This is a genomic window from Roseateles saccharophilus, from assembly GCF_031458095.1.
Taxonomy (GTDB): Bacteria; Pseudomonadota; Gammaproteobacteria; order Burkholderiales; family Burkholderiaceae_C; genus Pelomonas; species Pelomonas saccharophila_A.
In genome coordinates this window covers 504,817-559,290 of record NZ_JAVDXU010000002.1, presented here as the reverse complement: position 1 = coordinate 559,290, position 54,474 = coordinate 504,817, and the positions used below count along the sequence as shown (strand labels likewise).

Here is a 54,474-nt window from a genome sequence, read left to right as displayed (position 1 = left end):
CTGGCCGGCAAAAGCCGCGGTCCGAACAGGTTGATCGCCAGACCGGCCATCACCAGGGCGGCGGCGATCAGCTTCCAGGCCGGCAGGGCTTCGCCCAGCAGCGCCGCCGCCGAACCCATGCCGAACACCGGCACCAGCAGGGCCATGGGCACGATGCGCCCGGCCGGATGACGGGCCAGCAGCCAGCTCCAGACGCCATAGCCGAACAGGGTGTTGCCGACCGACTGCCACAGCACCGCCGCCCAGGTGCCGAGGTCGGAAGCGGCCAGGCCAGCAGCCACCTGTTCCGGCCCGTCGACCAGCAGGGCCAGGGCGATCAGCGGCGGCACCGCGAAGGCGCTGCTCCAGACCACATAGGCCAGCATGTCGATGCGGCCCGCGCGCTGGGTCAGCAGGTTGGCACAGGCCCAGGACAGGGCGGCCGCCAGCACCATGGCCAGACCCAGGGCCGTCGTCGTGCCGTCGGTGTGCGAGGCGATGACGATGACGCCGCCGGCCGCCAGCAGCAAACCAAGCCAGGTCGTCGCCAGCACCCGCTCGCCGCGCAGGCTGACGGCCAGCAGCAGCGTGAAGAAGACTTGCGTCTGCACGACCAGCGAGGCCAGGCCCGGCGAGATCTGGCTGCGCATGGCCAGATACAGCAGGCCGAACTGGCCCACGCCGATGAGGACGCCATAGCCGCCCAGATTGCGCCAGCCCACCTCGGGCCGGCGCAGGAAGAAGCAGGCCGGCACGAAGGCGAAGCCGAAGCGCAGCGCGGCCAGCGTCATCGGCGGCAGCGTATGCAGGGCGTATTTGATGACGACGAAATTGCTGCCCCAGATGGCGACGACGGCGAGGGCGAGCAGGAAATGGCGCAGGGGCAGGGCGGCTTGCATGGGGCCAGTCTAGGCAGAACGGGCTTCTACAATTTTTTGCATGGAATTCCTGGTTCCCGCCAGCGCCCTGGCCGGTCTCGAAGCTGCCGCCGCGTCGGGAGAGGCCGCGGCACTGGTCGAGCTGGCCTGGCAGCTGCGCCAGCGCGACAGCACTCGCGCCCTGGCCCTGTGCGAGCAGGCCGGGGCCGGCCTGGCACCGGCGCTGCAGGCCCGCGTGGCGCTGACGCGCTGCGAGATCGCCGCCCTGCAAGGCCGCTTCGACGCGGCCGAAGGCCTGCTGGCCGAGGCACGCCGCGGCGACCCGGCTCTCGAGGGCGACGCCCTGCTGGCCGAGGCCGGCGTGGCCAAGGCGCGCGGCCAGCGCGAGCGCGAGCTGGACGCGTATGCCCGGGCCGCGGCTTGCCATGCGCGTGGCGCCGACCCACGCCGCCAGGCCCTCGCCCTGGCCTGGCTGGCCTATGAGCGCAGCTTCGCCAGTCCCACGGATGCGGACGCGCCCGTCACCGATCCCGCCGCCGCGGCCTTTGCCGACGCGGCTCAAGCCCTGCCGCTGTCGCGCCGCGATCCGGCGCGTGCGGCCGAGCTCTTCCTGCGCGCGGCCGACGCGGCCCGCCACTGGGGGCTGCTGCGCCACGCCCTGGTCTGCACCATCAATGCCGGCACCGCCCTGCAGGGCCTCGGCGAGTTCGACCGCGCTGCCGCCTGCTATGACCAGGCCACGCTGGAGTCGCGCGCCGCCGGCTGGCCGGCACTGATCGGTGCCTGCGAGACGCGGCTGGGCGCCCTGCTCAAGGAGATCGGCCGGCTGGACGAGGCCCTGGTGTTGCTGGGCGATGCGCTGGCCTCGTTGGCCAGCGTGCCGCCCGGCATCAACAAAGCCAATGCCTGCGCCGAGCTGGCCCAGACCCTGCTGGCCCTGGGCCGCGGCGTCGAGGCCGTCGGGCCCATGGCCGAGGCCATCGCCATGTACCGCGCGGCACGCTCGACCGACAACCTGACGGTCAATCTGCTGGGACTGGCGCGGGCCCTGTCGGCCGCGGGTCAGATCGAGGCGGCCCGGCAGGCCCTGGCCGAGGCCGAGCAGCTCATCACCCAGCATGGCTTCAATGCCCTGGCTGCCGGCGTGCAGGAGGCGCTGACGGAGATGCATCGCCGCCACCCGCATCTGCCGCCACCGCCGGGCATGAGCCTGCCCAACGCCGCCCTGCACCACGGCGAGGCGACGTTGGCCGAGGGGCTGAAGATCGCGGGCTGGAAGGCGCCGGCCTCCCTGCATGTGGCCCTGGCCGAGGACTGGGCTGCCGTGGGCGACATGACCCGCGCCTATGGCCATGCGCGCCAGGCCCTGGCCCTGAAGGACGGCGAGGCCGAGCGCATGCGCCTGAGCCAGACGCCGACGGCCCTGCGCCGCGGCCCGATGCCGGCGAAGGCCGGCGCGACGGCGGCCGAACGCCTGCTCAGCCCCAAGGAGCGCGAGGTGCTGGTGCTGGTGGCGCGCGGCTATGCCAACAAGGAGATCGCGACGGCCCTGGCCGTCAGCGACGAGACCATCAAGTCCCACCTGAAGAAGATCTACGCCAAGCTCGAAGCGGGCTCACGCAAGCATGCGGTGACACGGGCGCGGGCCTTGGGCGTCATCGGCGTGGCGGGCTGAGGGATTCCCCGCGCCGGGTTTCTGCTCCCCGCGCTCGCGGGTCCCCCGCCGCGGGGGATGGGCGGGCCCGGGAGGGCGCCGCAAAGTGAGCTCACCCCGGACAGGACGACCTCGAGCCCGGGCCGGCGGCATGAGCGCGGGCCCAGGGCTGGCGGAGCCCTGTCCGCCCGCAACCCCAACGCATTCCGCCATGAACCGAGATTCCTTCTCCGCGCTGCGCCGCCTGGCCCTGCTGGCAGGGCTGGCCGCGCTGCTGCCTGCCGCCCACGCGACCCAGCTCGTGCATCAGAACCTCAAGCAGATGATCCACGCCGCCGACCTCATCGTCAGCGGCGATGTCGCCAAGGTCAGCGATGGGCTGGACCGCGGCGTGCCCTTCACCGAGGTGACGCTGAAGGTCAAGGGCAGCGTCAAGCGCGAGTTGGCGGCCGACAGCGCCTATCGCTTCCGCCAATACGGCCTGCTGAAGAACCGCCGCATGGCCGACGGCCGCTACCTGCTGGCCACGCGCATCGAAGGCCTGCCGACCTGGACCGTCGGCGAGAAGGTCACCGTCTTCATGAACAAGCCCTCGGCCCGCACGGGCCTGACCAGCCCGGTGGGCCTGGCCCAGGGCAAGCTGACCGGCAGCGGCGCCAAGCTGGCCAACGCCTTCGACAACCGCGGCCTGTTCCAGGGCATGAGTGTGGACCCGGCGGTGCTGAGCCCCCTGGAGGCCGAGATGCTGACCCGCAACGGCGGCGCGGTGGACGGCGGCGTGCTGAACCAGCTGGTCAAGCGTGCGGTGCGCGAGGACTGGATTGCCAAGGGAGTGATGCGCTGATGAACACCTGCTTCTGCAAATTCCCGCTCGCCGCCGCGCTGCTGGCGGCCGCCTCGCTGGCCCAGGCCGCCGGCCCGCTGCAGCTGACCGAGCATCCGCGCAACCCGCAGCCCATGCGCTGGGACACGAGCAAGCCCATCCAGGTCTATACCGACATCGGGCCGCTGACCTATCGCGACGACGGCTCGGTCTTCCTCAGCAATGCCCAGGCTGACAAGATCACCGCCTTCGCCCTGAAGCAGTGGAGCGATGTGCCGACCTCGACCTGGAAGGCTGTCACCGATCCGGCCAGGTTCAAGAAGTTCAGCCAGGTCGCCGGCGTGGGCGTGGACGTGAAGGACGGCGACACCGCCAAGCGCGTCTACGGCCAGCCGCTGGAGGGTGGCATCTACGTCATCTACGACCAGAACGGCCAGGTCATCGAGGAGTATTTCGGCGTGCCCAAGGACCAGGTGCTGGGCATCGCCTTCGCCGAAATCGCCGAGGACCGCGACGGCGACGGCTACCCCGAGACCATCGTCAAGGCCACGGCCGTCATGAACGGCTATGTCGTGCCGCACGAGCCCGTGCCGGCCGACCAGCCCTGGATGCCGCCGCCCGACGTCGACGGCAAGCGCATCGCCGGCGTGTTCACGCATGAGTTCGGCCATGCCATCAACCTGTCGCATTCGCAGGTCAACGGCACCATGGCCTATTTCAGCCATCCGGGCTATTACGAGGCCTATCCGGGCGTGCCGGGTTGCGTGCCGGCCCTGCATTCCTGGCGCGACGAAGACCCGTCGGCGAAGAAGATTGATCCGAAATACATCGAGACGATGTTCCCCTTCATCGACCCGACCTTCCCCGACGCCAACGGCCGCAACGCCGGCTACGAGCAGAGCACGGTGGACCGCAGCGACGACATGGCGGGCATCTCCGACCTCTACCCGAGCGCGACGTATGCCAAGACGCGCGGCTCCATCGCCGGCACGCTGTTCCTGAAGGACGGCCGCACGCCCTATGGCGGCATCAACATCGTCGCGCGCAATATCGCCGACCCGCTGGGCGACGCGATCTCGGCGATGAGCGGCGACAAGACGCAGGGCCTGGTCGGCCCCGACGGGCGCTTTCGCATCAACAACCTGAAGCCGGGGCAGAAATACCTGCTCTACCTGGAGGAGATCGTCGCTGGCGGCTATCCGACGACGCCGACGGCCCTGGTGTCGGAGGCCGAGTACTGGAACAGCAATGAGCAGTCCAATGCGGCCAACGACCGCGCCTGCTCGACCAGCGCCATCACGGCCGAAGCGGGCGTGACCAAGACGGCCAACTTCTACTTCAACGGCTACAAGGATGGCGTGCAGTACACCCCGGTCGTCTATGGTTTCCTGGGCAGCATGTCCAAGGACGGCGAGCGCGCGGCGGGCTGGATCGACAACAAGCCTTTCGTCTGGGACGCCAAGAACGGCGTGACCTGGGCGCCGGATGGTGTCGTTGGCGTCAACACCAGCATCACGCGGGACGGCCGCAAGCTCATCGTGCAAGCCGACCTGGACGGCCGCGTCATTGGTGCCGACTGGGAGGGCCTGCCGATGAAGACCAACTCGGCCACGATCTGGGACACCCGCACCGGCGGCCTGACCGACCTGGGCAGCCTCAACCGCGACCGCTGCGGCGGCAGCAGCCAGATCGGCTACTCGAGCAGCTATGGCTGGGCGCTGGATTCGACCGGTCGCACGGCGGTCGGCACGGCCTATGTGGACCGCAACGGCGACGGCAGTTGCGAGGGCGGCTGGTCGGGCGACAGCACGATTGGCGGCGAGATCATCCCCTTCATCTGGACGGCAGGCCGCGGCATGCGGGCATTGAGCCTGGAGGGCATCGACCTGACGACCGAACCCTGGCACCGGGCGCACGCGGTCTCGGCCGATGGCCGTGTCGTGCTGGGCAACAGCAACTTCATGAAGGCCTATGCCTGGATCGACGAGGGCAGGCCCGTCGACCTCTACAAGGCGGTCGGCGCGGTGGACGGCTATGCGATGACGCCCGACGCGGGCCGCGTGGCCCTGAACACCGAGAAGGACGGCGTCGTGTTCTGGAATGCCAACAAGGGCAGCAAGTCCAGCGCCTTCACGAAGTTCAAGCAGATGCAGTGGTGCGTGGACATGCCGCTGCTGGGCCTGGACATCAGCTGCGAGACCGAAGGCGCCGCGGCCATCCAGCAGCAGTTCGGGCCCATCCCGGTGCAGGTGGCCGACATCAGCGACGACGGCAAGGTCATGATCGGCTCGGCCGGCCTCTGGTTCAGCGGGCTGCGCGGCGTCATGTGGCTGGAGGACATCGGCTGGATCCAGCTGGCCGACTTCTTCCGCACCCAGGGCGTGGCCGAGGCCTATCGCTACGGCCTGGACGGCCCCGGTTCGATGAATGCGGCCGGCAACGAGATCGTCGGCGGCATTCCCGGCTACCCGATGAGCTGGTACGTCGATCTGAAGAAGGCCTTCGTCTGCAAGCATGGCAACTCGACGGAGGTCAGCTTCCCGGCTGAGTTCGTCGACGAGGTCAAGCGCGGCGCCCGCATGGGACGGTGCGAGCACCTGCGGATTGCCGCTCGCTGACGTGGTGCGTATCCGCGGGCCGAGCGCCGGGCCGCTCCCTAGCCGGCCCGCCTAGGGCGAAGTGCTTGCCGGTCGATCCGGCAAGCATCGGCGTCCCCTCGGGGGCTGAGGCCGGACACAGGGCGCCCGGTGGGCGGCCTGTGCCTGCCGAAGCGCTGCGGCCGCTGGCTGCAGCGCGGTCCCGGCCAAGGGAATCCTTGGACGAGGGGCTTCAGTCAATACAGGTGCGGTTGCGCCCCTCGGCCTTGGCCTTGTAGAGCAGCTGGTCGGCGCGTTCCAGGGTCTGGGCCAGGGTGTCGCCGCGCCTATGCCCGGTCAGGCCGATGGAGACCGTGATCGCCACCTGCGTGCCGCCATCGATGGCGATGCGCAGGGCGGCGGTCTGCTGGCGCAGCCTCTCCATGCCGGCCACAGCGGGGGGCATGGCGGTTTCGGGCAGCAGCACGAGGAACTCCTCGCCGCCCCAGCGCGCCAGCACATCGGTGCCACGCAGGGCCGTCTGGCCACCCTGGGCGAAGGCGCGCAGCACAGTGTCGCCCGCGGCATGGCCGTGCTCGTCGTTGACGCGCTTGAAGTGGTCGAGGTCGACGATGGCGATGCAGAAGTCGTGATGGTGGCGCAGCGAGCGCAGCAGCTCCTGGTCCATCAGGGCCTGCATCTGGCGGCGGTTGGGCAGGCCGGTCAGCTCGTCGCGGGTGGCGATGGCCTGCAGCTGGGCGAGGGTGCGCTCCAGCTCCTTGCGCTGGTCCGACAGGCGGCGGCGGATATGGCCCAGCCGGGTCGTCAGCACTGCGCCGGCGGGCAGCACACAAGCCAGCATCATGAAATGGCCGAGCTCCACCGCCGGGGGGTAGTGCATCGGATCCACCCAGGCCATGACGCCCATGACGAGGCCGAACACGAGCAGCGCGTAAACGCCCATCGCATGGGCATTGCGCGTGCGCAGCTGGAACATGCCGAACATCAGCGTCAGCATCAGTGCCGGGAAACAGGCGCCGCGCAGCGCGCCGGCCTGGGCATAGGCCAGGGCGGCTGCGGCAATGGCAAAGGCGATCTGCTCGCGGGTCAGCGAGGGGTCGGCAAAGCGCAGCGACCAGCCGCTGCGGATGGCGGCGTAGACCAGGGCGAGGCCGCCCAGTGACATCACCGTCCACGGCCACAGCCAGGGGCCTGCGGGCCGGCCGTCGATATGCACCGCGTAGTGCAGCATCGCGACGCTGATGCCCATCAGGGCCACGGCGAGCAGGTTCTGGCGCAGCCGCAGTCGCTGGGCGGGATCGCTGCCCAGCCAGAGTTCGCCGAGTCGACGGAAATGCGACATCGCCATGGTCCTAGCCTACCGCGGCTGCGCGTGGCGAACTGTGACCTTCGGTCTGTCGCGGCGCGGCTTGTTCACGCGCGGCCCTAATCCGCCAAGCCAGCGTAACGCCGCAGCAGCGCTGGCAGCACCTCCACGGCCGCGGGCCGCCAGGCGCCCATCAGGCAGACCTGCACCCAGTTGCGCTCGCGCAGGTACGCGCTCTGCCAGGCGATGCGGCAGCCCAGGCGGGCGAGGCGCTGGCCCAGGCGCTGGGCATCGACGCCGGAAGGCAGGGCCAGGGTGATGACGCCGGGCTGGGCGTCGGGCGTGGCTACCGCGGCGGGCAGGCCCATGGCGTCGAAGGCTTCACGCAGTTGGGCATCCGCCGCCTGCGTGGCCTGCCAATGCGCCGGCCAGTTCAGCTCCAGGGCCGCTTCCAGCGCGGCCACGGCGTTCGAGCTCTGCGTGGACGCGACGCCGCCGGCCTGGACGATGGCGCCCAGGTCAAGGGCGGCGGGCAATGCGCCCGCGGGAGCGAGCGAGCCGTCGTGCAGCACCAGGGCGAGGCCGGGATAGCTGCCCAGGGCCTTGCCGCTGACGCCGCTGGCCAGCCAGACGCCCTTCAGGTCCAGCGGCTGCAGGCCCAGCGCGCTGACGGCGTCCAGGCAAAGGGCCGCGCCCACTTCGGCGCAGGCCTCGCGCAACAGCTCGGGGGCATTGCGCATGCCGGTCGAGGTCTCGCAGGCGGCGGCCCATACCCAGGCTGGCCGCTGCTCCGCGAGGAGGATGCGCAGGCGCTGCGCGTCGATGGGCTCGCCCCAGGCCAGCGACAGGGTCTGGTGCGGCAGCTGCCAGCGCCGCGCATGGTCGGCCAGGCGCTCGCCGAACTCGCCATTCGTGATGACCAGACCCGCGCCGCCGCGTTGGCGGATCTGCCCCGCGACCGCATCATTGGCCAGGGTGCCGCCGCCGGGCAGCAGCAGGGCGCCGGCGCAACCGGTCAAGGCCTGCAGGCGTTCGCTGATGCGCTGCACGCGCCGCAGGTGCTCGGACGAACGGTGCGACACGGGCTCACTGCTCCAGGCCCCCCGCACCGCCGCCGACAGGGAGACGGGGCCGGGCAGGAAGGACGTGGCCTCGTTGCCGGCGCTCAGCTCCAGATGGGCAACGCGCTCGGCGTAGTCGGGCAGGCGCAGCCACATCGGCTGGTAGACGGCGTCGCCGCTGCCCACGCGCGGGCCAAAGGGCTGGAAACCGAGATGGGCATAGAGCTTGAGTTCGCGCGTCGTGCCCGAGATGACGGCGAGGTCGCAGCCCTGGTCGCGGAATTCGCGGCCCAGCACGCCGGCGAGGCGGGCGAACACGCTGGCCTTGCGCCAGCCCGGCGCCACCGCGAGCAGCCTCACCTCCATGGCGCGCTGGTGGGTGGGCAGGTGGGCGTCCAGGTTGGCCAGCTTGCCGTCCAGCGAGAAGGGCCGTCGCGCGCGGCCGGCGATCATGCCGACGAGCTCGTCGCCATCCAGCGCGATCGCATAGGTGTTCTCGTCGTGGAAACGGTCCACCAGCCGGCGCTGCGGGTTGGGCGGATGCTGCGGAATCTCTTCGACGAAGGTGCGGTAGTTGAGGTCGTGGATGGCCTCGAACTCGGCCGCGGTGCTGGCGATCTTGTAGACCAGGGGCATCGCTCGATTCTGACGCAGGCCTCAGTCGCGCTGGGCCGCGAGGGCGTCGACGATGGCCTTGGCTTCGCGCAACTCGGTGCCGGACTGCTCCCGGTACAGCCGGATGGCGTCGATGCGTCGCTCGGGGTCGCGCGCCAGCTCACGCACGGCGGCGCTGGGCTCGGTACTGATGAGGCCGAGATGTTGCCGCACCAGCGCCAGGTCGGCCTGCAGCGCTTTCAGCCGGCGCTCGGTGCTGCGCTGGCTGCCCCACAGGCCCATCACGACGGCCAGCAATGAAACGAGTGCGATATCCAAGGCGTCTCCCGCGGGTGATGCTGTGCATTCTGCGCAAGGGCGCCGGCCTGTTGAGGTGACTGTTCACGTCTTCGCGTCGAGATGGCCCAGCGGCAACACACCGCTTGCCTTCACTTCACCTAGCGAAAAGCTGGTGTGGATGTCCTTCACATTCGGCAGGTTCAGCAGCGTGTCGATGGAGAAGCGCGAGAAGGCGTCCAGGTCGGTGGCCATGACCTGCAGCTCGAAGGTGCCGGCGCCCGAGATGTAGTGGCAGGCGATGACCTCGGGCAGCTGGCGGATGGCGTCCTCCAGCGGCTTGGTCGCCGCGCCCGCGCTGCGCTCGGCGTCCACTCGCACGAAGGCCAGCACGCCCAGGCCGAGCTTGCGGCGGTCGATCTCGGCGCGGTAGCCGGTGATATAGCCCTGGTCCTCCAGCCACTTGACGCGCCGCCACGTCGGCGCGGCCGACAGGCCGATGCGCTGGGCCAGCTCGGCGTTGGACAGGCGGGCGTCGGCCTGCAGCTCGGCCAGGATGGCGATGTGGTGGCGGTCGAGGGCTTCCGGCGTGGCTTCTTCGGTGCTCATGGTTTGCCCTGATCGGCGAAGTGGCGATGCAATCCGCGCTGATTTTGCATCTTGGAGAAAGGAAATTGCCAATCGGCGCGATTTCGAGCGCAAATGAGAAAGCACTGCTCGCTGCCATTTCCCTACACTGACCGGTCCGGCCATACTGGCCTTTTGGCTAAATCACCCGCGCGACCGCCTCACGAGGGCGTGCCGCCCCGGGCCGCCACCCAGGAGCTCCCACCGATGAACGCCCCGCTGCCCGAACACGTGCTGAAGGCTCTTCAGACCGTCTCGCTCGACGACAAATACGCCCTCGATTCCGGCCGTGCCTTCATGAGCGGCGTGCAAGCCCTGGTGCGCCTGCCCATGCTGCAACGCACACGCGATGCGATGGCCGGCCTGAACACCGCCGGCTTCATCAGCGGCTACCGCGGCTCGCCGCTGGGCACCTATGACCAGGCGCTGTGGGCGGCCAAGAAGCACCTGGAAAAGCAGAACATCGTCTTCCAGCCGGGCGTCAACGAGGAACTCGGTGCGACGGCCGTCTGGGGTACGCAGCAGCTCGACCTCTTCCCCGAGAAGGCCAAGTTCGACGGCGTCTTCGGTCTCTGGTACGGCAAGGGCCCGGGCGTGGACCGCTGCATCGACGTCTTCAAGCACGCCAACATGGCCGGCACGTCCAAGCACGGCGGCGTCATCGCCATTGCCGGTGACGACCACATCGCCAAGAGCTCGACGGCGGCCCACCAGAGCGACCACGTCTTCAAGGCGGTCGGCTTTCCGACCTTCTTCCCGAGCAGCGTGCAGGACATCCTCGACATGGGCCTGCACGCCTTTGCGATGAGCCGCTTCTCGGGCCTGTGGGCCGGCATGAAGACCATCCAGGAGATCGTCGAGTCGTCGGCCTCCGTCAGCGTCGACCCCGACCGCGTCAACATCATCCTGCCCGAGGACTTCGTCGTGCCGCCGGGCGGCCTGCACATCCGCTGGCCGGATCCGCCGCTCGAGCAGGAGTCGCGGATGATGAACTACAAGTGGTACGCGGCCCTGGCCTACATCCGTGCCAACCGCCTGAACTACAACGTCATCGAAGGCAAGAACGACCGCTTCGGCATCATCACCAGCGGCAAGGCCTTCAACGACACCCGCCAGGCCCTGCACGACCTGGGCCTGGACGAGGACACCTGCCGGCGCATCGGCATCCGCCTGCACAAGGTCAACGTGGTGTGGCCGCTCGAAGCCCAAGTGGCGCGCGAGTTCGCCAAGGGCCTCCAGGAGATCCTGGTCGTCGAAGAGAAGCGCCAGATCATCGAGTACCAGGTCAAGGAGGAGCTCTACAACTGGCGCTCCGACGTGCGCCCCAATGTGCTTGGCAAGTTCGACGCCGGAGATGGCGGCGAGGGCGGCGAGTGGAGCGTGCCCAACCCCAGCGACCACTGGCTGCTGCGCCCCCAGGCCGACCTGACGCCGGCCATCATTGCCCGCGCCATCGCCAAGCGCCTGAAAAAGCTCGGCGTGGACAGCGACATCGTGGCCCGCCTGGATGCCCGCCTGGCCATCATCGACGCCAAGGAAAACGCGCTGAAGGCCGAGACCCAGACGGCCGGCGGCGCCGACCGCACGCCCTGGTTCTGCTCGGGCTGCCCGCACAACACCAGCACGCGCGTGCCGGAAGGTTCGCGTGCGGTGGGTGGCATCGGCTGCCACTACATGGTCACGTGGATGCCCGGCCGCAACACGGCCACCTTCACGCAGATGGGCGGCGAGGGCGTGCCCTGGGTCGGCCAGGCGCCCTTCACCGACGAGAAGCACATCTTCTCCAACCTCGGTGACGGCACCTATTTCCACAGCGGCAGCCTGGCCATCCGCCAGAGCATCGCCGCGGGCGTCAACATCACCTACAAGATCCTCTACAACGACGCCGTCGCGATGACCGGCGGCCAGACCGTGGGCGAGCGCCCCGAGGGCCACACCGTCATCCAGATCATGAACAGCGTGATCTCGGAAGGCGTCAAGAAGCTGGTCATCGTCACCGACGAGCCGGCGAAATATGAGGGTGTCGCCCTGGCTCCTGGGGTCACCGTGCACCACCGCGACGAGCTGGACGAGATCCAGCGCCAGTTCCGCGAGATCCCGGGCACGACGGCCATCATCTACGACCAGACCTGCGCGACCGAGAAGCGCCGCCGCCGCAAGCGCGGCAAGATGGTCGATCCCGCCAAGCGCGTCGTCATCAACGAGCTGGTCTGCGAAGGTTGCGGCGACTGCTCCATCCAGTCCAACTGCCTGTCGGTCGAGCCGCTGGAGACCGATTTCGGCCGCAAGCGCCAGATCAACCAGAACACCTGCAACAAGGACTACTCCTGCGTGAAGGGCTTCTGCCCGAGCTTCGTCACCGTCGAAGGTGGCGAGCTGAAGAAGCCCAAGAAGGACGCCCGCAAGAGCCCCTTCGACGCGGCGCTGCCGCCGTTGCCGCTGCCCGTCATCCCGAACGCCGCAGAGGCCTGGGGCATCGTCGTCGGCGGCGTGGGTGGCACGGGTGTCATCACCATCGGCCAGCTGCTGGGCATGGCCGCCCACCTGGAAGGCAAGGGTGTCATCACCCAGGACGCCGCCGGCCTGGCCCAGAAGGGCGGCGCGACCTGGAGCCACATCCAGATCGCCGACACGCCGGAGGCCATCTACTGCACCAAGGTCGGCACGGCCGAGGCCGACCTCGTCATCGCCTGCGATGCCATCGTCGCCGCCAACAAGGCGACGCTGGCCGTCATGCGCGAGGGCCGCACCTATGTCGCGCTGAACACCCATGGCTCGCCGACGGCGACGCTGGTCAACGACGCGAACTGGAGCTTCCCCGGCGCCGCCTGCGAGCAGGCCGTCGGCAACGCGGTGGGCCGTGACCACCTGGGTTCCTTCGATGCCGAGGAAGTGGCCGTCAAACTGCTGGGCGATTCCCTCTACACCAACCCGCTGATGCTGGGCTATGCCTGGCAGCAGGGCCGCATCCCGCTGAGCTATGACGCGCTGATGCGCGCCATCGAGCTCAACGGCGTGCAGATCGACAACAACAAGGCCGCCTTCGAATGGGGCCGCCGCTGCGCGCATGACCTGAAGGCCGTGCAGTCGCTGTACGCGGCCCAGGCCGTCATCCAGCTGGTCAAGCGCCAGAGCGTCGACGAGATCGTCGCCAAGCGCGTCGACTTCCTGACGGGCTACCAGAACGCCGCCTATGCGGCCGAGTACAAGGCTTTCGTCGACAAGGTGCGTGCTGCCGAAGCCAAGCTCGGCAGCAAGACCACGCTGACCGAGGCCGTGGCCCGCTATCTGTTCAAGCTGATGGCCTACAAGGACGAGTACGAGGTCGCCCGCCTGCACACCGATACGGCCTTCACCAGCAAGATCGCCGGCATGTTCGAGGGCGACTACAAGCTCGTGCACCACCTCGCGCCGCCGCTGCTGGCCAAGAAGAACAACAAGGGCGAGTTGGTCAAGCGCCCCTTCGGCGGCTGGGTGCGTCCGGCCTTCGGCCTGCTGGCCAAGATGAAGGGCCTGCGCGGCACGGCCTTCGACATCTTCGGCCACACCGAGGAACGCAAGATGGAGCGCCGCTGGATTGCCGACTACCGCGCCGGTGTCGACAAGGCCCTGGCCGGCTTGAGCGCCGACTCACTGGCCAACGCCGTCGAGCTGGCCCGCGTGCCGGAAGACATCCGCGGCTACGGCCATGTGAAGGCCCGCCACGAGAAGGCCGCCAAGGCCAAGTGGGACGCGTTGCTGGCCAAGGTCTGACCGGGCGTCAGCGCTGAAGAAGCCCCGCAGGCTGCCCTGCGGGGCTTGGTCTTTTCAGGGCCTCAATGTGGAGTGCTGCAGAACAATCAGCCAGCGGTCGGCTACGCGCCGGTAGGCGAAGCTGTAGCGCCCAGGTCTCTCCTTGGTCTGCCCGTCGACCTGCTCGGTGAACTCGTACTCGCCCGAGCGCACCGCCGTGTCGCCGAAGAACTGCAGATTGCCGATGATCCAGCGCATGCGCGCCGTCGGTCGCTGGGCCATCTGGTCGAAGAACACCGGCACGGCTTCGCCGGAGAGCGGCACGGCCGTGTATTCGTCGTCGGTGATCAACGCGCCCGGGGCGTACAGCTGCTGCAACCGACGCGGGTCGCGGCTGTTGTAGGCGTCCTTCCAGTCCTCCAGGGCCAGCATCAACTCGTTGACGCAGTGGCTTGCGGGATCGTCGCAGCGCAGCGGCGGCGACACGACCACCTTGGGTGCCGAGGTGCAGCCGCTGCCGAGCAGCAGCATCAGCAGGCAGGCGACTGCCGTGAGCGGTGTGCGCAGCTTGTGGATCGCTTTCATGCCAGCCCCTGGTTGATGGCGCGGATTGTGAAGTGCTCGCCGGCGGCCGCCCCGTTGGGCCCTGGGTGAATCCTCCCCTCGAGGGGCATTCCCTGAAAAGGGCGACGCCCGGCGCCACCTAGACTGCGGCCCTTTTCCGAGGGAGAGCAGATGAACAAGAGCTTCCGCGGCCTGCTGGCCGCCCTGGCCGCCTGCATGGGCCTGGCCGCTCGGGCCGCCGACACGCCGCCCGAGAACCCGGCCTGGACCGAGGCCAAGGCTGTCGCCAAGGCCGGCCCGGCGGACATCGCGATCGCCGGCCAGGCCACCCTGCATCTGCCGGCCGACCGCGTCTTCATCCCCCAGCCCCAGGCCGGCAAGCTGCTGACGGCCATGGGCAACCCCGGCCAGCACACCGAACTGGCCGGCCTGGTCTTCCCCAAGGGCGAGGGCGAATGGTTTGCCACGCTGCGCTACATCGCCTCCGGCTATGTGAAGGACGGCGACGCCAAGGAGTGGAAGGCCGACGAGCTGCTGGCCAGCTACAAGGAAGGCACCGAGGCCAGCAACGAGGAGCGCAGGAAGATGGGCGCGCCGGCGCTGGAGATCATCGGCTGGGCCGAGGCGCCGGCCTATGAGGCGACCCAGCACCGCCTGGTCTGGGCCATGAGCTCCAAGGAGAAAGGTGCGCCGGCCGACGCCAACCTGGGCGTCAACTACAACACCTATGCCCTGGGCCGCGAGGGCTATCTGAGCCTGAACTTCATCACCGACCTGAAGGACCTGCCGGCCCAGAAGCCCGATGCCAAGGCCCTGCTCGGCGCGCTGGAGTTCGACAAGGGCAAGCGCTACGAGGACTTCGACTCTTCCACCGACCATGTCGCCGAGTACGGCCTGGCGGCCCTGGTCGTCGGCGTCGGCGCTAAGAAGCTGGGCCTGCTGGCCGTCATCTTCGCCTTCGTCGCCAAGTTCGCGAAGATCATCTTCATCGCCGTCGTCGGCTTCGGCGCGGCCATCACCAAGTTCTTCAAGCGCTCGTGATGCAGCCCCTCGTCCAGCCGCACGCCGCTGAACGCAGTGCGTCTGGCCGGTCCCCCGCGGGGACGCTGACGCTTGCGGCGTTGAGCCGCGAGCGTCAGCAGGCGGGCCGGCTCGGGAGCGGCCCAGCGCTCGGCCCGAAATACCGCAACGGCGGAATGGACGGCTGACATGTTCAAGCTCATCGCACTGCTGCTGTCGGGCGCCAAGCTCGGCAAGCTGCTGACCACCGGCGGGACCATGCTGGTCTCGCTGGTCGTCTATGCCTGGATCTATGGCTGGCGCTACGCGGCGGGTTTCATCGCCCTGCTGTTCGTGCACGAGATGGGCCATTTCATCGCGGCGCGCTACAAGGGGCTGAATGTCGGTGCGCCGACCTTCATCCCCTTCGTCGGCGCCTGGGTCGAACTGAAGGACATGCCCCACGACGCCCAGACCGAGGCCTTTGTCGGCCTGGGTGGGCCGCTGCTCGGCACGGTGGGCGCCACCCTCACCTATCTGATGGCGCGCTCATGGGGTGCGGACTGGCTGCTGGCCGTGTCCTACAGCGGCTTCTTCCTGAACCTGTTCAACCTCATCCCCATCTCGCCCTTCGATGGCGGCCGCATCACGGCCGTGCTGTCGCCGCGCATCTGGCTGCTGGGCGCGCCGGCCCTGGTGGCCATGTTTTTCTGGTGGCCCAGTCCCATGCTGATCCTGATGGCCGTGCTGGCCTGGCCCCAGCTCGTCAAGGCCTGGAAGCACCGCAGCGACAGCGTCGAGGCCCAGACCTATTACGCCGTGCCCGTGGCCGTGAAGTGGGAGTACGCGACCTACTACCTGGTGCTCGCCGCCTACCTCGCCATCATGTGCCACGACGTGCACGAGATGCTTGCCCACGCGCGGGGTTGACCTTCGCGGCAGGCGCAGGATGCGCCGCCTAGACTCGTCGTCATGCCCCCTTCTTCTCGGCCGCTCTGGCCCGGCCTGCTGCTGGCGGTGCTGGGCGCCATCGGCTTTTCCGGCAAGGCCATCATCGTCAAGCTGGCCTACCGGCATGGCGTCGATGCCGTCACGCTGCTGATGTGGCGCATGTTGCTGGCCCTGCCTTTCTTCCTGGCCATGGCCTGGTGGGCGGGACGGGGCAAGCCGGCGCTGACCCGGCAGGACTGGCGCGACATCGCGGTGCTGGGTTTCACCGGCTACTACCTGGCCAGCTATCTGGACTTCGCCGGCCTGGCCTATATCTCGGCCAGCCTGGAGCGCCTCATCCTCTACCTGAATCCGACGCTGGTGCTGCTGCTGTCGGTGCTGTTCTTCCATCACAAGCTGCAGGCGCGTCAGGTCGTGGCCCTGGCCATCAGCTATGCCGGCGTCGTCGCGGTGTTCGCGCATGAGCTGAGCTTTGAAGGCGCCAATACGGCCATAGGCGCGGCCCTGGTCTTCGCCAGCGCCATCAGCTATGCCATCTATCTGGCCCTCTCCGGCAAGGTCGTGCAGCGCCTGGGCTCGATGCGCCTGGCGGGCCTGGCCAGCAGCGTGGCCTGCGCCTTGTGCATTGGTCAGTTCGCCCTTCTCAAGCCCATGTCGACCTTCCTCGTGCCCGAGCCCGTGATGTGGCTGTCGCTGCTCAACGCCACCGCCTGCACGGTGGCGCCGGTGCTGATGGTGATGCTGGCCATCGCCCGCATCGGCGCGCCGCTGTCGTCCCAGGTTGGCATGGTCGGGCCCATGAGCACCATCCTGATGGGCGTCTTCATCCTCGGCGAGCCGATGAACGCCTGGATCGTGTTCGGCACGGCCCTCGTGATGGTGGGTGTCTTCCTCGTCACCGGCCGTACAGGTAACCAGGCAGCCAAAGCGTCATCCCCGGCCACACGTACATGAACACCATGCACAGGATGACGATGAGCATGTAAGGCATCATGCCCGCGAAGATCTGGTTCAGCGTCACATGCGGCGGGCTGACCCCCTTCAGATAGAAGGCCGACATGGCCACCGGCGGGCTCAGGAAGGCCGCCTGCAGGTTGACGAAGACCAGGGTGCCCCACAGCATGGGGTCGATCTGGAAGTGGGCCAGCAGCGGCAAAAAGATGGGCACGAAGATGACGATGATCTCGGTCCACTCCAGCGGCCAGCCCAGCACGAAGATGATGGCCTGGGACAGCAGCATGAACTGCAGCGGCGTCAGGTTCATGCCCATCACCCACTGCTCCACCAGGGCCTGGCCGCCGAGCAGCGCAAACACGGCCGAGAACAGCGCCGAGCCGACGAAGAGCCAGCAGACCATGGCCGTCGTCTTGGCGGTCAGGAAGACGGCCTGCTGGATCTTCTTGAAGTCCAGCGTGCCGGCCTGCCAGGCCATCAGGAAGGCGCCGGCCGCGCCGACGGCGGCCGACTCGGTGGCCGTCGTGATGCCGAACAGGATGACGCCCAGCACGACCAGGGTCAGGATGCCCAGCGGCATCACCGACGACACCAGCATGTTGAGGATCTCGTACTGCTCGGCATCGAAGCGCCAGTAGTACCAGGCCAGCAGCAGGGCCGTCAGCGCGCAGACGACGGCAAAGCCCGTGTAGAAGCTCTCCGGCACGGCCTCGGCATGGGGCGCGGCGGCGCTGCCCTCCATGCGCTCGAGGCCGCCGCCATCAGTCTTGGCGCCGGGCTCCTTCAGGGCGCCGGGTGGCTCACTGAGGCCCGAGCCTGAACCAGGCGGTTCGGCCAGGCCGCTTCCGGAGCCCGGCGGCTCGGCCAGGCCACCGCTGTTGCTGTTCGCCGGCGCTGACACCGCAGCCGGTGCAGCCGTGGGGGCCTCGGCCTTCTGCGTGTAGATGGTCACATACCACCAGGTGCTGCCCAGGCAGACCAGGGCCAGCCAGACCGGCACCAGGGCGCGCAGCAGGCCCAGCAGCAGCTGCGTCCAGCTCATGGGGGCGCCAGCCGGTGCCAGCACGGCCTTGCACAGGGCCCACAGCAGGCGCGGCGAATAGCGCTCGGCCAGCAGGGCCACGGCCGGCGAGATGGGCGCGCGCTGCTGCTCCAGCGGCAGCTGCGGAGCCACCTTGGGGTTGATGAGCGCCCAGCCGATCACATAGACCAGATACAGGAAGGCCAGGAAGAAGCCCGGGAACATGGCCGCCGCATACAGCTTGACGACCGACTGCCCGGCCACGGCTGCGTAGACGATGATCATCACGGACGGCGGGATCAGGATGCCCAGCGTGCCACCCGCAGTGATGACGCCAGAGGCCAGTCGCACGTCATAGCCGGCCTTCAGCATGGGCCGCATGGCGATGACGCCCATCAGCACGACGACGGCACCCACGAGACCGCTGGCGATGCCCCAGAAGGTGCAGATGACCAGGGTGGTCACCGCGAGCGAACCCGGCAGGCGTCGGAAGGCCAGTTGCACGCTGTGGAACATGCGGTCCACCAGCGCCCCTCTCTCCATGATGTAGCCCATCAGCACGAACAACGGTATCGACAGCAGGGTGTCGTTGTTCATCGCCCCGTAGGCGCGCTGCACCATCAGGTCGAAGATGCGGTTGCTCAGCCAGGGCTGGCCGGGATCGTAGAAGGCGACGAAGCCGAACATCATGCCCAGGCCCATCAGCGTGAACGCCGTCGGGAAGCCGAGCAGGATGACGACGACGATGAGGCTGAGCATCGTCAGGCCGAGGGCGGCATCAGTCATCGCGGTTCCCTCCGCCGAGACGCTGGCGCGCTGCTTCGTCGATGGTCTTGGCGCTCGCGATGGCTTCGCGAGCCGCGTCTTCGTCGACATGCTCGCTGGCGGCGAGCTGCTGCTCGACGACGTCGATCTCCTCGGCATCCCGGAGCCTTTCGGTCCAGGCACCGGTGCGCAGGCAGACGATGCAGCGCAGCATCTCCGACAGGCCCTGCATCAGGACCAGGGCGCCGGCGATGGGGATGATGGCCTTGAAGGGATAGACCGGCAGCGGCGTCGCGTTGAAGGTGGTCTCGTGGATGCGCAGCGAGTCGCCGAAATAGGTCCAGCCGCTCCAGGTCAGGGCCGCGACGCCTGGCAGGAAGAAGGCGATGTAGAGCACGAGGTCCAGGGCCGCCTGGGTGCGCGGCTTCATGCTGCCGTAGAGGAAGTCGCCGCGCACATGGCCGTCGTGCGCGAGCGCATAGGCGCCGCCCATCATGAAGAGGGTGCCGTAGAGCATGTTGCTGGCGTCGAAGACCCAGGCCGTCGGCATGTTCAGCGCATAGCGCTTGAACACCTCGGACACGACCAGCAGCATCAGCGCGACGATCAGCCACGCGAAGGCCTTGCCGACCCAGGTGCTGATGCCCTCGGCCGTATGAAGAATCTTCTGCACTGACATTCAAGCCCCCGAAAAAGGACACCGTGTCCAGTTACCCAGTGAAGCCGGTGGATCCGGCTTTGTCGGTCCACCTGGCTTTGCCAAGGCCAGAGGCCTTGGCCTTCGGCAGGCACAAACAGTCCTCAGGACTGTTTGTGTCCGGCCTCAGCCCCCTGAGGGGCGGGGTGGGCTATTTCCTGAAGTAGTGGTTCCAGGCCATCTTGAAATCGACCAGATAGTCGTTCTGCCATTGGCCGGCGCGCAGGGCGAAGGCGCGCTGGCTGTCCAGCACCTTCTTGAACAGCGGGTTCTCGGCCGACTTGCGGGCGATCACCTTGTCCCAGGAGTCGAGCTGGTTGCGCAGGATGGCGTCGGGCGTCTTGTAGAAGGACACGCCGGCCTTCTTCATCTCGGCATAGTCCTTGGAGTTGCGGTCGATGGCCTTCCAGCTCATGTCGGCGCTCGAGGCCTGCACGGCGTAGTCGATGATCTTCTTCAGCTCGGCCGGCAGCGCGTTGTACTTGGCCTTGTTGAACAGGATCTCGAACTGTTCGGTGCTCTGGTGGAAGCTCTGCAGCATGCAGTTCTTGGCCACGTCGGGGAAGCCGAGGATGCGATCGCTGGTGGCGTTGTTGAACTCGGCCGCGTCGATGAGGCCGCGGTCCAGGGCCGGCACGATCTCGGCGCCGGGCAGGGGGTTCACGGCCGCGCCCTGCTCGGTGTAGAGGTCCACCGCCAGGCCCACGGTGCGGAACTTGACGCCCTTCATCTGCTCCAGGTTGGCCACCGGCTTCTTGAACCAGCCATAGGGCTGGGTCGGCATGGGGCCGTAGAGGAAGGACACCACGTCCATGCTGATGGACTTGTAGATCTCCTCCAGCAGGTCCTCGCCGCCGCCGTAGTTGTGCCAGGCCAGCAGCATGTTGGGGTCCATGCCGAAGCCCGGACCCGAGCCCCACAGGGCCAGGGCCGAGTTCTTGCCGTAGTGATAGGCCACCACGCCGTGGCCGCCGTCCAGCGTGCCCTTGTTGACCGCCTCCAGCAGCTGGAAGGCCGGCACCACCGAGCCCGAGGGCAGCACCTCGATCTTGAGGCGCCCGCCGGCCATGTCATTGACCTTCTTGGCGAAGTCCTGGGCGTACTCGTGGAAGATGTCCTTGGCCGGCCAGGTCGACTGGAAGCGCATGCTGACCGTCTGCGCCGTCGAGATCATGGGGGCCGCCAGGGCGGCGCCCCCGGCCGTGGTGGCTGCTGCCGTCTTGATGAAGCGGCGGCGCGCGCTGGGTTTCTGGGTCATGGGCTTGTCTCCATCGGTGATGTTGGAATGCGCCTCGAACAGAACCTGCGACCGGGCGCTGGCCGCTGCCTGACTGTCTGGCTGCACGGCAACGGTGCGCAACTGGGTCAAACCCACGGGATTGCATCCGACGCCCCAGGGCTGTTCAAAATCGCTGAACATTGGCGACAACACGAATGAACCGCTCCCGGGTCTGCCGGGAACACACTGCGAGCCCATATGAGCCCTGCCACCCGCTACACCCCCATCGCCATCGCGCTGCACTGGTTGCTGGCCCTGGCTATCGTCGGCGCCTTCTGCGTGGGCCTGTACATGACCAGCCTGCCGTTCTCGCCGACGCGGCTCAAGCTCTACAACTGGCACAAATGGGCCGGCGTCACCATCCTGACCCTGTCGGCCCTGCGCCTGCTGTGGCGCCTCACGCACCGGCCGCCGGCCGACATCCCCATGCCGGCCTGGCAGCTGCGCGCCGCCCATGTCACGCACCAGCTGCTTTACGTGCTGTTCTTCGCCGTGCCTTTGTCAGGCTGGGCCTATAGCTCGGCGGCGGGCTTCCCCATCGTCTGGTTCGGCGTGCTGCCGCTGCCGGACTTCGTAGGCAAGGACAAGGAGCTGGCCGAGACGCTGAAGCTGGTCCACCACTTCGCCGCCTATGGCCTGGGCCTGCTGGTGGTCGGCCATGTGGCCGCTGCCCTCAAACACCAATTCGTCGACCGCGACGGCCTGCTCGCTCGCATGGGCCTGGGTCGCGCCTGAAGAAAGGACCTCATGAAACGCCTGCTCTCCGCACTGCTGGTCGCCACCAGTGCCCTGGCCGCCCAGGCCGCCACGCTGCAACCCGAGAAAAGCGACCTCAGCTTCACCTTCAAGCAGATGGGCGTGCCGGTGGACGGCAAGTTCAAGAAGTTCGAAGCCCAGCTGGACTTCGACGCCAAGAAGCCCGAGGCCGGCAAGATCGCCTTCACGGTCGACCTGGGCAGCGTGTCCCTGGGTGACGCCAGCTTCGACGCCGAGCTTGCCAAGGCGCCGTGGTTCGACACCAAGCGCAACGGCAAGGCGACATTCGTATCCAGCGGCATCAAGCCGACGGGCCCCGGCAAGTACGACGTGGCCGGCAAGCTGACCATCAAGGGCGCCGCCCGCGATGTCGTCGTGCCCATCACGCTGGCCTCTGGCGTGGCTGCTGGCAGCGTGGCCATCAAGCGGCTGGATTTCAAGATCGGTGACGGCGAATGGGCCGACACCTCCATGGTTGCCAACGATGTGACCGTCAAGTTCAAGTTGGCTTTCGCCGGCCTGTAACCTCCCACCCCTCTTTCCCCACCCCCCGGAGCCCTCACGATGAAGAAAGCCCTGTTGCTCGCCGCCCTGATCGCCGCCGTTGGCGCCGCTCAAGCCCAGAGCGCCACCTATGCGATCGACCCCAGCCACACGGCGGTCACCTTCGAAGCCAAGCATTTCGGCACCAGCACCCTGCGCGGCCGCTGGGACAAGAAGGAAGGTTCGGTCACGCTGGACAAGGCCGCCAAGACCGGCAAGGTCGAGTTCACCATCGACATGGCGTCCCTGACGACCGGCACGGCGCCCTTCGACGGCCACCTGAAGAGCAAGGACTTCTTTGCGGTCGAGGAGTTCCCGACGGCCAAGTTCGTCGGCGACAAGTTCACCTTCAACGGCGACAAGGTTGCCAGTGTCTCCGGCGAGCTGACCCTGCGCGGCAAGACCAACCCGGTCACGCTGACGGCCACCGGCTTCAACTGCTACGAGAACCCGCGCCTGAAGCGCGAGGTCTGCGGCGGCGACTTCGAGACCACCATCCAGCGCAGCCAGTGGGGCATCACCTATGCGCTGCCGGCCGTCACGCCGGACGCCATCCACCTGCTGGTCCAGGTCGAGGCCATCAAGCAGTAAGGTCGTCGCCGCCTCCCCTTCAAAGCCCGCCTCTGGCGGGCTTTTTGCTGGGCCAGCCGTGAACTATTGCCAGCGCCGTCACAGCGCCGTCACGCCAGGCGGCGCGGACTGTCGCGTGTCCATGCAGTTCGTCCCCCGTCCCGGCCGGAGCGTCGCTTCGGCCCCACAGCGCCCGCAGTGCCTGCTTACAGTGGCCCCAACGACGACAAACCGGCCATGACTCCCACCTTCTCCCCCAGCCCCCAGCAAAAGCTCTGGATCGAGCGCTGGCAGCGTTTTTCCGCCGCGGTGGTGCGGTATTTCCACATCTACGCCGGCTGGCTGGTCGGCATCAGCTGGAAGCGTTTCGTGCTGCTGTCCCTGGCGCTGCTGATCGGCGTCAACGTGCTGAAGAACCTGCCCCCTTTCACCTGGCGCATCAGCGAGCAGGTCGAGGACCATGACCATGGCGCCGAGCGCCGCAAGGCCAAGGCCGAAGCCGAAGCCAAGAAGGCGGTCGAGCAGGCGCGCAAGGCGGTCGAGAAGGCGGGCAAGAAGGAGGCCGACAAGGGCGTCCACTACGAAGTGAAGATCGACGAGCGCGGCGTGCGCATCCAGCCGGTGCGTCCCGCCTCGGCGGCCAGCGCCGTCGACGACAACGGCGAGCCCAAGGCCGATGAGGCCCCGGCCATCTCCATCGACTTCCCCAAGAGCGCCCGTCCCGAGGACATCCGCGCCGCCATCGACCAGGCCAAGGAGCAGCTCAGCCAGCTCAAGCAGGAGGCCGAGGAGGTCAAGGAAGCCCAGGAGGCCGCCACCGAGGCGCAGGCCGCCCTGCAGCAGGCCGCCGAGGAGGCCAAGGACGCCCAGAGCCGCCGCCGCGTCACCATCGTGCATGCCGGCGACTCCCTGGTCGACCTGGCCATCCTGTGGATCCTGGCCTCGGCCGTCATCAAGGCCATGTACAAGGGCCGCATCCAGGCCGAGGTCAAGGCCGCCCAGGCGGCCGAGAACGCCGAGAGCGAGGCCTTGAAGCGCCAGGTCATCGAGGCCCGCATGGCCGCCATGCAGGCCCAGGTCGAGCCCCACTTCCTGTTCAACACCCTGGCCAGCATCGACCACCTCATCGAGGTCGACCCGCCGCGCGCCAGCCAGATGCAGAAGAACCTCATTGCGCTGCTGCGCGCCTCCATGCCGACGATGCGCGAGGCCAATGCCACCGGCAGCCGCGACCTGGGCCGCGAGCTGGCCGTCATCCGGCCCTACCTCGAGATCCTGAAGGTGCGCATGGAAGAGCGCCTGCAGACCGAGATCGACGTGCCCGAGGGCCTGCTGTCGGCCGAATTCCCGCCCATGATGATCCAGGGCCTGGTCGAGAACGCCATCAAGCATGGCCTGGAGCCCAAGGCCGAGGGCGGCAGCCTCAAGGTCAAGGCCGAGATCGTGCACGGCAAGCTGGCCGTCACGGTGGCCGACACCGGCCTGGGCTTCGGCCGCGCCGCCACCAGCGGCACCGGCGTGGGCCTGGCCAACATCCGCGAACGCCTGCAACTGCTGCATGGCAGCAAGGCCAGCGTCACCGTCACCGAGAACCAACCCAGTGGCACGGTCGTCACCATCACCGTGCCCTATCGCAGCCGCAACGACGAAGGAGCCGCAGCATGAAAACCTTGTTCAAGATCCTCTTCATCGGCACCGCGCTGATGGTCCTGATGGCGATGTTCGGCGGCTTCGCCTTGCTGCACCACCATGGCCCCGACATGCACATCGTGCTGGATGACGGCGAGTTCTTCCTCGGCGGCAGCGATTTCGGCGACTGGCTGGGCGCCAGCATCGGCCTCTTCGTCGCCGCGGTGGTCTGCATCGTCGTCGTGCCCCTGGTGCTGCTGCTCGGCGTGGCCCTGCCCCTGCTCATCGTTGGCGGCGTGATCGCCCTGGTCATCGCCAGCCTGCTGGGCGTCGGTGCCGTGCTGGGTTCGCCGCTGATCCTGCTGGGCCTGCTGTTCTTCGTCGTGCTGCGCAACCGCCGCCGCGCCAACGCCGCCCGCTCGACGCCGGTCTGAGCTAGTAGCATCGTCGGCCATGAGCAATGCAACCATCCGCGCCGTTCTGGCCGACGACGAAAGACTGATGCGCGAGCAGCTGCGCGCCCGATTGACCGAGGTCTGGCCCGAGCTGGACATCGTGGCCGAGGGCAAGAACGGTCTCGAGGCCGTCGAGCTGACCAAGGAGCACAGGCCCGACATCGTCTTCCTCGACATCCGCATGCCCGGTCTGACGGGTGTCGAGGCGGCCCGCCAGATCGCCCAGCTGCCCGACGACGACGACTGGCTGGTCCCCGAGATCGTCTTCATCACCGCCTACGACCAGTACGCCGTCGAGGCCTTCGAGCAGGGCGTGGCCGACTATGTGCTGAAGCCCGCCGAGCGCGAGCGCCTGCAGCTGACCGTGGCCCGCATCAAGAAGCGCCTGGCCCAGCGCGAGGCGCCGTCCAGCGACTTCAGCGACAGCGCGCCGGTACCGCTGCAGCAGTTGCTGCACAAGCTGTCCGGCCAGATGAACCCGGGCGCCAAGCCGACCTATCTGCAGTGGATCCAGGCCACCGTCGGCCAAGCCATCCAGATGATCCCGGTCGAGGACGTGCTGTTCTTCATCAGCGACGAGAAGTACACCCGCGTGCAGACCGCCAAGATCGAGGCCCTGATCCGCAAGCCCATCAAGGAGCTGGTGGACGAGCTCGACCCGCAGGTCTTCTGGCAGATCCACCGCTCGACGCTGGTCAACGCCCGCGCCATCGACGGCATCACCCGCGACTTCCGCGGCCGCCAGCTGGTGGGTGTGAGGGGCCTGACCGAGAAGCTCGAGGTCAGCCGCAGCTACACGCACCTGTTCAAGGGCATGTAGGGTGCTTGCATTAGGGCCGAGCGCCGGGCCGCCCCAAGCCGGCCCGCGCTGGCGATGTGCGAGCGGCTCAATGCCGCTTGCATCGCCGTCCCCTCGGGGGACCGACTAGGCTTGCCCGCGTTCAGCGCGGCAAGACTGGGCGAGGGGCGCCTATTTCTCGACGAAGGCCCGCTCGATGACGTAGTCGCCCGGCGTCGTCGTGCTGCCTTCCTTGAAGCCGCGGATCTCCAGCATCTCCTGCATGTCCTTCAGCAGGGCCGGGCTGCCGCACAGCATGATGCGGTCGGTTTCGGGATTCAGCGGCGGCAGGCCCAGGTCGGCCTGCAGCTTGCCGGTCTGGATCAGGTCGGTGATGCGGCCCATGTTCTTGTAGGGCTCGCGCGTGACCGTCGGGTAGTACAGCAGCTGCTCGCTGGCGTACTCGCCCAGGAACTCGTGCTGGTGCAGGTCGACGGTGAGGTGGTCGTGATAGGCCAGCTCGTTGATATGGCGAACGCCATGCACGACGACGACCTTTTCGAAGCGCTCATAGGTCTCGGGGTCGCGCGCGACGCTGATGAAGGGCGCCAGACCCGTGCCGCTGCCCAGCAGATAGAGGGTCTTGCCCGGCAGCAGGTAGTCGATCAGCAGCGTGCCGGTGGGCTTGCGGCCGACGATGATCTTGTCGCCCGGCTTGATGTGCTGCAGCTTGGACGTCAGCGGGCCGTCCGGCACCTTGATGCTGAGGAACTCCAGCTGCTCCTCGTAGTTGGCGCTGACGATGCTGTAGGCGCGCAGCAGCGGTTTGCCCGTCTCCGTCTTGAGGCCGATCATCGTGAAGTGGCCGTTGGAGAAGCGCAGGGCCTGGTCGCGCGTCGTCGTGAAGCTGAACAGGCGGTCGGTCCAGTGGTGGACGGTCAGGACGGTTTCTTCGTGAAAAGCACTCATGGCGGTGTTTTTGGCGGGTTAACCCGGGTGATTTTCGCCGGGAAGTGACTGGCCACCGTCGCCAAGGGGTCAACTACCGGTTTCGATGCGCAGAAGCCTGGCCCCGGCCCCCTCGCCGCGCTTGACGTCCTCGGGGTTGTAGAGGGCGCAGGCCTTCAGCGACAGGCAGCCGCAGCCTATGCAGCCCGTCAGCCGCTCGCGCAGCTGTTGCAGGGCAGCGATGCGCTCGTCCAGCAGCGGCGCCCAGCCGGCCGAGAGGCGCGTCCAGTCCGCCTTGGTGGGCGTGCGCCCCTGGGGCAGGGTGGCCAGGGCCGCCTTGATCTGAGGCAGCGTCAGCCCCACCACCTGGGCGGCGCGGATGAAGGCCACCCGGCGCAGCACATGGCGAGGGTATTGGCGGTGCCCGCCGCTGCTGCGGCTGCCGGCGATCAGCCCCTCGGCCTCGTAGAAGCGCAGTGCACTGGTTGCCACGCCGGCGCGCTTGGCCAACTGGCCGATGGTCAGCGGCGCCTTCGCCAGATCGGGGCTTGACTTCAAGTCCACTTCAACTTCGAGCATGACGCCATATTCCCACAACCGAGGCCCCCCATGCTAATGAAGACCGCCACGCCGGCGCCCGCCACCCTGGCCCAGTTGCACCACCTGCTTGATGCCGGGGCCGCGCTGTCGCCCACCTATCGCGGGCGGCTGAGCAACCACTTGCCCATGGCCCAGCAGGCCTTGCTGGAGCTGGGCGCCTCCGCCGCGCGGCTGCAGGCCTGGAGCGAGGGTTACGAGGCCCACCTCGAGCCGCGCGTTGCCGCCCGCCCGGCCAGCATCACCGTTCACCGCGACCTGGGGCGGCCGGACAGCGAGGTCGCCTGGCAGGCCCATTTCGCGGCCCGTACTGCGCAGGACGGTGCGGCCGCAGCGCTGCGCGAGGCGCTGCCGCTGTTGCTGCCCGGTACCGGTGCCATTGCCTTTCATGGCCTGATCCGTACCGGCCATGCGGTGCTGGCTGGCCACGAAGGCGAGCTGGCCGCCGGCCTGGCCCACTGGGCGGCCCATTTCCTGCCGCTGCCGACGACGGCCGACGGCCCGCCGCTGGAGCTGGCGGACTGGCTGCAGGTCCTGCGCCAGCTGCCGCGCCCCGTCTACCCGGCCGGCGGCCTCATCACCGACCGCATGCAGGCCTGGGGCAATACGCCGGACTTTGCGGCCGTCGCCGGCCGTCTGCGCCACGGGCCGGACACGCTGCGCGAGCTGGCGCTGTTGGCGGCGCGCACTTATGCAGCGACCGGCAACTTCACAGTGCTGCACCTGTTGACTGGCAGCCATGCGATGTCGGTGCTGGAGCCCTGGTGGCCGGCGCCCGAGCTGGCCCCCAGCTTCAGCATTGCGGCAGCGGCTGGCCTGCTGGCCAGCGGCGCCGAGCCGGCATGGATGCTGGACCGCCCGCCCAGCCGCCCTTGGCCGGCGCTGCTCGCAGCGGCCTGCGAGCAGGACGACGCCCATGTCATCAAGCTGACCCACGCCGCCTGGCGGCTAGGGCGGCGCTGGCCCGACCCCGCCTGGCGCCGGGCGGTGGAGCGTGCCATTCCATTTTGATGGAGATTGATTCCAGTAAACAGGAAATTCCAGTAAACTGGAATGAATGGACATCACGCAACGTATCGGTCGCCGCCTTCATGAGCTGCGCTCTGCTGCCGGCCTGTCGCTGGATGCGCTGGCACAGAAGAGCGGTGTCAGCCGCTCCAACATCTCGCTGATCGAGCGCGGCCAGAGCAGCCCGACGGCGGTGGTGTTGGACAAGCTGTCGTCGGCCCTGGGCGTCAGCGTCGCGTCGATGTTCGAGGTCGGCCCGCCGCCTGCTGCACCATCGCCATTGGCGCGTGTGGCCGACCAGCCCGTCTGGAGCGACCCGGCCTCGGGCTACGTCCGCCGCAATGTGTCGCCCGCCGGCGTGTCGCCGCTGCAATTGGTGGACGTCGTCTTCCCGGCCGGCCAGCGCGTGGCCTTCGAGACCTCGGAGCGTGATGCCGATATCCATCAGCTGGTCTGGATGATCGACGGCGTCATGGAGATAGCCCATGGCAGCGAGCAATGGGAGCTGAACCCGGGCGACTGCCTGGCCATGCGCCTGGATGCCCCCATCCGTTTCCACAATCCTGGAAGCAAGCCGGCGCGCTATCTCGTCGCCCTCACTGGAGCCCGCCCATGACCACGATCCGCGAACTCGACGGCGCCGAGGCGCTGGCCCGCGTGGGCGAACTGGCCGAGGTGCTGCGCGACTGCGTCGAGGGCGGTGCCTCGGTGGGCTTCATGTTGCCGCTGGCCGAGGGGCGGCCCGAGACCTTCTGGCACAAAGTCGCTGCCGGCGTCGCGGCTGGCGAGCGCCATCTCTTTGTTACCGAGGATAGCGACGGCCGCATCTGCGGCACGCTGTCTCTCGTCATCGACATGCCGGACAACCAGCCGCATCGGGCGGACGTGTCCAAGATGCTGGTCCATCGCCGCATGCGCAGGCAAGGCGTGGCGGAACGGCTGCTGAGGGCGCTGGAGGCGAAGGCGCGTGAGCTGGGCAAGACGACGCTGGTGCTGGACACCGTCACAGGCAGCGATGCGTCGCGGCTCTATGAGCGAACAGGGTGGCAGCTTGCCGGAGACATCCCGCGCTACGCGCTGATGCCCGACGGCGAGCCCTGCTCAACCACCTACTACTTTCGCCACCTGTGAACCGGGAGCCCCGCATGGAGTTCATCGCCTGCACCTTGGAGGCGCATGGAGATGCCATCCTCGACATCTTCAACGAAGCCATCCTCAATTCAACGGCGCTCTACGACTACAAGCCGCGTCCCCGCGAATCCATGGACGGCTGGTTCAAGACCAAGCAGGCCCATGGCTTTCCCGTCATCGGAGCCGTGGATGAGCGGGGCCGCCTGCTTGGCTTCGCGAGCTACGGCACTTTCCGCGCCTGGCCGGCCTACAAGTACTCGGTGGAGCACTCGGTCTATGTGCACAAGGATCAGCGTGGCAAAGGCTTGGGCCCGGCGTTGATGACACGGCTCATCGCTGCAGCCCGCGAACGGCAGGTGCACGTGATGGTGGGAGGCATCGACATGAGCAACCTGGGTAGCATCGCTCTGCACGAAAAGCTGGGTTTCCAACATGCCGGCACCATCCGGCAGGCCGGCTTCAAGTTCGGCCGCTGGCTGGATCTTGGCTTCTACCAGTTGGTGCTGGACACGCCCGAGCACCCCGTGGATGGCTGAGGTCAGCTGGCTCGAAAGCCTATGCCCCGCCGCTCCCTCACCTCCGGCTTCGCCCGATGTTCCGCCTCCAGCTGAGCCAGGAACTCATCCGGCGTGAAGGCCTCGCCGAGGATTTCGACCTGCTGCCTCACGGCCGCGAAGTCGCCATGGGTCAGGCAATCCATCGCCACCAGCCGTGAGCGCTGCTCATCGGTGGGTGCCGCACCCGCCTCACGCTCGAACATCGCCACCCGCTGCTCCGGCTTCAAGGCCTTGAAGCGGATCTTGAAGGCAAAGCGCCGCAGCGCAGCTTCGTCCAGGTCGTCGAAAAGATTGGTCGTGCAGATGAAGAGGCCGTTGAAGCGCTCCATGCCGGCCAGCATCTCGTTGACCTCTGACACTTCGTAGTTGCGCTCGGCATGCTTGCGGCTGCGCAAAAAACTGTCGGCTTCGTCGAGCAGCAGCACGGCGCCTTCGGTCTGCGCCGTGTCGAACATGCGGGCCATGTTCTGCTCGGTCTCGCCGACGAATTTGCTGGCGATGTCGCTGGCGCGGCGCACCATCAGCGGCCGGCCCAGGGCCTGGGCGATGTGTTCGGCAAGCGCGGTCTTGCCGCTGCCGGGCGGGCCATAGAAGCACAGCTGGCCGGTGCCCTTGCGGCGCAGCGCCTCGACGATGCGCGGGATCTCGAAGCGGCTTTCGCAGTTCAGCAGCTCCAGCGCATAGCGGGTGACGCAAGGCCGCGCCATGCTGCTGCCGTCGTCGCGGCCCAGGGCCTTGTCGGCATTGAGCAACTGGCGTTCGATGAGCTTCTCGGCGGCGTCGGCCGTGCCGGCCAGCTGGGCGAAGCGCACGGCGGTGCGGATCTGCGCCGGCGTCAGGCCCGGACGCTCGGCCAGCTTGGCGACAAAGCCCTCGCTGACGGTGACTTCACCCAGGGCCTTGGCCACCAGACCCTTGCGCGCGCCGGGCGGCGGCGACTTCAGCTCCAGGTGGTACTGGAAGCGGCGGCGGAAGGCCGGGTCGATCTGCTCGATGCGGTTGGTGACCCAGATGACGGGCACCGGGTTGGTTTCCAGGATCTGGTTGACCCAGGCCTTGCCGCTGACCGAGTTGCCAACCCCGCCTTCGCCGCTGGCGTCCAGCCGGTTCAGCAGCGAGGCCGTGTCGCTGGACAGGGGGGGGAAGACGTCCTCGACCTCGTCGAACAGCAGGGCCACATTGGCGCTGGCCTTCAGGAAGACCTGGCTGATCTGCAGCGAGCGGTAGCGGTCGCGGCCCGAGAGCGAATTGCCGTCGCGGTCGGCGTACTCGACTTCGTAGAGATCCAGCCCCGCGGCTGCGGCGGCTACCTTGGCCAGTTCGGTCTTGCCGGTGCCCGGCGGGCCATAGAGCAGCACGTTGACGCCGGTGGCATGCGTGGCCACGGCCTGGCGCAGCATGCCCTTGAGCAGGTCGAGATCCTCGACGACGAAGTGGAAATCGGCCGGCGCCAGCGTGCTCGGCGCGGCCGGCCGCGTGAACACGGCCATCAGGTCGTGCGGGCCCTGGTATTCGCGCATCAGCACCGGCGGCAGCTGGTCGCTGACCTTCATCAGGTCGGCCAGGTCGGTGATGTTGTGTTCCGAGATCAGGTTCTCGACCATGCCGATGCGCTCCAGGCGCGAGCCGGCACGCAGGGCCTCCGCCACTTCACGCTCGTCCACGCCGGCGACGGCAGCAATCGCGGCAAAGGCTTCCTGGGCCGTGTTGACCTTGAACTCGACCAGGGCGCCGCGCAGTTCGCGCTGATAGCGGGCCAGCGTGCCATAAAGCAGGATGGCGCGCTCGGCCGGATTCAGCTGCAGCAGCGTACCCAGGGCGGCGATGTTCTTCTCGACCAGCGTCGACTCGCGCTTCAACTGGCGGTCCAGGTGCTCGCAGGTCGTGGCGAGCAGGGCCATCATGTCCTTGGGCGCGTCCTTGACGTATTCGTCGAGGTAGAAGAACAGCGTCGCTTCGCTGAACGGCCCGCTCCATTGGCCGAAGCGGTCGAGAAAGGCCTCGTCGCCCAGCGCTTCGTGGCCGCGCCACAACTCGTTGCCGGCGCAACGCTGGGCGAGGTAGCCGCGCAGCCTTTGCAGCACGCGGGTGGGCCAGACCAGATGGCGGCCGGTGAAGGACAGCAGGCCGTTGAAGTCGCGCCGCAGATTGAAGCGGCCCGCGTGCCTGACGGTCAGCGTCAGCACGAACTGCGAGCACATGCGGTCCAGCACCGGGGCGCTGTCCAGGCCGGGCGAGGGCAGCACGCGGGCAGATGCCCGGGAGGCTGTCTCAGCGGCGACTCGCTTCACCATTCGATGGGCTCCTTGCGCCGCCTGCAGCGGCGGCGCGGACCCATCTTGTATCAGGCTTGGGCGCAGATCAACGTCAGATCGGCCCCCCAAATGTTCAGTGCATCACGACCGGCTGCTGGCCCATGACGGCATAACGCTCGATGAAGGCGTCGAGTTCGTCCTCGGACGGCTCGCCGTCTTCAATGAGAGCCTGCACCCCTTGCGAGAAGGATTCGGCCAGGGCGCCCTCGATGAAGATTTCCTTGCGGGCGAACTTGTCGACGATCTCGAAACCGCCCCGGTTGATCTGGGGGCCTTCCTCGACAGCCTGGGGCACGTCGGTGGGCACGTCGAACTGGACGACGATGAAGCTGTCGGAGTTGTAGAGCATGTGCATGGAGTTCTCCTCACGGCTTCAACTGCGGGTGGGGCCAAGTGTTTCAAGCCCCGCTTGGTTCAGATACTGGCAGAACGCCCCGCTGTTCGGGTCATCCCATGCGCTGACAACGTGTAGGAAGCGTCAGGAGTTCACGTCGGACAGACGGATTTCGAAACCGCGGGTTTCCGGATCGCCCTGGCGCAGCCGCACCGGCCAGTAGCCACGGGCCGGGTCCAGCCACAGCTCGACGCCGGGGTCGCGCTCGCCCAGCGGCAGGCGGCGCAGATGCAACAGGCCGGCGTCTTCCGGCGCTGATTCAACGGCTTCGAAGGTCCATTCGCGCAATTCGCCACGCAATCCGGCCACCCAGACACGCCAGCGCCCGCCCGGTGCCGGGGCGGCCTGCACCAGGGCGGCGAGTTGCAGCCACCAGGACAGGCGGTCCTGGGTGCCCTCCGGCAGCTCCAGCTGGGCCGGGCTGCTTGAGAAGCTGACGCGCCGCCCTTCGGCATCGAAATTGATCGCCTGGCGATCCTGGCCGCCGCGCTGCAAGGCGAAGCGTTCGGGCGCCAGGCCGGCGCTGCCCGTATGCCCCAGGCTTTCCCAGGCCGGCAGGGTGCGCTCGCCGACACGGCGGGTCAGACGCAGGCTGTAGCGGCCGTCGGCCTCGGGGCGCCAGTCCAGCAGGGCCTCGCCGTCCTGGCCGCTCTGGCGCAGCCGGTACTGCCAGGTGGCCGGGCCGGCCAGTCGCAGCAGGGGCGAGTCGGGCGCCGCTGGAGGGGCCTCGACGGCCGGCAGCGGTGGCCGGCTGCTGGGTCGGGTCGAGCGGGCCTGGGCCGAGGGCGGGACCGGCAACGCGGGCTCCGGCAGGGCCGCGGGCAGGGTGGGCGGTTGCAGCAGCGCGACGCTGACGGCGCGCGTCGGCCGCGTGGCGCTGTCCTCACGCACCCGCTCGCCGCCCAGCAGCGCCAGATGGGCGAGCAGGCTGGCCGCCAGCGCAAGCGCGGCGGCGCGGGGGGAGGGCAGGCCGGCGCGCATCGCACAATGCTGCCATCACCGCTGCCCCTTCCTCATGAAACTCGCCAGCTACGCCGACGGCTCGCGCGACGGCCACCTCGTCGTCGTGTCGCGCGACCTGACCCAGGCGCATTACGCCACCGGCATCGCCACGCGCCTCCAGCAGGTCCTCGACGACTGGGGCTTTCTCGCCCCGCAGCTCGAAGACCTCGCCGTGCAGCTCAACCACGGCAAGCTGCGCCATGCCTTCGCCTTCGAGCCCGAGAAATGCGTGGCGCCGCTGCCACGCGCCTATGGTTGGGCCGTTGTCGACGTCGAGGGCAGCGTGCGCCGCGAGGCAGGCCAGTTCCAGGGCCCGCATCAGCCTCTCAGGGCGCCGGCCGCCTGTGAGCCGGCCCTGGCCGTCATCACAGGCGATCTCGCTGCCGCCAGCGACGCGGCTGCCGCCCTGGACGCCCTGCGCCTGCTGACGCTGGCCGTGGACTGGCGCCTGGATGGCGACCTGATCGCCACCCACTGCGCGCCGCTGGCCGTCACGCCCGACGAACTGGGCGAGGCCTGGGGCGGCGGCCGCCTGCAGGCCCGCCTCGTCGCCCTGCACAACGGCGCCAAGCTCGACCCGCGCGATGTGGCCGCCGTGCCCGGCGACGCGCTGGCCCGCCTGGCCCGCCTGCGGGCGCTGCGCGCCGGCCAACTCGCCGGCGTGTCCCTGGGGGCGCTGGAGCTGCCGCTCGCGCCGGGGGACAGCCTGCGCCTGGACCTCAAGTCCGCCGACGGCCAGCACAGCCTGTTCGGCGCCATCGACCTCGATCTCGCACCGCCGCCCGCACTCCCATGAGCCACGCCATCATCATCGACACCGATCCCGGCCAGGACGACGCCATCGCCCTGCTGCTGGCCGCCGCCAGCCCCGAGCTGGAGCTGCTCGGCGTGACGACGGTGGCCGGCAATGTGCCGCTGGCGCTGACGACGCTGAACGCGCGCAAGGTCATGGAGCTGGCCGGCCGCCGCGACGTGCCCATCTGCGCCGGCGCCGACCGCCCGCTGGACGTGCCCCTGGTCACCGCCGAGCATGTGCATGGCGACACCGGCCTCAACGGCGTCGAACTGCCCGATCCCACGCTGGCCGTCGACTCCCGCCATGCCGTGGACTTCATCATCCAGACCTTGCGCGAGCGCGAGGCCGGCACGGTGACGCTGTGCCCGCTGGGGCCGCTGACGAATATCGCCCTGGCCCTGCGCCGGGCACCCGACATCGCGGCGCGCATCCGCCGCATCGTGCTGATGGGCGGCGGCTTCTTCGAGGGCGGCAACGTCACGCCGGCGGCCGAATTCAACATCTATGTCGACCCACGGGCGGCGCACGAGGTCTTCAACAGCGGCGTGCCCATCACGATGGCGCCGCTGGACGTCACCCACGAGGCGCTGACGACGGCAGCGCGTATCGAGGCCATCCGCGCCCTGGGCAATCGCGTCGGCAGCGTCGTCGCCGCCTGGATGGAGTTCTTCGAGCGCTTTGACGAAGAGAAATACGGCCAGGACGGCGGTCCGCTGCACGACCCCTGCGTCATCGCCTTCCTGCTCCAGCCCGACCTGTTCTCGGGCCGCGTCTGCAATGTCCGCATCGAGACCCAAAGCGAGCTGACGCGGGGCATGACCGTCATCGACTGGTGGGGCGTCACGGGCCTGCCGGCCAACGCCCAGGTGCTGCGCCATGTCGACTCGGACGGCTTTTTCGCGCTGCTGACGCAGAGGCTGTCAGCGCTGCAGTGAGCGCGTCACCAGCTTGAAGTCCGGGTCGTCGGGGAAGGGCTTGACCGCGAAGCCCAGGCCGCGCATCAGCTTGAGCATGTCGGCATTGTTCGTCAGCACCAGGCCCTCGATGTCGGCCAGGCCCTTCTCGCGGGCGGCATCGGTGATGCCTTCCATCAGCCGCGAACCCAGGCCCTTGCCGCCGAAGTCGTCGGCCACGAGCAGGCTGAACTCGCAGCTGGTCTGGTCGGGGTTGGTGATGATGCGCGACACGCCGACGATGCGTTCCGCCTCGTCGAAGCCCCCGTCGTCACGCGCCGTGCGCTCGGTGTAGACGGCCACCAGCGCCATCTCGCGGTCGTAGTCGATCAGCGTCAGGCGCGCCAGCAGCCCGGGCGGCAGCTCCTTGATGGCGCTGGCAAAGCGGAAGTAGCGGCTCTCGGGCTTGAGGCCGCGCACCAGGTCCTGCAGCATCTGCGCGTCGTCGGGGCGCACCGGGCGCACGCTCACCTCGCCGCCGCCGGCCAAGGGCCAGATCTGCTCGAAGCGCGCGGGGTAGGGCAGGATGGCCAGGTGGGGATAGTCGAAGGCGCGCGGGCTGCCGGCCTGGGGGCCGGGCTGCAGCACGATGCGGGCGTCCACGGCAACGGCACCCGTCTCGTCGACGATCAGCGGGTTGATGTCCATCTCGCGCAGCTGCGGGAACTCGCAGACCATCTCGCTGACGCGCAGCAGCACCTGCTCCAGCGCCTCCAGGTCCGCGGGCGCGCCGCCCTGCCAGCCTGTGGCCAGGGTTTCGGACACGCGGGCGCGCTCGATCAGGCGGCGGGCCAGGAACTGGTTCAGCGGCGGCAGCTCCATGGCGCGGTCGGCGATCAGCTCGATCATCGTGCCGCCGGCGCCGAAGACGATGGTGGGGCCGAAGGCTTCGTCCGTCACCAGGCCGACGCAGACCTCGTGGCCGCGGCGTGCGCGTGCCATCTTCTGCACTGTCACGCCGTTGATGCGCGCCTGCGGCTGCAGCCGCTTCACGCGGGCCACCATCTCGTTGAAGGTGTCGCGCGCCGCAGCGCCGCTCTGGATGTTCAGGGCCACGCCCTGCACGTCGCTCTTATGAGCGATATCGGGCGAATCGATCTTCAGCGCCACCGGGAAGCCGAGCTGGGTGGCCAGCATCATGGCCTCGTTGGCGCTGCGCGCCAGCACCGTCTGCGTGACGGGGATGTGGAAGGCCGCGAGCAGGGCCTTGCTCTCCATCTCGGTCAGCGTGCGGCGGCGCTCGGCCAGCACGCTCTCGATGAGCAGGCGCGCGGCCTCCACGTCGGGCTGGGCCAGGCTGGACATGGGTGGCGGCGTCTGCATCAGCAGCTGCTGGTTGGCGTAGAACGAGGCGATGTTGCCGAAGGCGCCCACGGCCGCCTCGGGGGTGCGGAAATTGGCAATGCCACCGTCGTTGAGGACGCGGCGGGCTTCCTGCACGGAGGCGTCGCCCATCCAGCAACCCAGCAGCGGCTTGGCCGTGGCGGCCTTGGCCCTCACGACGGCGCGCGCCACCTCGGCGGCGTCCGAACCGATCTGCGGCGCATAGATGGCCAGCAGTCCGTCGATGGCCGGGTCGGCCGCCGCGGCCTCGAGTGCGAGGCGGAAGTGTTCCGGCGTCGCCTCGGCCGACAGGTCGAGCAGGTCGGCCAGCGAAGCGCGACAGGGCAACTGGGGCGAGAGGGCCAATGCGCCGTCGGGCGACAGGCGGCCGAGCTGCAGGCCGATCTCGCTGACCCAGTCGGCTGCCAGCACGCCCGGGCCGCCGCCGTTGGTGATGATGGCCAGGCGCTTGCCGACCGGCCGGTAGCGCGCCGCCAGGCATTTGGCGGCCGAGAACAACTCGACGAAGCTGCGCACGCGCACCGCACCGGCGCGGCGCAGCGCGGCGTCGAACACATCGTCGCTGCCGACGATGGCACGGCTGTGCGTCAGGGCGGCCTCGTTGCCGGCGCTGCGCCGGCCGGCCTTGAGCACCACCACGGGCTTGGCATGTGCCGCAGAGCGCAGCGCGCTCATGAAGCGACGCGCGCTGGAAATGCCCTCCAGGTAGACGACGATGCTCTGGGTGCGGTTGTCGGCGGCGAGGAAGTCGAGCACCTGCGCCAGGTCGACCGCCGCGTTCGGGCCGAGGGACACGACCTGGCTGAAGCCGACATGGTTCTGCCGCGCCCAGTCCAGCATGGCCGAGGTCAGCGCACCGGACTGCGACACCATGGCCAGCGAGCCCTCCGCCGCCAGGGGGCCGGCCGCACTCGCATTGAGGTTCAGCTGCGGGCGCTGGAAGCCCAGGCAGTTGGGGCCGAGCAGGTGCACGCCTTCGCGGCGGGCGATGCGCTTGAGCTGGGCCGCCTGCTCGGGCTCGATGCCGTCGCTGATGATCAGCGCCGAACGGCAGGCAATGCGGCCGGCCACCTCCAGCGCCGCGGCGATCTCCCCGGCCGGTAGCGCGATGACGGCCAGGTCGGCCCGCGAGCGCGCCAGCTCGCCCAGGGTGCCGGTGGTGTCGCCGTGCAGGAACTGCGGCGGGCTCGCGCCGGGAGCGGCAGCCAGCGCGGCGCGCAGCACGCGCGCCTGGCGGGTCTGGCGCTCGGGGTCGTCCGGCGGGCCGGCGAAGACCACCACCGAAGCAGGCATGAACAGCGGCGTGAGGAAGTGGTGATCCATGCAGCGAACTCTAGTCGGCGCCGATCAGCACCTTGACATGGGCCGCCACGCTGCGCGCCAGCGGGTTGAGGACGTAGCCGCCCTCCAGGCAGGAGATGACGCGACCGCGGCAGTGGCGCTCGGCGACGTCCATCAGCTGGCGCGTGACCCAGGCGTAGTCCGCGTCGACCAGGCTGAGGTGGGCCATATCGTCCTCGCGGTGGGCGTCGAAGCCGGCGCTGATGTAGATCAGCTCGGGCCGCAGGCGCTCCAGCGCCGGCAGCCAGTGATCGGTGACGGCAGCGCGGAACGCCTCGCTGCCGCTGCGCGGCGCCAGGCCGACGTTGACCATATTGGGCGCATCCTTCAGAGAGCGGCCGTCCGCGCCGTTGAAGGGATAAAGGCCGGTCTCGAAGATGCTGCACATCAGCACGCGCTCGTCGCCGGCCAGGATGTCCTCGCTGCCGTTGCCGTGGTGGACGTCGAAGTCGACCAGGGCCACGCGCGTGAGGCCGTGCACATCCAGCGCGTGGCGGATGCCGACGGCGACATTGTTGAAGAAGCAAAAGCCCATGGCGGCGTCCTGCTCGGCATGGTGGCCGGGTGGGCGCACGGCGCAGAAGGCGGCTGGCACCTGGCCGCCCAGCACGAGGTCGGTCGCCAGCACGGCGGCGCCCGCGGCGCGCAAGGCGGCGGGGAGGGTGTGCGGGTTCATGCAGGTGTCCGGGTCCACCTGCACATGGCCCCGCGCGGGCGCGGCGTCGAACATGCGCCGCACGTGCAGGGCCGTGTGCGCCCGTTCCAGCTGGGCCTCGGTGGCCAGTGGTGCGTCATAGGGCAGCATGTAGTCCAGCAGCCCACGCGCCAGCAGCGCGTCGGCGATGGCGGTCAGGCGCTGCGGGCATTCGGGGTGGCCTTCGCCCATGTCGTGACGGAGGCAGTCGGGATGGCTGATATAGGCGGGCAGCATGGGTGTCTCCGGCGCGGCTTGTGTCATCGAGCGCTGGCAAGCCATGCTAGGCAGCCGCCCAGGGCGCGTCTTGACTCAACGCAAGCCCCCGACCGGAAATATCTGCGTGTCGACATCATTTATGCCGCAGTGCAAAATCCAGGCTTGAACAGGGGCATGCCCGACAGAGCGCACAGCGCCACGGGCCGCATCCGCAGCGGATGCAGCCAGGAGATGCATGTGCCGAGCAGGGAAAAGCTGCTGGAAGTGATTGCCATCCAGACCGAGGTGGCCCGCCTCGGGCTGGACCTGGGCAGCGTGATGAACCTCGTCGTCGACCGCACCCTCGGTCTGGTCGGCGCGGAGGGCGCCGCGGTGGAAATGGCCGAAGGCGACGAAATGGTCTATCGCGCCGCGGCTGGCCGCGCCGCCGGCAGCCTGGGACTGAGGCTGGGGCGTGGCAGCAGCCTGTCGGGCCTGTGTGTCCAGCAGGGCCTGGCGCTGCGCTGCGACGACGCCCTCAGTGATCCCCGGACCGACCGGGCCGCCTGCGAGCGCCTGGGGCTGCGTTCGATGGTGGTCGTGCCGCTGCGCCACCACGGCGTGACTGTGGGCGTGCTGAAGGCCATGTCGAGCCGCGTGGCCCGGTTTGACGAGCGTGACGTGGAAGTGCTGGAGCTGTTGTCCGAGCTTGTCGGCGCGGCCATGTATTTCGCGACGCGCTACTCGCCGAGCGAACTCTTCCACAAGGCCACGCACGACAGCCTGACCAACCTGCCCAACCGCTCGCTGTTCCTGGACCGCCTGCGGGCCTCGCTGGCGCATGCCGAGCGCGATGGCAAGCCGCTGGCCATCGTCATGCTGGACCTGGACGGGCTCAAGCCCATCAACGACACCCATGGCCACCGCGCGGGCGACGCAGCGTTGCTGGAGTTCGCGCGTCGTCTCACGGCCTGCGTGCGCCAGTCGGACACGGCGGCGCGCCTGGGTGGCGATGAATTCGGCGTGCTGCTGCGGCCCTTGGCCGCCGAGGGCGGGCTGGCGACGACCCTCAGTCGGCTGGAGCTGCAGGTCAACGGCAGCTTCCTGTTCGAGGGCCACTCCCTGCCGCTCGCCGCCAGCATGGGCGCGGCCAGCTGCCCCGATGACAGCCTGGACGTGGGGGAATTGCTGGATCTGGCCGATCAACGCATGTACAGCCGCAAGCGCGAGACCCAGCGGCCGTCCCGCGCCATCGCCTTCAACTAGGGGCCGGTGGCAAGATGGGGCTCCGTCATCTGGAGCCCGCCATGCAGCGCCGCCTCGTCATCGTCACGGCACCCTTCGTGCTGCTGCGTCCCGCCTGGGCGCTGAACCTGAGTGAGGGCGACGCCAATGCCGGCATCCGCACCGCGCTGGAACGTGGTGCCAATGCGGCCGTCGCCTTGCTGGGCCGGCCCAACGGCTTCCTCGGCAACCCTCTCGTCAAGATCGAGCTGCCGGGCTATCTGAAGGACGCTGCCAAGCTGCTCAAGGCCACCGGCCAGGGCGCCAGGCTGGACGAGCTCGTCACCGCGATGAACCGCGCCGCCGAAGCCGCCGTGCCGGCGGCCAAGCCCTTGCTGGTGAAGGCGGTCAAGGACATGAGCGTCGACGACGGCCTGAAGATCCTCAAGGGTGGCGACGACTCGGTGACGCAGTTCTTTGCCGGCAAGACGCGCGAGCCGCTGGGCCAGCAGTTCCTGCCCATCGTGACCAAGGCGACCGAGAAGGTGGCACTGGCCGACAAGTACAACGCCGTGGCCAAGAAGGCCGGCAGCTTCGGCCTCGTGAGGGGTGACGAGGCCAATATCCAGCAGTATGTGACGGCCAAGGCCCTGGACGGGCTCTATCGCATGATCGGCGAGGAGGAGAAGAAGATCCGCCAGGACCCGGTGGGTACGGGCAGCGCCATCCTGAAGAAAGTGTTTGGCGGTCTGGGCTAGAAGCCGTGGGCCCGATGCCACTCGGCGAGTGACATCTCCGGGTACTCATCGAAGCGCGGATCCTTGGCGTGGCCTTCCACCTCGACCCAATCCGCCTTGGAGCCCACCATGCAATGCACATGCTCGGGCGGCGTTGGCAGCGGCGTGTCGATGGCGCTGGCATGCGGATGCACGAGTTCCGGCCAGGTCGGGTCCCACAGCCACAGCGCACTGCCGCACTTCACGCAGAAATAGCGCCGCGCGCTGCTCTTGTGCCTGCCCTTGCCGTCCTTGTCGGGCAGCTTGGCTCGGTAGATGTGCAGATGCCGCTTGCCCTTGACCTTCATCGTGTGGGTCAAGGCGCCCAGGTTGATTGCGTAGCCGCCGGCGCCGGCCGTCTTGCGGCAGATGGAGCAGTAGCAGCGCATGAAAGGCAGGGGCGAATCGGCCTCGACCGAGAACTTCACGCTGCGGCAGTGGCAGGAGCCTTCAAGATGCATTTGCTGGCCTTTGTCGAGGGATGCGTGCAGGCGGCCATGATGGCCGACAATCCCGCCCCTTGCTTGCCAACCGCTTTGCGATGAATTCCGATCTGCCCGATCCCGTTACCCCGTCCGACGAAGCCGCCGCCGCGCCTGCACCCGAGGCCCAGCCGGCTGCTGCGCCCGCCGCGGCGCCCGTCGACGCCACCGCAGAGCTCAAGGCCCTGTTCCCCGCGCTGTTCACCGGCAAGCCCAAGCCGGTCAAGCTGCGTATCCAGGCCGACATCCAGGAGCGCGCGCCCGGCAAGTTCACCAAGGCCCAGCTCAGTGCCTTCCTGCGCCGCTACACCGGTGGCACCGGCTATCTGATCGCGCTGACCCAGGCCAAGACGCGCTTTGACCTCGACGGCCAGCCGGCCGGCGAGATCACCGAGGAACACCTCAAGGCCGCCCAGGAAGAGCTGACCCGCCGCCGCGGCCTCAAGCAGGAGCGGGAGCAGGCCGAGCAGGAGCGTCATCGCCTGGAGGCTCAGCAGCGCCGCAACCGTGCCCAGCTGCTGTGGGACTTCGAGCGCACGACGCTGACCGAGGCCAACTTCTGCGTGCTCAAGGGCGTGGTGGCCGAAGAGCTGCCGGGCCTGCTGGACATCGCGCGCAAGGAGCGCGCCGAGGCGCCACCGGCCCCGCCGCGCGAGGCCCGCCGCGATGGCCAACCGCCGCGCCGTGACGACCGGCGCCCCGGTGGCGGTGGCGGTGGCGGTGGCGGTGGCGGTGGCCGACCGGAAGGTCGCCGCGAAGGCGGCCGGCCGCCGCAGCGCCAGGGCAAGAAACCGGATCAGCCGCGTCGCGACCCAGCCGCCAAGCCGCAGCCCGCCAAGGAGCAGCCGGCGGCCCAGGAGGCTCAGCCGCCCAAGAAGGATCAGGCGCCCGAGTAATCAGGCCGAATACCGCTGCTCCAGGTAGGCCAGCAGGGTGCGGATGGTCTGCGCCTCGCCGCCCACCGGCCGGCCAGCACGCGGGGCATCGTTCCAGGCAAACAGGTCGACGTGCAGCCAGTCCTGCTGGGGCGGCAGGAAGTCTTCCAGGAACAGGGCCGCGTTGATGGCGCCGGCCAGCGGGCTCTTGCCCGTGTTGACGATGTCGCCGATCGTGCTTTCGATGCCGGCGTGATAGGGCGCCCACAGCGGCATATGCCACAGCGGGTCATCCAGCTTCAGGCCCAGGTCGACAAGGTCGCGGGCGGTGTCCATGTGCTTGGCGAACAGGGCCGGCAGCTGGGCGCCCAGGGCCACGCGGGCGGCGCCGGTCAACGTCGCCAGGTCGATGACCAGATCGGGCTTGCCCTCGGCGGCATAGGCCAGGGCGTCGCAGAGGATGACGCGGCCTTCGGCGTCGGTGTTGCCGATCTCGATGTGCAGGCCCTTGCGGGTCTTGATGATGTCGCCGGGACGGTAGGCATTGCCGGAGATCGAGTTCTCGACCGCCGGGATCAGCAGTTGCAGCCGCACCGGCAGCTTGAAGGCCATGATCAGCGTGGCCAGGCCCAGGGCATTGGCGGCGCCGCCCATGTCCTTCTTCATCTGGCGCATGCCTTCGCCGGGCTTGATGTTCAGGCCGCCGGAGTCGAAGCAGACGCCCTTGCCGACCAGGGCCAGCTTGGGATGCTTGGGATTGCCCCAGTTGATCTCGATCAGGCGAGGTGAGCGCGTGCTCGCGCGGCCGACCGCATGGATGCTGGGGAAATTCTTCTTCAGCAGGGCGTCGCCCACGGTTTCGGCATAGCTCGCGTCGTACTGCTTGGCCAGGGCCTTGGCGGCGGCGGCCAGCTCGGCCGGGCCCATGTGCTCGGCTGGCGTGTTGACGAGGTCGCGCGTCGCCGCGATGGCGGCGGCCAGGGCCAGGCCGCGTTCGGCGTCGGCGCCGCCCTTGAGCGCCAGCGTCGCTGGGGCGCGCTTGGCCGGCTTGTAGAGGTCGAAGCGGTAGCCGCCCAGCTCCCAGGACATGGCCGCGGCCTCGGGCAGCAGGGCCAGACCGGCCTCGTCGAGCTTGTAGACGCCTTCAGGCAGGGCCAGGGGCAGGGCGCTCAGCGCAAACGGGTGGGCGGCGTGGGCGACGCCAGCGAAAACCTGGGCCAGGCAGCCGTCGGCGCCCGGCACCAGGGCGTGGCTGTCCGGGGCGCCGACAAAGCCGACCGTCGCCAGCCAGGCCCGCGTGGCGGCGGGCAGGCCGCCAGCCAGGGCCTGGAAGGCGGCGCGGTCGACGACGGTGATGGGGGTGGCCTTGGCCGGGAGGGTCTTCTTGAGCTGAACGGTCATTGCGAAGTCCTGGGATTCCAAAACCGGCATTGTCGACACACCGGGTGACCGCAGGCCACAACTGCAAAGAAGTGTGTTCAGCCTGTCAACCGCCGCCGCCGGGCCGCCGTTGTGCCTCCCAATCGCGCCGCTCTCGGCGTGAGACGGCCCCCCAAAGGCCAGACAGCACCATGAAGATCCAGCCCCGCACCGAACACCAGCCGCGCCGCCTGCCCCTCCCGGAAGCCGCCTGGAGTGCCGAATCCGTCGAAAAGGGCCGCAAGCACGAGGCCTTCGACACCGGTTTCTACAGCGGCGAACGCCGCGGCCTCGCCCGCGCCCAGCGCTTCGACCGCAAGCGTTAATTTGTAAGTCCCCCTCCCAGCCCACCGTCCACCCCCTGGACGGTGGGCTTTGTTTTGCCCGAACGGGAAATCCTCCCGAATCCGCGGGCCCGACAGCGCCGAGAATGCGCCCCCATGAAAGCCGCCCGTCGCTCCATCGCCTTCTTTTCCGGCCTCCTGCTGTACTGCTTCGGCGCGGGCGCGGCCATGAAATACGCGAGCACGGGCCTGCCGCGGCAGGTCTACGCCCAGCTGGGCGGCCGCAACAGCCTGCAGGTCATGCTGGGCGAGGCCGTAGCCATTGCGCTGATCCTCTTCATCGTCGCGCTGATCTGGGGCTATCTGACCCTGCGCCCGCAGCGCCGCCGCCACCGCCCCTATGTCGCCTGGATGATGTCCGGCATCGGCGCGGCCTGGGCGGGCTGGCTGATCTTTGGTGCCTTCAGCTTTGCGTTGAAGCCGCGGGCCTATTCGGCGCCGCTGCAAAGCCTGCTGCTGTCGTCCAATGCCGCGCCGCTGTTCGGCGCCCTCAACATCTTCGGCGTCGTCGGCGGCGTGTGGCTGGCCGGACGGCTGGCGAAGCGGCGCCAGGAAGGCCTGCCCAGCACACGCTCGCGCCGCAGGAGCGAGGAAGCCGCGGCCGAGGCCGGCGCCGACAGCACGGTGTCGACGATTGCGCCGCACTCCGTCTCGCCGCCGGCGAACTGAACCGGGCTGACATGCCCCGCGCGGTCTGCCCGCGCTGCGAGCGCCCGGCCCGCACCTGCCTGTGTGCGACGCTGCCGGCCCCGCTGGCCGTGCGCACCGAGCTGGTCATCCTGCAGCACCCGGCCGAGGCCGGGCACGCCAAGAACACCGCCGCCTTCCTGGCGCTGGGACTGAACCCGCCGGCGCGGCTGCTGCGTGGCGAGGTTTTCGACCCGGCCCTGGCGGGACCCGGCACGGCCCTGCTCTACCCGGGTGGGGGCGAAGCCGCGGCTGCGGCCAGCGTTGAGCGCCTCATCCTGCTCGACGGCAGCTGGCGCCAGAGCCGCCGCCTGCTGGCCGCCAATCCCTGGCTGGCGGCCCTGCCGCGCCTGAGCCTGCCGGAGCAGCCCGGCCGCTATGCGCTGCGCCGCGCACACAGGCCGGGACAGCTGTCGACTTTGGAGGCCGGGCTGCATGCCCTGGCCCTGCTGGAAGACCAGCCGGAACGCTTCGCGCCGCTGTGGTCGGCCTTCGATGCATTTGTGCGTGCGGGCCTGTCACGGCGGGGTGAAAGCAGTTTGGCCTAGGATTTCGGGATGCTCTCGTTCCTGCGCCCCTTTCTCCCGGCCTTGCTGGCCGCCCCTTTGCTGGCTCTCGCCGCCCCGCCTGAGGCCGCCACCGAGCATGTGCAAGCCCGCCTGGTTTCCAGCCAGGCCACAGTGGCGCCGGGCCAGCGCTTCACGGTAGCGCTGGAGCAGAACATCAAGTCGCATTGGCACACCTACTGGCTCAACCCCGGCGACTCGGGCCAGGCGACCAGCATTGATTGGAATGGTGCCCAGGCCGGCGCCATCCAGTGGCCCACGCCCTCCATCCAGGCCATCGGCCCCATCGTCAACTACGGCTACGAGGGCCGCGCTGCATTGCTGGTCGAGCTGACGGTGCCGGCCGAGGCCAAGCCCGGCGGCCGCTTCACACCGGCGGCCGAGGTGAAGTGGCTGGTCTGCAAGGACGTCTGCATTCCCGAGCAGGTGTCGCTGGGCCTGGATTTGCCCGTCGCGGCCCAGGCCAAGGCGGGTGCCGATGCAGCCCAGATCGAAGAGTGGCGCGGCGCCATTCCCAAGCCGGCGGCCTTCGCCGTTCAGCTCAAGGCAGCGCCACAAGGTGTGCGGCTCAGCGGCCCGACGGCCGGAGTCACCAAGGCCTATTTCTTTGCCGACACCTGGGGCGCCGTGGCCCACAGCGCGCCCCAGGCCTTCAAGGCCGAGGGTGGCGGCTGGGCGCTGGACATCCCGGCGGGGGACGAACCCGTGCCCGCCGGCAAGCCGCTGTCCGGCGTCGTCGTGCTGACGACCGGGGCCGGCGACCAGGCCTGGACCATCTCCGCGGCCATGCCCGAGGGCGCAGGCAAGGGTCCCGGCCCGGCCGATCTCAGCGCAGCGGCGGCCGAAACCGTGGCGCCCGCAGCCGCGCCGGAAAGCGACCTGGGCCTGCTGCCCGCCCTGGCGCTTGCGCTGGTCGGTGGCCTGATCCTGAACCTGATGCCCTGCGTCTTCCCGGTGCTGTCCATCAAGGCCCTGGCCCTGGTGCGCGAGGGCAATCACAAGGCCGAGGGCCTGGCCTACACGGCCGGCGTGCTGCTCAGCTTCGCGGCCCTGGCGGCCGTGCTGATCGCGCTGCGCGCCGGCGGCCAGCAGGTGGGCTGGGGCTTCCAGTTCCATTCGCCGGTCTTCGTCCTCATCGTCAGCTATCTGCTCTTCCTGGTCGGCCTGAACCTGTCGGGCTTCTTCGACGTGGGCGGCAGCTTCACGGGGCTGGGCTCCAACCTGGCCGCCAGGCAGGGCCTGGCCGGCAGCTTCTTCACCGGCGTGCTGGCGGCCGTCGTCGCCACGCCCTGCACGGCGCCCTTCATGGGTGCGGCCCTGGCCTTCGCGCTGTCCCAGCCGGCCGCCGTCATGCTGGCTGTCTTCCTGGCCCTGGGCCTGGGCCTGGCCCTACCTTTCCTGATCCTGGCCTTCTGGCCCGCCGCCCAGCGCTGGCTGCCGCGGCCGGGCGCGTGGATGGACAAGTTCAAGCAATTCCTGGCCTTCCCCATGTATGCCGCCGTGGTCTGGCTGCTGTGGGTGCTGGCCCAGCAGGCCGGGCCGGACGGCGTCGCCATGGCCCTGAGCGGCCTGGTGCTGATCGCCTTTGCGCTGTGGCTGCTGCGGGCCGGCCAGGGCTGGGTCAGCCGGGCGGCGATGCTGGCCAGCGTGGTGCTGGCACTGGGCGTCATCCACTGGATCAGGCCGGTCTCGGCGGCCGACGTGCCGGTCGCTGCCACCGGCTCCGCCATCGAGGCCTACAGCGCCGAGCGCTTGGCCGAGTTGCGCGCGCAGAACAAGCCGGTCTTCGTCAACATGACGGCGGCCTGGTGCATCTCCTGCCTCGTCAACGAGCGCGTCGCGCTGTCGCGCCCCGAGGTCAAGGACGCATTCGCCAAGGGCGGCGTGGCCTATCTGAAGGGCGACTGGACCCGCGAGGATCCCAACATCACCGCGGTGCTCAAGGCCCATGGCCGCTCGGGCGTGCCCCTCTACCTCTACTACGCGCCGGGCGCCGCCGAGGCTCAGGTGCTGCCGCAGATCCTCACGCCCGGCCTTGTCGTCGAGGCCATCTCCCCACCCCCCGCTTCCTCCAGGAGTTCGACATGACCTTGCTTCGCCGCAGCCTGCTCGCCGCCCTGATCCTGCCGGCGCTGGCCCATGCCAACGCCAACGTCGACGCGCCAGCGCCGACCTTCTCCGCCACGACGGCCGACGGCAAGACCGTCAACCTGGCCGACTACAAGGGCAAGACCGTGGTGCTGGAATGGACCAACCACGACTGCCCCTATGTGAGAAAGCACTACGGCAGCGGCAATATGCAGAGCCAGCAAAAGGCCGCCACGGCCCAGGGCGTGGTCTGGTTGCAGGTGATCTCGTCCGCACCTGGCCAGCAGGGCTTCGTCGACGGTGCGGCCGCGCAGAAGCTCAATGCAGAGCGCGGTGCGGCGCCCACCGCCACCCTGCTGGATCCCAAGGGCGAACTCGGCAAGCTCTACGGTGCCCAGACGACACCGCATATGTATGTCATCAAGGCCGACGGCACCCTGGCCTACAAGGGCGGCATCGACAGCATCGCCACGCCCAACAAGGACGACATTGCCAAGGCCGAGCCCTATGTGACCGAGGCCCTGGCCGCCGTGGCCGCGGGCCGCAAGGTCGAGAAGGCGTCGACGCGGCCCTATGGCTGCAGCGTCAAGTACGCGAGCTGAGATGAAGCCCCTCGTCCAGCCGCACACCGCTGAACGCGGTGCGTCTGACCGGTCCCCCGAGGGGACGGCGATGCTCGCGGCATTGAGCCGCGAGCACATCGCCAGACGGGCCGGCTCGGGAGCGGCCCAGCGCTCGGCCCCGAAGGCCTCGGTTTCGTAGGCTGTGGACAGCGCTCAGTGCGATCAACTACTGAGTTGATTCAGAACACCGACAGCCCCGTCTTCGCGACGAAGAGCTCCAGCGCGCGGCGGCCCAGCAGCGAGTTGCCGGTCGGGTCCAGCGCCGGCGACCAGACGCACAGGCTGAGCTGGTCGGGCACGACGGCGACGATGCCACCGCCGACGCCGCTCTTGCAGGGCAGGCCGATGCGGAAGGCGAACTCGCCGGCCGCGTCATAGGTGCCGCAGGTCAGCATCAGCGCGTTGACGCGTCGCGTCTGCGCTGCGCTGAGGACGGGCGTGCCGGCCAGCGGATGGCGGCCGTCCCGGCACAGAAAGCCGGCGGCACAGGCCACCTGCTCACACGTCATCGCGATGGCGCATTGGTTGAAGTAGACGTCCAGCACGGTGGCCGCGTCGTTGTCCAGCGTGCCGAAGCCCTTCATGAAGTTGGCCAGCGCGGTATTGCGAAAGCCGGTGTCGGCCTCGGACCGGGCGACCTCCGCGTCGATGTGCACGGCTTCGCCACACAGCCGGCTCAACAGGGCCAGCAACTCGGCCTTGGCGTCACCCTGCGAGACCAGGCGGTCCGCCACGGCAATCGCGCCAGCATTGATGAAGGGGTTGCGCGGGATGCCGCGCTCGCTTTCCAGCTGCACCAGCGAGTTGAAGGGGCTGCCCGAAGGCTCGCGGCCGATGCGATCCCACATGGCCTCGCCGAGTGCGCGAATGGCCAGCGTCAGCGAGAACACCTTGGACATGCTCTGGATGGAGAAGGGCGTCGCGCTGTCGCCGGCCGCCGCCGTCTTGCCGCCGCAGGTGCGCAGCGCGATGCCGAACTGCAGCGGTGACACCCGCGCCAGGGCCGGGATATAGCTGGCGACCTTGCCGCCGGCCGTGGCGAGCTGGGGGCGCAGTTCGGCGTTGATCTCGTCGAGGATGAGCTGGAAGTCCATGGGCGGGATTCTGGCCTCGAGAATGGCGCCCCATGCAAGCCCTGCTCGACGCCATCGCCGCCACGGCGGCCCTTCCTCAAGACGCCCAGCGCCTCTTCCACGGTCGCGGCGGCCTGCATCCCGGCTGCGAGCATCTCGCCCTGGACATCTATCCGCCGGTCCTGGTGTTGACCAGCTTCAAGCCTCTGGCAGAGGACGAGCTGGCCAGCGTTGCCGCTGCGATCATTGCGCGTTGGCCCGAGCTGCCCTGGATCTACCAGTGCCGCGGCGAGCGGGCGCAAACGCGGCTGATGGCCGGCTCCATTCCCGAGCCCCATATCGTCACGGAAGCCGGCACGCGCTATGCCGTGCACCTGCTGCGCGGCCAGAACCACGGGCTCTTTCTCGACATGGCCGAGGGCCGGCACTGGGTGCGCGAGCACGTGAAGCCGGGCGCCAAGGTGCTCAACCTGTTTGCCTACACCTGCGCCTTCTCGGTCGTCGCGCTGCAGGCCGGCGCGGCGGAGGTGATCAACGTCGACATGGCGTCAGGCGCGCTGGCCATCGGCCGCACCAATCACGAGCTCAACGGCGTGAAGGCCGGCGCCAGATTCCTGGCCCACGACATCTTCAACTCCTGGGGCAAGCTGACGCGTGTCGGTCCCTATGACCTCGTCATCTGCGACCCGCCCAGCTTCCAGAAGGGCAGCTTTGTCGCGACCAAGGACTATGCGCGGCTGGCCAAGCGACTGCCGGCGCTGCTGGCGCCGGGCGGGCTGGCCCTGCTGTGCCTGAACGCGCCGGAGCTGGGCGTGGATTTCCTGCGCGCGGCGGTCGCGGAAAGCGCCCCGGAGCTGGAGTTTGTTGGCCGGGTGGCCAACCCCGCCGCCTTCGGCGATGTGTCGGAGGACAGAGCGCTGAAGGTGCTGGCCTACCGGCTCAGCTCAGACGCCCCAGCTCTTTCAGGAACTTCTCCCGCGCCGCCGGATCGTTGACCGCTTCGGCCAGCCGGTTGAAGAACACGGCCCGGCTGTCCGTGCCGTTGGCGGCGCGCTTGACCAGCACCTTGGCGATGGGCCCGACATGCTGGGCCAGCAGGGCCTGGGCTTTGTCCATGACGGCCGCGTTGAGCGGGCCGCCGATCATGGTGCCGCCTGCCGAGCCGCCTGTTGCGCCACGGGATCCGCCCGCGGAGGGTGAGCCGGCCGTGCCGCTGCCCGCCGTGCGGTGGTGGTGGCCGCCCGTGACGAGGCTGGCCTGGCCGAGGAAGGCGTCGCGGGCGCGCGGGTCGGTGACCTGCTCGGCCAGCTTGCTGTAGAGCTCGTTGATGTCGTGGCACTCGCGCGCCGCGCGCCGCACGAGGACGCTGGCCAGCGGGCCGACATGCTTGGCCAGCGTCAGCTCGGCCTGCGTGAGCTGGGCCTTGTCCCAATGCGAGGGCGTCGGCGCGCTGGCGGTTCCCACCGAGCCGACCGAGCCGCCGGTGCCCGGCAGGGAGGTGCCGGCCAGCGATGGCGGCGCATGGGTCGGCGTGGCCAGGGGCTGGGCGGGCTTGGCGCGAGCCGGCGCCAGCATGATGGTCTTCTCCCACGACGACTCATCGATGACCTGGCCCATGCCATCCGTCAGCGCCTGCTTGAATTCCGCGGCGGTGGCGTAGCGGTCGTCGGGCCGCTTGGCCAGGGCCCGGGCGATGATGGCGTCGAACCAGCCGGGTCGCTCGACGCCTTCCACCGTCGACGGTGGCTGGGGCATGTCGTTGACGACCTTGTACATCAGCGCCTCGGTCGTGCCGGCGAAGGGCGCGCGGCCGGTGAGCAGCTGGTAGAGCACCACGCCGGCGCCATAGATGTCCACGCGGCGGTCCATGGGCTTGCCCAGGAACTGCTCGGGCGCCATGTGGCTGGGCGTGCCCACCATGTAGTGGGTCTGGGTGAGGTTGGTGCTCTCGATGCGGGCAATGCCGAAGTCGGCCACCTTGAGCCGGCCCGCCGTCGTCATGATGATGTTGGCAGGCTTGATGTCGCGATGCCAGACGCCCTTCTCGTGGGCGTGGTCAAGCGCATCGAGCAGCTGGCTCATGATGCCGGGGATGTCGGTGTCGGTGAAGCGGACCTTGGCGCTGAGGTAGCTCGCCAGGGAGCGGCCCTCGACGAACTCCATCGCGATGTAGGCGACGTTCTCGGCGCGGCCGAAGTCGTAGACGGCGACGATGCCGGGGTGATGCAAGCGGCCCGCCGCCTGGGCCTCGTTGCGAAAGCGCGAGGCCGGCGCGCCGGGGCTGTCGTCGTCGGCGTCGAGTTGGGTGCGGATGGTCTTCAGCGCGACGGTGCGCTGGATGTCGGGGTCGAAACCCTTGTAGACGACACCCATCGCGCCTTCACCGAGGACCTCGGTGATGCGGTATTTGCCGAGCGTCTGCGGGTGCTTGGAAGGTTCAGGCATCTAGCAACTTCATGGCCTGCACGACGCTGGCGCGCATGCGCGAGAAGGAATCGGACAGGGTGGCGATCTCGTCCTTGCCGCCGGTGGTGAACTCGGGCGCCTCCAGGTCACCCTGGCTGACGCGGTCGGCCAGGGCCGAGAGCTTGGTGACGGGGCGCACGACCAGCACCCACACCATCAGGTTCAGCACGATGCCGACGGCAACGAAGACGCCGATCAGCGAGGTGATGAAGACCTTGAAGGTCTGGTCGGCGCGTTGCAGCGGCACGCCCAGGGGCACGGAGACGATCTGGGCGCCGATGACCTCATTGAGGTTCCAGCCGAAGCCGTTGGCGGGGCCGTATTTGGCGACCATGGTGGCCGGGGCGGCCTCGACGCTGCTGTGGCAGGCCAGGCAGGCGGGATCGGTGATGCGCAGCGGGCGGGCGATGTAGAGCGACGGGCCGGCGGGCGTGTCGCGCACGCCCGTCGTCTCCTTCAAGTCGGCCGCGCTGCGGAACTGGCCGACGATGTCGACTTCCCAGCTGGTGGCCCGGTCGCGCGGGTTGGTCGGGTTCAGCGTCGCCTCCTTGTAGGCGAACTCGGGGTGCTTGGACAGCAGCGTGCCCAGCACCTCGGTGGCCGAATAGCTCGGCACCGTCTGCGGCAGGAATTCATTGGCCATCTGGGACACCAGCAGCGGCTTGATCTGCGTATTGGTGTAGGCGCGCACGGCCAGCGCCTTTTCCATCAGCATGCGCGCGCTCTCGACAACCTCCTGCTGGGCGTTGTTCTGCAGCAGATTGCGGGCGATATAGCCGCTGAGAGCGATGCCCAGGCTCATCACGAGCAGGTAGACGAGATTGAATTTGGCGAGCAGTTTCATGGTGAATTTTTCCCCGAGGGCGGCAATGGTAGTGCGCCCATAGGGCTGAGTGGTTGCGTGCTTGCGCGTGGTTCCCGGTGCAAATCCACAAAAAAAAGGGCGCCCGACCGAAATCGGGCGCCCTGGGGCGGTGCGTCAGCCTTTGACGCAGACGACTTGCTTGAGCGTGTGCACCACGTCCACCAGCTCGCGCTGGGCGGCCATGACGGCGTCGATGTCCTTGTAGGCCGCGGGCGTCTCGTCGATGACATCCTTGTCCTTGCGGCATTCGACGCCTTCGGTGGCGGCGCGGTGGTCGGCCAGCGTGAAGTGGCGCTTGGCGTCGCCGCGGCTCATCACGCGGCCGGCGCCGTGGGAGCAGCTTTCGAAGCTCTCGGCGTTGCCCTTGCCGCGCACGATGTAGCTGCGCGCGCCCATGCTGCCCGGGATGATGCCGAGCTGGCCCGCCTTGGCGCTCACCGCGCCCTTGCGGGTCAGCCAGACCCCCTGGCCGAAGTGGGTTTCCTTTTGCACATAGTTGTGGTGGCAGTTCACCGCCTCGATATGGCTCTGGAAATTCTTGCGGATCACCGTCTTCGCGGCTTCGATGACACGCTTCATCATCAGCTCGCGGTTGAGGGCCGCGAACTTCTGCGCCCAGCTGACGCTGCGCACGTAGTCGCCGAAGTAGCGGCTGCCTTCCTCGAAATAGGCCAGATCGCGGTCCGGCAGATTCGCCTGGTGGCGCATCGCGTCCTGCTTGGCCAGTTCGATGAACATCGTGCCGATGAAGTTGCCCACGCCGCGCGAGCCCGAGTGCAGCATGAACCACACGGCGCCCGCTTCGTCCAGGCAGACCTCGATGAAGTGGTTGCCCGAGCCCAGCGTGCCCAGGTGCTGGATGTGGTTGGTCTTGGCCAGCTTGGGGTAGTCGCGGCAGAGCTCGGTGAACTCGGGCTCCAGCTGCGCCCAGGCCGTATTGACCGAACCGGGCGGCTGCTGCCAGGCGCCCGGGTCACGGTTGCCGGGCTGGCGGCCGTGGGGCACGGCGCGCTCGATGGCCGCACGCAGCGGGCCGAGGTTGTCGGGCAGATCCTCGGCCGTCAGCGTGGTCTTGCAGGCCATCATGCCGCAGCCGATGTCCACACCGACGGCGGCCGGGATGATGGCCTTGACGGTGGGGATGACCGAGCCGACGGTCGCGCCGATGCCGTAGTGCACGTCCGGCATCGCGGCGATGTGCTTGAAGACGATGGGCAGGCGGGCCGCATTGGTGAGCTGGCGCTTGGCCGACTCTTCGACGGGCACGCCCTGAGTCCACATCTTCAGCGGGACGCCGCCGGGGACGTCTTCGTGGATGTGTTGGGGGTCCATGATTTTTTCTTTCTATCAATAGGTCAGGTGATCGAACACCGCTTCCACCATCAACGGGAATGGTGCGCAGGTGTTGGACGGCGTTTGTTCGACCTGATCCAGGAAATGAGGGCGCAGCAGCTTTGTCGTGAATGCTGTCTTGGTTGCGGGGGCCTGCAACCAACTTTTGAACACCGCTTGCAGCTGCGGTCGATCGGTCGCGAATGCGTTGCTGATCCAGTGATCGCGCCAGTAGCCCCAGTAGGTGCTCTCGACGAACCGGATCGTGGATTGCGGGCTCTGGTGTTGAGTCCAGTGCTGCAGCAAGGGCTCCAGCGCAAGCCCGGCGTAGTCCGCCATTACCAGCAGGGCGAGAGGGTCTTCGAGGTCGTACCAGATGCCCTCGGCTGCCCATTCGCCGCGCAGGCAGGCGTCGAAGCAGGCGAGCATGAAGGTGTCGAGCACAGCTCGTTCCTCCGTGCTGAACGCATCAGCGGGGCAGCGTCCGACACGATCCAGAGCCAGCTCGATCGAGTGATGGGTTTCCTCTCCGGCCGCCAGCAGTTCCAGCAGGCGCGGCAGCAAATACTTCAACTCATCGGCCGATTGGCCTTCAACGGACTTGGCACCGGTGCTGTATTCGTAGAAATGCAGCCGCGTCAGCTTGCGCAGCGGCACGGCTCGCATCTCGCGCTCCAGCTCCTCGTCCATGCAGCAGAACGTGCAGACGTCCAGCGGCTGGGTGGGTGCCGTGTAGGCGCCGAACACGTCATAGGCGCGCCGCACGGCCGCTTGCAATGACGGCGTGGTCATGGGTTCTCCTTGAGTTGAAGCCCCGCCGGGCAGGCCGGCGGGGCGGCACTCAACGGAGCTTCACCAGCCCGTTGA

52 protein-coding genes (2 of these 52 cut by a window edge) are annotated in these 54,474 nt (G+C 68.6%); 28 read left to right on the top strand and 24 right to left on the bottom strand.

Going from position 1 to position 54,474, the window contains the following annotated elements:
* Nucleotides 1-878, bottom strand: partial view of an EamA family transporter gene (locus tag J2X20_RS15190; RefSeq protein ID WP_476453986.1) — the 5' portion only. 22 nt of this gene lie to the left of the window's left edge; 878 of the gene's 900 nt are visible here — the first part of the coding sequence; it begins with the start codon at nt 876-878; its stop codon lies off the left edge, out of view.
* Nucleotides 879-918: 40 nt separating this feature from the next.
* On the opposite strand from J2X20_RS15190, the gene J2X20_RS15185 reads away from it, so the two are divergent.
* The 3 genes from J2X20_RS15185 (at nt 919) to J2X20_RS15175 (ending at nt 5,952) form a co-directional block, all read left to right on the top strand.
* Nucleotides 919-2,532, top strand: coding sequence for a helix-turn-helix transcriptional regulator (locus J2X20_RS15185; protein ID WP_310266214.1), 1,614 nt, complete (start codon nt 919-921; stop codon nt 2,530-2,532).
* A 190-nt stretch (nt 2,533-2,722) separates the two neighbouring features.
* Complete coding sequence (locus tag J2X20_RS15180) at nt 2,723-3,355, top strand: hypothetical protein (protein ID WP_310266211.1); 633 nt, start codon at nt 2,723-2,725, stop codon at nt 3,353-3,355.
* Nucleotides 3,355-5,952, top strand: coding sequence for a hypothetical protein (locus tag J2X20_RS15175; RefSeq protein WP_310266209.1), 2,598 nt, complete (start codon nt 3,355-3,357; stop codon nt 5,950-5,952). Before J2X20_RS15180 ends, J2X20_RS15175 begins: the two co-directional genes overlap by 1 nt.
* A gap of 211 nt (nt 5,953-6,163) precedes the next feature.
* Here J2X20_RS15175 and J2X20_RS15170 read toward each other — a convergent pair whose 3' ends face one another.
* From J2X20_RS15170 to J2X20_RS15155, 4 genes are all read right to left on the bottom strand, one after another.
* Nucleotides 6,164-7,279: a diguanylate cyclase gene (locus tag J2X20_RS15170; RefSeq protein WP_310266207.1), complete on the bottom strand. Its 1,116-nt coding sequence runs from the start codon at nt 7,277-7,279 to the stop codon at nt 6,164-6,166.
* 77 nt (nt 7,280-7,356) lie between these two features.
* On the bottom strand, nt 7,357-8,934 hold the full coding sequence (locus tag J2X20_RS15165; protein ID WP_310266204.1) for a GNAT family N-acetyltransferase: 1,578 nt from the start codon (nt 8,932-8,934) through the stop codon (nt 7,357-7,359).
* 21 nt (nt 8,935-8,955) lie between these two features.
* Nucleotides 8,956-9,231 (bottom strand): hypothetical protein, encoded by a 276-nt coding sequence (locus J2X20_RS15160; protein WP_310266201.1) that lies wholly within the window; start codon nt 9,229-9,231, stop codon nt 8,956-8,958.
* Between the two features lie 63 nt (nt 9,232-9,294).
* Entirely contained in the window at nt 9,295-9,798 is a 504-nt protein-coding gene (locus J2X20_RS15155) for an Lrp/AsnC family transcriptional regulator (protein ID WP_310266199.1), read from the bottom strand.
* A 225-nt stretch (nt 9,799-10,023) separates the two neighbouring features.
* On the opposite strand from J2X20_RS15155, the gene J2X20_RS15150 reads away from it, so the two are divergent.
* On the top strand, nt 10,024-13,569 hold the full coding sequence (locus tag J2X20_RS15150; RefSeq protein ID WP_310266195.1) for an indolepyruvate ferredoxin oxidoreductase family protein: 3,546 nt from the start codon (nt 10,024-10,026) through the stop codon (nt 13,567-13,569).
* Nucleotides 13,570-13,623: 54 nt separating this feature from the next.
* Here the strand turns inward: J2X20_RS15150 and J2X20_RS15145 are convergent, their stop codons facing one another.
* Nucleotides 13,624-14,133, bottom strand: a complete 510-nt coding sequence (locus tag J2X20_RS15145; RefSeq protein ID WP_310266193.1) for a nuclear transport factor 2 family protein — start codon at nt 14,131-14,133, stop codon at nt 13,624-13,626.
* A 150-nt stretch (nt 14,134-14,283) separates the two neighbouring features.
* Here J2X20_RS15145 and J2X20_RS15140 point away from each other — a divergent pair, with 150 nt between their 5' ends.
* From J2X20_RS15140 to J2X20_RS15130, 3 genes are all read left to right on the top strand, one after another.
* Nucleotides 14,284-15,153: a DUF2167 domain-containing protein gene (locus tag J2X20_RS15140; RefSeq protein WP_310266191.1), complete on the top strand. Its 870-nt coding sequence runs from the start codon at nt 14,284-14,286 to the stop codon at nt 15,151-15,153.
* A 168-nt stretch (nt 15,154-15,321) separates the two neighbouring features.
* Nucleotides 15,322-16,041 (top strand): site-2 protease family protein, encoded by a 720-nt coding sequence (locus tag J2X20_RS15135; protein WP_310266190.1) that lies wholly within the window; start codon nt 15,322-15,324, stop codon nt 16,039-16,041.
* Between the two features lie 42 nt (nt 16,042-16,083).
* Complete coding sequence (locus J2X20_RS15130) at nt 16,084-17,016, top strand: DMT family transporter (protein ID WP_310266189.1); 933 nt, start codon at nt 16,084-16,086, stop codon at nt 17,014-17,016.
* Here J2X20_RS15130 and J2X20_RS15125 read toward each other — a convergent pair.
* From J2X20_RS15125 to J2X20_RS15115, 3 genes are all read right to left on the bottom strand, one after another.
* On the bottom strand, nt 16,958-18,823 hold the full coding sequence (locus J2X20_RS15125; protein ID WP_310266188.1) for a TRAP transporter large permease: 1,866 nt from the start codon (nt 18,821-18,823) through the stop codon (nt 16,958-16,960). The two genes, J2X20_RS15130 and J2X20_RS15125, sit on opposite strands and share 59 nt — an antisense overlap.
* A complete protein-coding gene (locus J2X20_RS15120) occupies nt 18,816-19,481 on the bottom strand; it encodes a TRAP transporter small permease subunit (protein WP_310266186.1) in 666 nt (221 codons plus the stop codon). Before J2X20_RS15120 ends, J2X20_RS15125 begins: the two co-directional genes overlap by 8 nt.
* A 169-nt stretch (nt 19,482-19,650) precedes the next feature.
* Nucleotides 19,651-20,757, bottom strand: a complete 1,107-nt coding sequence (locus tag J2X20_RS15115; protein WP_310266183.1) for a TRAP transporter substrate-binding protein — start codon at nt 20,755-20,757, stop codon at nt 19,651-19,653.
* 219 nt (nt 20,758-20,976) lie between these two features.
* On the opposite strand from J2X20_RS15115, the gene J2X20_RS15110 reads away from it, so the two are divergent.
* From J2X20_RS15110 to J2X20_RS15085, 6 genes are all read left to right on the top strand, one after another.
* Nucleotides 20,977-21,513, top strand: coding sequence for a cytochrome b (locus J2X20_RS15110; RefSeq protein WP_310266181.1), 537 nt, complete (start codon nt 20,977-20,979; stop codon nt 21,511-21,513).
* Between the two features lie 12 nt (nt 21,514-21,525).
* Complete coding sequence (locus J2X20_RS15105; protein WP_310266178.1) at nt 21,526-22,059, top strand: YceI family protein; 534 nt, start codon at nt 21,526-21,528, stop codon at nt 22,057-22,059.
* A 39-nt stretch (nt 22,060-22,098) separates the two neighbouring features.
* Nucleotides 22,099-22,668 (top strand): YceI family protein, encoded by a 570-nt coding sequence (locus J2X20_RS15100; RefSeq protein ID WP_310266176.1) that lies wholly within the window; start codon nt 22,099-22,101, stop codon nt 22,666-22,668.
* A 216-nt stretch (nt 22,669-22,884) separates the two neighbouring features.
* Nucleotides 22,885-24,312 carry a sensor histidine kinase gene (locus J2X20_RS15095; RefSeq protein ID WP_310266174.1) on the top strand — a complete coding sequence of 476 codons (1,428 nt, stop codon included), beginning with the start codon at nt 22,885-22,887 and terminating at the stop codon, nt 24,310-24,312.
* Entirely contained in the window at nt 24,309-24,710 is a 402-nt protein-coding gene (locus tag J2X20_RS15090) for a hypothetical protein (RefSeq protein ID WP_310266173.1), read from the top strand. Before J2X20_RS15095 ends, J2X20_RS15090 begins: the two co-directional genes overlap by 4 nt.
* 19 nt (nt 24,711-24,729) lie before the next feature.
* Complete coding sequence (locus J2X20_RS15085; RefSeq protein ID WP_310266172.1) at nt 24,730-25,551, top strand: LytR/AlgR family response regulator transcription factor; 822 nt, start codon at nt 24,730-24,732, stop codon at nt 25,549-25,551.
* Between the two features lie 150 nt (nt 25,552-25,701).
* Here J2X20_RS15085 and J2X20_RS15080 read toward each other — a convergent pair whose 3' ends face one another.
* Both J2X20_RS15080 and soxR read right to left on the bottom strand, forming a co-directional pair.
* Nucleotides 25,702-26,478 (bottom strand): ferredoxin--NADP reductase, encoded by a 777-nt coding sequence (locus J2X20_RS15080; RefSeq protein ID WP_310266170.1) that lies wholly within the window; start codon nt 26,476-26,478, stop codon nt 25,702-25,704.
* A 69-nt stretch (nt 26,479-26,547) separates the two neighbouring features.
* Nucleotides 26,548-27,036 (bottom strand): redox-sensitive transcriptional activator SoxR, encoded by a 489-nt coding sequence (gene soxR / locus J2X20_RS15075; protein WP_310266167.1) that lies wholly within the window; start codon nt 27,034-27,036, stop codon nt 26,548-26,550.
* 30 nt (nt 27,037-27,066) lie between these two features.
* Between soxR and J2X20_RS15070 the strand changes: the two genes are divergently transcribed.
* Genes J2X20_RS15070 through J2X20_RS15055 form a run of 4 tightly spaced genes read left to right on the top strand, consistent with a single transcriptional unit; the run spans nt 27,067 to nt 29,729 of the window.
* Entirely contained in the window at nt 27,067-28,065 is a 999-nt protein-coding gene (locus tag J2X20_RS15070) for a questin oxidase family protein (protein WP_310266165.1), read from the top strand.
* 46 nt (nt 28,066-28,111) lie between these two features.
* A complete protein-coding gene (locus J2X20_RS15065; protein ID WP_310266163.1) occupies nt 28,112-28,678 on the top strand; it encodes a helix-turn-helix domain-containing protein in 567 nt (188 codons plus the stop codon).
* Nucleotides 28,675-29,193 (top strand): GNAT family N-acetyltransferase, encoded by a 519-nt coding sequence (locus tag J2X20_RS15060; RefSeq protein ID WP_310266161.1) that lies wholly within the window; start codon nt 28,675-28,677, stop codon nt 29,191-29,193. The genes J2X20_RS15065 and J2X20_RS15060 overlap by 4 nt, the downstream gene beginning before the upstream one ends.
* A 14-nt stretch (nt 29,194-29,207) precedes the next feature.
* Complete coding sequence (locus tag J2X20_RS15055) at nt 29,208-29,729, top strand: GNAT family N-acetyltransferase (RefSeq protein ID WP_310266159.1); 522 nt, start codon at nt 29,208-29,210, stop codon at nt 29,727-29,729.
* A 2-nt stretch (nt 29,730-29,731) separates the two neighbouring features.
* Here J2X20_RS15055 and J2X20_RS15050 read toward each other — a convergent pair whose 3' ends face one another.
* The 3 genes from J2X20_RS15050 to J2X20_RS15040 all read right to left on the bottom strand — a co-directional run bounded on the left by J2X20_RS15050 (nt 29,732) and on the right by J2X20_RS15040 (nt 33,440).
* Nucleotides 29,732-32,044: an ATP-binding protein gene (locus J2X20_RS15050; protein ID WP_310266157.1), complete on the bottom strand. Its 2,313-nt coding sequence runs from the start codon at nt 32,042-32,044 to the stop codon at nt 29,732-29,734.
* Nucleotides 32,045-32,138: 94 nt separating this feature from the next.
* Nucleotides 32,139-32,420 (bottom strand): BTH_I0359 family protein, encoded by a 282-nt coding sequence (locus J2X20_RS15045; RefSeq protein ID WP_310266155.1) that lies wholly within the window; start codon nt 32,418-32,420, stop codon nt 32,139-32,141.
* Nucleotides 32,421-32,543: 123 nt separating this feature from the next.
* The gene (locus J2X20_RS15040; protein WP_310266154.1) at nt 32,544-33,440 is read right to left on the bottom strand and encodes a hypothetical protein; all 897 of its coding nucleotides are present in this window, start codon (nt 33,438-33,440) and stop codon (nt 32,544-32,546) included.
* A 34-nt stretch (nt 33,441-33,474) separates the two neighbouring features.
* Between J2X20_RS15040 and J2X20_RS15035 the strand changes: the two genes are divergently transcribed.
* Together J2X20_RS15035 and J2X20_RS15030 are read left to right on the top strand one after the other, a co-directional pair.
* Nucleotides 33,475-34,257 (top strand): fumarylacetoacetate hydrolase, encoded by a 783-nt coding sequence (locus J2X20_RS15035; RefSeq protein ID WP_310266150.1) that lies wholly within the window; start codon nt 33,475-33,477, stop codon nt 34,255-34,257.
* Nucleotides 34,254-35,192 (top strand): nucleoside hydrolase, encoded by a 939-nt coding sequence (locus J2X20_RS15030; RefSeq protein ID WP_310266148.1) that lies wholly within the window; start codon nt 34,254-34,256, stop codon nt 35,190-35,192. Before J2X20_RS15035 ends, J2X20_RS15030 begins: the two co-directional genes overlap by 4 nt.
* Here the strand turns inward: J2X20_RS15030 and J2X20_RS15025 are convergent.
* Nucleotides 35,178-37,877, bottom strand: a complete 2,700-nt coding sequence (locus J2X20_RS15025; protein WP_310266145.1) for a bifunctional acetate--CoA ligase family protein/GNAT family N-acetyltransferase — start codon at nt 37,875-37,877, stop codon at nt 35,178-35,180. The genes J2X20_RS15030 and J2X20_RS15025 overlap by 15 nt on opposite strands.
* 10 nt (nt 37,878-37,887) lie before the next feature.
* Nucleotides 37,888-38,826, bottom strand: coding sequence for a histone deacetylase family protein (locus tag J2X20_RS15020; RefSeq protein WP_310266142.1), 939 nt, complete (start codon nt 38,824-38,826; stop codon nt 37,888-37,890).
* A gap of 156 nt (nt 38,827-38,982) precedes the next feature.
* On the opposite strand from J2X20_RS15020, the gene J2X20_RS15015 reads away from it, so the two are divergent.
* Both J2X20_RS15015 and J2X20_RS15010 read left to right on the top strand, forming a co-directional pair.
* Nucleotides 38,983-40,053, top strand: a complete 1,071-nt coding sequence (locus tag J2X20_RS15015) for a diguanylate cyclase domain-containing protein (RefSeq protein WP_310266138.1) — start codon at nt 38,983-38,985, stop codon at nt 40,051-40,053.
* A gap of 41 nt (nt 40,054-40,094) precedes the next feature.
* The gene (locus tag J2X20_RS15010) at nt 40,095-40,769 is read left to right on the top strand and encodes a DUF4197 domain-containing protein (RefSeq protein ID WP_310266135.1); all 675 of its coding nucleotides are present in this window, start codon (nt 40,095-40,097) and stop codon (nt 40,767-40,769) included.
* Here J2X20_RS15010 and J2X20_RS15005 read toward each other — a convergent pair.
* Nucleotides 40,766-41,248, bottom strand: a complete 483-nt coding sequence (locus J2X20_RS15005; RefSeq protein ID WP_310266132.1) for a GFA family protein — start codon at nt 41,246-41,248, stop codon at nt 40,766-40,768. The two genes, J2X20_RS15010 and J2X20_RS15005, sit on opposite strands and share 4 nt — an antisense overlap.
* Nucleotides 41,249-41,307: 59 nt before the next feature.
* Here J2X20_RS15005 and J2X20_RS15000 point away from each other — a divergent pair, with 59 nt between their 5' ends.
* Complete coding sequence (locus J2X20_RS15000; protein WP_310266130.1) at nt 41,308-42,165, top strand: ProQ/FINO family protein; 858 nt, start codon at nt 41,308-41,310, stop codon at nt 42,163-42,165.
* On the opposite strand, the gene J2X20_RS14995 is transcribed toward J2X20_RS15000, so the two are convergent.
* On the bottom strand, nt 42,166-43,545 hold the full coding sequence (locus J2X20_RS14995; protein ID WP_310266128.1) for a leucyl aminopeptidase family protein: 1,380 nt from the start codon (nt 43,543-43,545) through the stop codon (nt 42,166-42,168).
* 170 nt (nt 43,546-43,715) lie between these two features.
* On the opposite strand from J2X20_RS14995, the gene J2X20_RS14990 reads away from it, so the two are divergent.
* The 5 genes from J2X20_RS14990 (at nt 43,716) to J2X20_RS14970 (ending at nt 47,850) form a co-directional block, all read left to right on the top strand.
* On the top strand, nt 43,716-43,889 hold the full coding sequence (locus J2X20_RS14990; protein ID WP_158593544.1) for a hypothetical protein: 174 nt from the start codon (nt 43,716-43,718) through the stop codon (nt 43,887-43,889).
* A gap of 114 nt (nt 43,890-44,003) precedes the next feature.
* Entirely contained in the window at nt 44,004-44,576 is a 573-nt protein-coding gene (locus J2X20_RS14985) for a hypothetical protein (RefSeq protein WP_310266123.1), read from the top strand.
* Between the two features lie 11 nt (nt 44,577-44,587).
* Nucleotides 44,588-45,142, top strand: a complete 555-nt coding sequence (locus J2X20_RS14980) for a tRNA-uridine aminocarboxypropyltransferase (protein ID WP_310266120.1) — start codon at nt 44,588-44,590, stop codon at nt 45,140-45,142.
* A 9-nt stretch (nt 45,143-45,151) separates the two neighbouring features.
* Complete coding sequence (locus J2X20_RS14975) at nt 45,152-47,248, top strand: protein-disulfide reductase DsbD family protein (RefSeq protein WP_310266118.1); 2,097 nt, start codon at nt 45,152-45,154, stop codon at nt 47,246-47,248.
* Entirely contained in the window at nt 47,245-47,850 is a 606-nt protein-coding gene (locus J2X20_RS14970) for a redoxin domain-containing protein (protein ID WP_310266116.1), read from the top strand. The genes J2X20_RS14975 and J2X20_RS14970 overlap by 4 nt, the downstream gene beginning before the upstream one ends.
* Nucleotides 47,851-48,050: 200 nt before the next feature.
* Here the strand turns inward: J2X20_RS14970 and J2X20_RS14965 are convergent, their stop codons facing one another.
* Entirely contained in the window at nt 48,051-48,965 is a 915-nt protein-coding gene (locus J2X20_RS14965) for a glutaminase (RefSeq protein ID WP_310266114.1), read from the bottom strand.
* A gap of 32 nt (nt 48,966-48,997) precedes the next feature.
* On the opposite strand from J2X20_RS14965, the gene J2X20_RS14960 reads away from it, so the two are divergent.
* The gene (locus J2X20_RS14960; protein WP_310266112.1) at nt 48,998-49,939 is read left to right on the top strand and encodes a class I SAM-dependent methyltransferase; all 942 of its coding nucleotides are present in this window, start codon (nt 48,998-49,000) and stop codon (nt 49,937-49,939) included.
* On the opposite strand, the gene J2X20_RS14955 is transcribed toward J2X20_RS14960, so the two are convergent.
* The 5 genes from J2X20_RS14955 to J2X20_RS14935 all read right to left on the bottom strand — a co-directional run.
* A complete protein-coding gene (locus J2X20_RS14955) occupies nt 49,884-51,389 on the bottom strand; it encodes a serine/threonine-protein kinase (RefSeq protein WP_310266109.1) in 1,506 nt (501 codons plus the stop codon). The genes J2X20_RS14960 and J2X20_RS14955 overlap by 56 nt on opposite strands.
* Nucleotides 51,382-52,254, bottom strand: coding sequence for a Tll0287-like domain-containing protein (locus J2X20_RS14950; protein ID WP_310266107.1), 873 nt, complete (start codon nt 52,252-52,254; stop codon nt 51,382-51,384). The genes J2X20_RS14955 and J2X20_RS14950 overlap by 8 nt, the downstream gene beginning before the upstream one ends.
* Nucleotides 52,255-52,389: 135 nt before the next feature.
* Nucleotides 52,390-53,607, bottom strand: coding sequence for an RtcB family protein (locus J2X20_RS14945; RefSeq protein WP_310266105.1), 1,218 nt, complete (start codon nt 53,605-53,607; stop codon nt 52,390-52,392).
* Between the two features lie 15 nt (nt 53,608-53,622).
* A complete protein-coding gene (locus tag J2X20_RS14940; protein WP_310266103.1) occupies nt 53,623-54,399 on the bottom strand; it encodes a hypothetical protein in 777 nt (258 codons plus the stop codon).
* Nucleotides 54,400-54,448: 49 nt separating this feature from the next.
* A protein-coding gene (locus J2X20_RS14935; RefSeq protein WP_310266102.1) for a slipin family protein crosses the window boundary here: on the bottom strand, nt 54,449-54,474 show its end. The gene runs 1,120 nt beyond the window's last position; only the last 26 of its 1,146 coding nucleotides appear in the window; its start codon lies beyond the right edge, outside the window — the gene reads right to left on this strand; it ends in the stop codon at nt 54,449-54,451.

Excerpts from the sequence above, each read along its gene's own strand:
- J2X20_RS14955 (WP_310266109.1), bottom strand. The coding sequence starts at position 51,389 with ATGCCTGAACCTTCCAAGCACCCGCAGACGCTCGGCAAATACCGCATC.
- J2X20_RS15015 (WP_310266138.1), top strand. The coding sequence starts at position 38,983 with ATGCCCGACAGAGCGCACAGCGCCACGGGCCGCATCCGCAGCGGATGC.
- J2X20_RS14950 (WP_310266107.1), bottom strand. The coding sequence starts at position 52,254 with ATGAAACTGCTCGCCAAATTCAATCTCGTCTACCTGCTCGTGATGAGC.
- J2X20_RS15155 (WP_310266199.1), bottom strand. The coding sequence starts at position 9,798 with ATGAGCACCGAAGAAGCCACGCCGGAAGCCCTCGACCGCCACCACATC.
- J2X20_RS14995 (WP_310266128.1), bottom strand. The coding sequence starts at position 43,545 with ATGACCGTTCAGCTCAAGAAGACCCTCCCGGCCAAGGCCACCCCCATC.
- J2X20_RS15085 (WP_310266172.1), top strand. The coding sequence starts at position 24,730 with ATGAGCAATGCAACCATCCGCGCCGTTCTGGCCGACGACGAAAGACTG.
- J2X20_RS14945 (WP_310266105.1), bottom strand. The coding sequence starts at position 53,607 with ATGGACCCCCAACACATCCACGAAGACGTCCCCGGCGGCGTCCCGCTG.
- J2X20_RS15180 (WP_310266211.1), top strand. The coding sequence starts at position 2,723 with ATGAACCGAGATTCCTTCTCCGCGCTGCGCCGCCTGGCCCTGCTGGCA.
- J2X20_RS15020 (WP_310266142.1), bottom strand. The coding sequence starts at position 38,826 with ATGCTGCCCGCCTATATCAGCCATCCCGACTGCCTCCGTCACGACATG.
- J2X20_RS15045 (WP_310266155.1), bottom strand. The coding sequence starts at position 32,420 with ATGCACATGCTCTACAACTCCGACAGCTTCATCGTCGTCCAGTTCGAC.
- J2X20_RS14990 (WP_158593544.1), top strand. The coding sequence starts at position 43,716 with ATGAAGATCCAGCCCCGCACCGAACACCAGCCGCGCCGCCTGCCCCTC.
- J2X20_RS15055 (WP_310266159.1), top strand. The coding sequence starts at position 29,208 with ATGGAGTTCATCGCCTGCACCTTGGAGGCGCATGGAGATGCCATCCTC.
- J2X20_RS15110 (WP_310266181.1), top strand. The coding sequence starts at position 20,977 with ATGAGCCCTGCCACCCGCTACACCCCCATCGCCATCGCGCTGCACTGG.
- J2X20_RS15030 (WP_310266148.1), top strand. The coding sequence starts at position 34,254 with ATGAGCCACGCCATCATCATCGACACCGATCCCGGCCAGGACGACGCC.
- J2X20_RS15080 (WP_310266170.1), bottom strand. The coding sequence starts at position 26,478 with ATGAGTGCTTTTCACGAAGAAACCGTCCTGACCGTCCACCACTGGACC.
- J2X20_RS15035 (WP_310266150.1), top strand. The coding sequence starts at position 33,475 with ATGAAACTCGCCAGCTACGCCGACGGCTCGCGCGACGGCCACCTCGTC.
- J2X20_RS14960 (WP_310266112.1), top strand. The coding sequence starts at position 48,998 with ATGCAAGCCCTGCTCGACGCCATCGCCGCCACGGCGGCCCTTCCTCAA.
- J2X20_RS15090 (WP_310266173.1), top strand. The coding sequence starts at position 24,309 with ATGAAAACCTTGTTCAAGATCCTCTTCATCGGCACCGCGCTGATGGTC.
- J2X20_RS15010 (WP_310266135.1), top strand. The coding sequence starts at position 40,095 with ATGCAGCGCCGCCTCGTCATCGTCACGGCACCCTTCGTGCTGCTGCGT.
- J2X20_RS15105 (WP_310266178.1), top strand. The coding sequence starts at position 21,526 with ATGAAACGCCTGCTCTCCGCACTGCTGGTCGCCACCAGTGCCCTGGCC.
- J2X20_RS15120 (WP_310266186.1), bottom strand. The coding sequence starts at position 19,481 with ATGTCAGTGCAGAAGATTCTTCATACGGCCGAGGGCATCAGCACCTGG.
- J2X20_RS15165 (WP_310266204.1), bottom strand. The coding sequence starts at position 8,934 with ATGCCCCTGGTCTACAAGATCGCCAGCACCGCGGCCGAGTTCGAGGCC.
- J2X20_RS15025 (WP_310266145.1), bottom strand. The coding sequence starts at position 37,877 with ATGGATCACCACTTCCTCACGCCGCTGTTCATGCCTGCTTCGGTGGTG.
- J2X20_RS14970 (WP_310266116.1), top strand. The coding sequence starts at position 47,245 with ATGACCTTGCTTCGCCGCAGCCTGCTCGCCGCCCTGATCCTGCCGGCG.
- J2X20_RS15100 (WP_310266176.1), top strand. The coding sequence starts at position 22,099 with ATGAAGAAAGCCCTGTTGCTCGCCGCCCTGATCGCCGCCGTTGGCGCC.
- J2X20_RS14975 (WP_310266118.1), top strand. The coding sequence starts at position 45,152 with ATGCTCTCGTTCCTGCGCCCCTTTCTCCCGGCCTTGCTGGCCGCCCCT.
- J2X20_RS15070 (WP_310266165.1), top strand. The coding sequence starts at position 27,067 with ATGCTAATGAAGACCGCCACGCCGGCGCCCGCCACCCTGGCCCAGTTG.
- J2X20_RS15135 (WP_310266190.1), top strand. The coding sequence starts at position 15,322 with ATGTTCAAGCTCATCGCACTGCTGCTGTCGGGCGCCAAGCTCGGCAAG.
- J2X20_RS15150 (WP_310266195.1), top strand. The coding sequence starts at position 10,024 with ATGAACGCCCCGCTGCCCGAACACGTGCTGAAGGCTCTTCAGACCGTC.
- J2X20_RS15005 (WP_310266132.1), bottom strand. The coding sequence starts at position 41,248 with ATGCATCTTGAAGGCTCCTGCCACTGCCGCAGCGTGAAGTTCTCGGTC.
- J2X20_RS15060 (WP_310266161.1), top strand. The coding sequence starts at position 28,675 with ATGACCACGATCCGCGAACTCGACGGCGCCGAGGCGCTGGCCCGCGTG.
- J2X20_RS14985 (WP_310266123.1), top strand. The coding sequence starts at position 44,004 with ATGAAAGCCGCCCGTCGCTCCATCGCCTTCTTTTCCGGCCTCCTGCTG.
- J2X20_RS15130 (WP_310266189.1), top strand. The coding sequence starts at position 16,084 with ATGCCCCCTTCTTCTCGGCCGCTCTGGCCCGGCCTGCTGCTGGCGGTG.
- J2X20_RS15145 (WP_310266193.1), bottom strand. The coding sequence starts at position 14,133 with ATGAAAGCGATCCACAAGCTGCGCACACCGCTCACGGCAGTCGCCTGC.
- J2X20_RS15115 (WP_310266183.1), bottom strand. The coding sequence starts at position 20,757 with ATGACCCAGAAACCCAGCGCGCGCCGCCGCTTCATCAAGACGGCAGCA.
- J2X20_RS14940 (WP_310266103.1), bottom strand. The coding sequence starts at position 54,399 with ATGACCACGCCGTCATTGCAAGCGGCCGTGCGGCGCGCCTATGACGTG.
- J2X20_RS15170 (WP_310266207.1), bottom strand. The coding sequence starts at position 7,279 with ATGGCGATGTCGCATTTCCGTCGACTCGGCGAACTCTGGCTGGGCAGC.
- J2X20_RS14965 (WP_310266114.1), bottom strand. The coding sequence starts at position 48,965 with ATGGACTTCCAGCTCATCCTCGACGAGATCAACGCCGAACTGCGCCCC.
- J2X20_RS15040 (WP_310266154.1), bottom strand. The coding sequence starts at position 33,440 with ATGCGCGCCGGCCTGCCCTCCCCCCGCGCCGCCGCGCTTGCGCTGGCG.
- J2X20_RS15140 (WP_310266191.1), top strand. The coding sequence starts at position 14,284 with ATGAACAAGAGCTTCCGCGGCCTGCTGGCCGCCCTGGCCGCCTGCATG.
- J2X20_RS15065 (WP_310266163.1), top strand. The coding sequence starts at position 28,112 with ATGGACATCACGCAACGTATCGGTCGCCGCCTTCATGAGCTGCGCTCT.
- J2X20_RS15175 (WP_310266209.1), top strand. The coding sequence starts at position 3,355 with ATGAACACCTGCTTCTGCAAATTCCCGCTCGCCGCCGCGCTGCTGGCG.
- J2X20_RS15095 (WP_310266174.1), top strand. The coding sequence starts at position 22,885 with ATGACTCCCACCTTCTCCCCCAGCCCCCAGCAAAAGCTCTGGATCGAG.
- J2X20_RS15050 (WP_310266157.1), bottom strand. The coding sequence starts at position 32,044 with ATGGTGAAGCGAGTCGCCGCTGAGACAGCCTCCCGGGCATCTGCCCGC.
- J2X20_RS15185 (WP_310266214.1), top strand. The coding sequence starts at position 919 with ATGGAATTCCTGGTTCCCGCCAGCGCCCTGGCCGGTCTCGAAGCTGCC.
- soxR (WP_310266167.1), bottom strand. The coding sequence starts at position 27,036 with ATGCTCGAAGTTGAAGTGGACTTGAAGTCAAGCCCCGATCTGGCGAAG.
- J2X20_RS14980 (WP_310266120.1), top strand. The coding sequence starts at position 44,588 with ATGCCCCGCGCGGTCTGCCCGCGCTGCGAGCGCCCGGCCCGCACCTGC.
- J2X20_RS15125 (WP_310266188.1), bottom strand. The coding sequence starts at position 18,823 with ATGACTGATGCCGCCCTCGGCCTGACGATGCTCAGCCTCATCGTCGTC.